The following is a 57,671-nucleotide window of genomic DNA, read 5'->3' as shown; positions in this document are numbered from 1 at the left end:
TCACGGTCTTAAAAAAGATGAATATGCTAAGATTTGCGAATTATTGGAAAGAACCCCTAATATTACAGAACTTGGTATTTTTTCTGCAATGTGGAACGAGCATTGCTCATATAAGTCTTCAAGATTACATTTAAAAAAATTACCAACAAAAGGTAAAAAAGTTATTCAAGGACCCGGTGAAAATGCAGGTGTTATTGATATAGAAGATGATGATGCAATTGTATTTAAAATTGAAAGTCATAACCACCCTTCTTTTATTGAACCCTATCAGGGAGCAGCCACAGGTGTTGGAGGTATAATGAGAGATGTCTTTACAATGGGAGCAAGACCTATTGCTAACCTTAACTCAATACATTTTGGCTCAACTCATCACAAAAAAACTAAAAATTTATTGAGAGGTGTTGTTCATGGAATTGGTGGATACGGAAATTGCATGGGAGTACCAACAATTGCAGGTCAAACAAGTTTTGATAGTTCATATAATGGAAATATCTTAGTTAATGCAATGACATTAGGTTTAGTTAAAAAAAATAAAATTTTTTATTCAAAAGCAGCTGGTCTTGGAAAACCTGTGATTTATGTTGGATCAAAAACTGGTCGTGATGGAATTCATGGAGCCAGTATGGCCTCTGCAAGCTTTGATGATAAAATTGAGGAAAAAAAACCAACTGTACAAGTTGGAGATCCTTTCACTGAAAAGCTTTTGCTTGAAGCGTGTCTTGAATTGATGGCAGGAGATTCAATTATTGCAATTCAAGATATGGGTGCAGCAGGTTTAACTTCGTCAAGTATTGAAATGGCTTCAAAGGGAAATCTAGGAATTGAGATTAACTTAAACAAGGTTCCTTGCAGAGAAAGTAAGATGACTCCTTATGAGATCATGCTTTCTGAGAGTCAAGAGAGAATGCTTATTGTTTTAGAAAATGGCAAAGAAGATCTTGCTAAAAAGATATTTGATAAATGGAATTTAGATTTTTCAGTAATTGGTAAGACAACAGATACTAAAAGAATAGAATTATTCTTTGATGATGAAAAAGTTGCAAACATTCCTGTAAATATACTTGTTGAAAATTCACCAATGTATGACCGTAAATGGAAGAAAGCAAAATTACCTAAAAAAAACAAAATACCAAAAAAAGATTTAACAAATTTAAAATTTAAAGACGTCTTAAAGAAAATATTATCTAATCCTAATGTTTGTAGTAAGCAATGGATATGGGAGCAATATGATCATACTGTAATGGGAGATACTATTCAAAAACCAGGTGGTGATAGTGGTGTAGTAAGAGTTCATGGAACTAATAAAGCAGTTGCTGCTTCAGTAGACTCTTCTGCTGTTTATTGTTGGGCTCATCCATTAACGGGAGGAAAACAAGTTGTTTGTGAAAGTTGGAGAAATTTAATTTCAGTAGGCGCCAAACCAATTGCAATAACAAATTGTCTCAACTTTGGAAGTCCAGAGAATGAAGAAAACATGGGAGAGTTTGTTGAGTGTGTTCAAGGTATTGGAGAAGCAAGTAAATATTTAAACTTTCCTGTGGTTTCAGGAAATGTGTCTTTTTATAACCAAACAAAAGAAATTGGAATTAAACCTACACCTGCAATTGGTGGAGTTGGATTAATAAAAGATTATTCAAAAATGATCACTATGGAATTTAAAGAAACTGGCAATAATGTTTTGGTAATTGGTAAAACTGAAGGACATATTGATCAAAGTTTATTTGCAAGAAACATTTTAGATGAAAAAAATGGCCCTCCTCCTGAAATCAATTTATTTAATGAAAAAAATAATGGAGAAACTTTATTAAAACTTATTGAAAGTGACTTAATAAAAAGTGCACATGATGTTTCTTTAGGTGGAATAATCACAGCAATATCTAAGATGTGTATTAAAGGAAATAAAGGGATTGATATTAAAAAACCTAAATCTTTAATGAACGAATTTGAGTATTTTTTTGGTGAGGATCAAGGAAGATATATCATTGAAGTAAATAAAGATGATTTAAAAAAAGTAACAAATTTATTAAACAAAAACTCAGTACATTTTGATCAACTTGGAGAAATTAAAGAAAAAAACCTAACAATTGATAAAAAAATAGATCTTTCAGTTGACGATTTGAAAACATTTAATACAAGTTGGCTTAAGGATTACATGAGTAAATAATATGGCAATGGATTTAAAAGAAATTGAAAACTATATCAAAGAAGCATTACCTAATGCTATTGTAGAAATTCAAGATTTAGCAGGCGATGGAAATCATTACTCTGCTACTGTGACTGCGTCTGAATTTTCAGGTAAATCAAAAATTGAACAGCATAAATTGGTTTACAATTCTCTTAAAGGTAAAATGGGAAACGAACTACATGCACTAGCAATTAAAACAAAGGAAAAATAGAATATGAACGATGAAATTAAAGATATGATACAAAATGAAATTGATAACAATGAAGTATGTTTGTTTATGAAAGGCACACCTGATGCACCACAATGTGGATTTTCAATGGCAGTATCTAACATGTTAAAAATTCTTGAAGTAAACTTTAAAGGTATCAACGTATTAGAAAACCAAGAACTAAGAGAAGGAATTAAAGTATTTAGTGACTGGCCTACTATCCCACAACTTTATATTAAAAAAGAATTTGTTGGTGGCTGTGATATCGTAAAAGAAATGTACGAAAACGGTGAGTTGAAACAAGCTCTTGAAGCTAAAGGAATAAATTTTAAAAAATAATTATCTAGAGTAATATTCGATTACTAGATTTGGTTCCATTATTACAGGATACGGAACTTCTTCAAACTTAGGTACTCTTACAAATTTAAGTTTTTTATTTTTTTCATCCATCTGGATGTATTCTGGAATTTCTCTTTCTTTACTAGCAAGAGCAATATCAATAATTGCTAATTGTTTTGATTTATCTCTAATCTCAATTGTATCTTCTTCTTTCACTAAGTAGCTAGCAATGTTTACTTTTTTGCCATTTACTTTAACGTGACCGTGATTAATTAATTGTCTTGCTGAAAAAATCGTTGTAGCAAATTTTGCTCTGTAAATTACTGCATCTAATCTTCTCTCTAAAAGTCCAATTAAATTTTCACTTGTATCTCCTTTAAGCATTGTCGCTCTTTTATACATATTTCTAAATTGTCTCTCATTCATGTTTCCATAATATGATTTTAATTTCTGTTTAGCTTGTAATTGGATACCATAATCTGAAGGTTTAGATGTTTTAGCTTGGCCGTGTTGCCCAGGTCCATATGCTCTAGTGTTGAATGGGCTTTTTGGTCTGCCCCATAAGTTGACTTTTAATCTTCTGTCTACTTTATGTTTAGAGTTTAATCTTTTTGTCATGTGATGACGGCTTTATAAACTTAGTTTTTGGTTTGTCAATCAACGTTTTTCCCTAAACTAGCAAATACGCTTGATAAAATACGAGTTTCTTTATCTGATAATTCCATTTTATAGAAAATATTCCTTAAATTTTCCAACATGATAGGTTTTTTCTCTTTAGGCTTGAAAAAGTTAATTGAATCGAGGTTTTGTATACAAAGATTGGCCATAGCTAGTATCTCTTTTCTAGATGCAGACTTTACTTTTTTTGATTTTTTATAATTAAAAGACTTTGATTTTAAAATGCTCGAAACATACTGAGCAATAATAATTAAACTATGAGATAAATTTAAAGATTTGAATTGAGGATTAGTTGGAATTTGAAGTGTGTAATTAGCATAACTAATTTCATTATTTGATAATCCTGATGCTTCAGATCCAAATAAAAAACCAACTTTCTTATTAAAATTAATTTTTTTCAAATCCACTAATGAAATATGTTTGATATTTTTATTTCTAAATCTTGCTGATGTAGCTATTAAATAATCTATTCTCTCTACAGCAGGGCCTAATTCGTTAAACACTTTGGATTTATTAATAATATTTTTAGCTCCAACTGAGGTTGCTAGTATCTTATCATTTGGATAAATAGGTTTTGGATTAACTACACATAAGTTGGTAAAATTAAAGTTCTTTAAAGCTCTAGCACAAGCTCCTATGTTCTCAGATAATTGAGGTTTATGAAGAATAAAAGTAATGTTATTTGTTTTCACAATTATTTACTAGCTGGAGCATTGTCTTTAAATAATTTGTAATCCAAACTATCTATTAATGCCTTAAAAGATGCATCAATTATGTTTGGAGATACACCTATTGTGAACCAATTTTTACCCTTCGAGTCTGTACTTTCAATCGAAACTCTTGTTACAGCTTCTGTTCCTGTATTTAAAATCCTAACTTTATAGTCTACTAATTTTAAATCTTTTAAATACTTTGAATATTTTGAAATTTTATCAATATTATTTCTAATAGCATTATCTAATGCATTAACTGGACCATTACCATCACCTTCACAAACAATTGTTTCACCATCCACCTCTAATTGTGCTTTTGCAGAAGAAATTATTTCACCAGATTTATTCTTCTTAACCCCAACATCATATTCTTTAATTGAAATATATCTTGGTATCTCACCCATTATTCTTCTTGCTAACAATTCAAATGATGCATCAGCACCATCGTAACTATAACCAATAAATTCTCTGTCTTTTACTTCGTCTAATAGTTTTTTAATTTTTGGATTATCTTCTTCAAAATCAACTTTTAAACTTTTTAATCTTGAAACAATGTTTGACTTTCCTGATTGATCTGACACAACTATATTTCTTGAATTTCCAACTTCTTCAGGATCAATATGTTCGTAAGTTTTAGGATCTTTTTGTACAGCTGAAACATGTAATCCTCCTTTATGAGAAAATGCTGCTGCACCAACATAGGGTAAATGTTTATTTGGTTTTCTATTCAAAATTTCATCTAACAATCTTGAACATTGAGTTAAATTTTTAATATGATCTGATTTAATATTCATTTCAAATTTATCAGAAAAGTCTTTCTTTAAATAAAAAGTTGGGATTAATGACATTAAATTAGCATTTCCACATCTTTCACCTAAGCCATTTATAGTACCTTGAACTTGCCTTGCGCCAGACATCACAGCAGCTAAAGAATTTGATACGGCATTTCCTGTATCATTATGTGCGTGAATACCTAAGTTTTTTCCTGGAATAAACTTTGTTACTTCTTTAACAATATTTGATACTTCATGAGGTAAAGTTCCACCATTAGTATCACATAGCACAATCCATCTTGCCCCTTTTTCATATGCTGCATTTAAACAGGAAATTGCATAATCTTTATTTGCTTTGTAACCATCAAAAAAATGTTCTGCATCAAACATAAATTCTTTTTTTTGTTCAACAAAATGTGATGCGCTCTCACTTATGTTGGATAAGTTTTCATCATTAGTAATTCCTAACGCAACATCAACATGAAAATCCCAAGATTTTCCAACCAAACAAACTGCATTGGTATTTGAATTCATTAAAGCAGATAAACCTGGGTCATTTTCTGTACTTCTTCCAGATCTCTTGGTCATACCAAAACAAGTTAGAACTGCATTTTTAAAGCTATGTTTTTTTTGAAAAAATTCTGTATCAGTTGGATTTGCACCTGGCCATCCACCTTCAATGTAATCAACACCCAGATTATCTAAAGCAGATGCAATTTTTTCTTTGTCATCTACTGAGAAATCTACACCTTGTGTTTGTGCACCATCTCTAAGCGTTGTATCAAAAATGTATAATCTCTCTTTACTCATTTAAATTTCCAGACGGTTTTACCATCTTTGTCTTCTATTAAAACACCTTTGTCTAAAAGTTCATTTCTTATTTCATCAGCTTTTTGATAGTTTTTTTCAGTTCTTGCTTTATTTCTTTCACTAATCTTTTCTTCAATTTCCTTCTCAGTTAAAGAAACATTTTTTTTCTTATAAATTAACCATTCTTCTTTTGTTTCAGTTAAAAAGCCTACAAATTTACAAGCAGAGATAAAATTTTTTTTATCATCATCTCTTCCATTTACAGCATTATCATACAGCTTATGAAGATTAGCAATATAGCCTGGTGTGTTCAAATCTTCATAAAGTGGTGAAATTATTTCATCTGTTATATTAACTGTTTCAAATTTTTGATCATAAATTTTGTACCATTTATCAAGTGTATTTTGACAATTTTTTAAAAGTTTATCATTCCAATCCAAAGGTTGTTTGTAATGCGCACTCATTAAGGCAAATCTAATTACCTGACCACTGATGTTACCTTCTCTAAAATCTTTTATCTTTATAATGTTGCCTTGAGACTTTGCCATTTTTTCATTCGACATTGTGAGGAAAGCATTGTGAACCCAATAATTTGCAAATGTTTTAGTACTATTAGCACATCTTGATTGGGCTATTTCATTTTCATGGTGAGGGAAAATTAAATCTATTCCTCCTCCATGAATATCAAATTCATTTCCTAAAAATTTCTTCGACATTGCAGAGCATTCTAAATGCCAACCAGGTCTTCCTCTTCCCCATGGAGAGTCCCATCCTGGTTCATTATCATTTGAAGGTTTCCATAAAACAAAATCCTCAGAATTTTTCTTATTATCACTTACTTCAATTCTAGAACCTGCAATTAATTCATCTAATTTTTTATTTGAAAGTTTTCCATAATCTTCAAATTTTTTAACTTCAAAATAAACATGTTTTTCATTTTCATAAGCAAAACCTTTTGAAATTAAAGTTTTTGTCATCTCAATCATTAAATCGATGTGTTCAGTCGCTTTTGGTTGATGATTGGGTTCTTCACATTTTAAAAACTCACAATCTTCAGCAAAACTTTTAATAATTTTTTCAGTAAGTTCCTTTATTGAAACATTGTTTTCTTTCGCAAAATTAATGATTTTGTCATCTACATCAGTGATATTTCTTACATAATTCACTGATTTAAATTTATTTTTTAAAACTTTGTATAGAATATCAAATATGACAAGTGGCCGAGCGTTACCTATGTGAGGATCATTGTATACTGTAGGACCACACACATACATTCTTACATTGTTCTCATCCATTGGAAAAAATTGTTCGCGCTTATTGGACAAATTATTCGTTAAATAAATTTCTTTAGCCATAAAAATATGAATATACTTAAAATTATGATTTGTGAATCAAATTGATTAGTTAGGAATTTTACACACTGGAATTGGCTCCATTTTGTGTAAATTTTGGTTACGAATTTTTTCGTATTTTTCTCTATGAAGAGAGTTTGGATTTACCATAGCATCTTCAAGCTCAGGATATTTAAAACCTAATTGTCCTTCATCAGTTCTGCCATCATCCCATAATCCATCGGTTGGATCAGCTTTAATAATATCATTAAGTATACCTAGCTCTTTGCCTAATTCCCAAACTTCTGTTTTGTTGCAATCTGCAATTGGAGAAATATCAACTCCCCCATCACCATATTTTGTGTAAAAACCTACTCCAAAATCCTCTACTTTATTTCCAGTACCCACAACAATACCTTTGTTTGCTGCAGCTACTTGATAAAGTGTTGTCATTCTTAATCTTGCTCTTGAATTTGCAAATCCATGCTCATTGTCGAAATTACTCAAACTTTTTGTAAAACTTTCAAATAAATTATCTAAATTTATTGTATGAGCCTCTACATTATCAAAATTTTCTAATAACCATTTTTGATGTTTTAAACTTAAATCATGTTGATTTGATTTCTGTTTAATTGGCATTGTAAGAACAATTGTTCGCAATCCTGTCATAGCACTTAGAGTGCTTGAAACAGATGAATCGATACCACCTGAAACTCCAATAACTAAAGATTCAGCTTTTGATGGCATTCCTAGTGCGTAATCTTTAATCCATTTAGAAATGTATTTGGCTTTTTCTGTAACATTCATAATTATTAGTTAAACAGACTATTGATTAAATTCAATATTCTAAGATGCCGCTTGAACTGCGTTTTTAGAATAACTGCTATTCTTTTTAATCTCATCTGAAATTAAAAAGGCTAATTCTAATGCTTGATTGCCATTTAATCTTGGATCACAGTGTGTGTGATATCTAGATGATAAGTCTTCATCTGAAATTTTTTGCGCACCACCAGTACATTCGGTAACGTTTTGACCAGTTAACTCAATGTGTAAACCACCAGCATAACTACCTTCACTTTGATGACATTCAAAAACATTTTTAACTTCTTTTAATACATCATTGAAAGGTCTAGTTTTATATCCTGATGTTGCTTTAATTGTATTTCCGTGACAAGGATCACAAGACCAAATTACGTTTATACCTTCTTTTTTAATTGCTCTAATTAATTTTGGTAAAAACTTAGAAACTTTATCATGCCCAAATCTAGATATTAGAGTGATTTTGCCTTTTTCATTTTGTGGATTTATTTTATTACATAAATTAATTAGATCCTGAGGTTCTAAAGTTGGGCCACATTTAATTCCGATAGGATTTTCTATTCCTCTACAAAATTCTACATGCCCACCATCTAATTGTCTTGTTCTGTCCCCTATCCACACAAAATGAGCAGAGGTGTCATGGTTCTCTCCAGTAGTGGAATCTGTTCTGGTCATTGCTTCTTCATAAGGTAAATGCAAACCTTCATGTGAAGTCCAAAAGTTTACTGTTTTTAATCTTCTATTAAAGTCAGAATTAATTCCACACGCATCCATAAATGCTAATGCTTTTTCAATATTGTCTTCTAGTTCTTTGAATTTTTTTGCTTCTGGAGTATTCTTTATAAATCCTAAGTTCCAAGTATGCACTTTCTTCAAATCAGCAAATCCACCGTGTGAAAATGCTCTAATTAAATTTAAAGTTGCTGCAGCTTGTGAGTAAGCTTTAAATAATCTTTTTGGATCTGGTATTCTTGCTTTTTCATTAAACTCAATACCATTGATATTATCTCCAAGATAACTTGGTAACTCAACACCATCTTTCACTTCAACAGGTAAGCTTCTTGGTTTAGAAAATTGACCAGCAATTCTTCCAACTTTAACAACTGGTAAAGAAGCTGAATAAGTTAATACTAATGACATTTGTAAAATTAATTTAAAAGTGTCTCTAATATTATCTGGATTAAATTCTGCAAAGCTCTCTGCGCAGTCTCCACCTTGAAGAAGAAATGCTTTACCATCAACAACATCAGCTAATTGTGATTTTAAATGTCTAGTCTCACCTGCAAAAACTAATGGTGGAAAAGTTCTTATCTTATTAAGAACTTGATCCAACTCTGCCTGATCAGGATAATCAGGAATGTGTTTTACAGGATAATTTCTCCAGCTATTTATTTTCCAATTGCTCATAAATTTTTTTCAACTAGAAATTGTTGTAACAGAGATTAGAATTTATTCAACTGTGACTGATTTTGCTAAATTTCTTGGTTTATCTATGTCGTAACCATTATTTAAAGCAGAATAATAAGCTAATTTTTGTAAAGGAATTGTTAATAAAAAAGGAAGGAGATCGTCATCAGCACTTTCTACTTCAATTGTTTCCCATATATTCTCAGGAATAACCTCATCTTTACTTTTATTTGTAATCAATAAAACTTTAGCACCTCTTGCAATTACTTCCTGCATATTGGAAATTGTTTTTCTGTAATAGTTATCTCTTGGAGCAAGTACAACAACTGGCATACCTTCTTCAATTAACGCCAAAGGTCCATGTTTCATTTCACCTGCAGGATAACCTTCTGCATGAACGTATGAGAGTTCTTTTAACTTTAATGCACCCTCTAATGCTATTGGAAAAGAAAAACCTCTACCAAGAAACATTGATCCTTTTGCTTCGTTGAATGTTTTTGAAATAATCTGAACTTTGTTATCAAAACTTAAGGTTTCATTAATTAATTTTGGAAGTTTTTGAATACTAGTAATTTTATCTTTATAAATATCTAAACTTAGAGTTTTATCTAAATTTCCAATTTTTAAAGCCAATAAATAAAGAACCATTAATTGTCCTAAAAAAGCTTTTGTTGAAGCAACACCAATTTCGGGACCACAATGAATTGGTAAAACAAAATTTGAATCTCTTGCAATTGAGCTTTCTACAACATTGACAACTGAACAAGTTTTTAGATCATTTTTGTTACATAATTCTAATGCAGCATATGTGTCTGCAGTTTCGCCTGATTGAGATACAAAAATATATAATCCATCTTTTTTAAATCTATTTTTTCTATATCTAAACTCAGATGCGATATCGATATTTACATCAAGAGATGTTAATTCTTCAAACCAGTATTTTGCCATTAAACAAGAATGGTAAGCAGTTCCACAACCAATAAGAGTAATGGAAGATATATCTTTTATATCCCAAGGAAAATTATAAATATTTATCTCTTTATTTGCATTGTCGATGTATTCTTTAATGCAATTTTTAATTGTGGTTGGCTGTTCTTCAATTTCTTTAGCCATGAAATGTTTGTAATCCCCTTTTCCATAGTTTTCTTCATTTGAAGAAAGTTCTAAAACTTTTTTATTAACTTTAACTCCCTTTTCATTAAAAAATTCTGTTTGATCTTTTTTAATTATACAAAACTCACCATCATCTAAATAAGTAATTTTATTGGTCATTGATTTTAGAGCATAAGAGTCTGAACCTAAGTAATTTTCATTAGGACCATATCCAACAGCTAATGGTGAACCTCTTCTTGCACCTACAATTAAATCAGGCTCATCTTTAAAAATTATACCAAGTGCAAAACTACCAATAAGTTGTTTTAAAGTTTTAGTAATTGCATCAACAAGATTTAATTCTTTTAAGTTTTCAGAAATTAAATGTACTATTACCTCTGTATCTGTTTGAGATTTAAATTTATAACCTTTGTTTAATAAGTATTTTTTTAATAATGTTGAATTTTCAATAATTCCATTATGAACTACAGATACATTTTCTGATGAATGTGGGTGAGCATTAACAGTGTTTGGAACTCCATGCGTTGCCCACCTAACATGACCAATCCCTACAACACCTTCTAAATTTTTAAGTGAAACATTTTTTTCCAACTTATCAACTCTTCCTTCAGTTTTAACTTCATTAATAAAACCATTAGATAAAGTGGCAATCCCTGCAGAGTCGTAACCTCTGTATTCTAATTTTCTTAAAGAATTAATGATTGATGCTGAAACAGGTTTGTTACTAGTTATTCCTATAATTCCACACATTTATTTTTTCTTTCTTTTATAATTTTTTATTTCTAACTGATTTGCTCTTGTTAGTGCTAATGATTTTTTATTTACTTTTTTAGTAATAACTGAACCAGCTCCTACAGTGCTATCATTTTCTATGGTAACCGGTGCTACTAAAGAAGAATTAGAACCTATAAATACATTATCTTTAATTTTTGTTTTATTTTTGTTAACCCCATCATAATTACAAGTAATTGTTCCGGCGCCTATATTGACTGATTTTCCAATATCACTATCACCCACATAAGATAAATGATTTACTTTTGAATTTTTACCAACAATACTCTTTTTAACTTCAACAAAGTTTCCTATTTTAGAACCCTCTTTTAATATTGTTTTAGGTCTAATTCTTGCATATGGACCTATCTCAACTTTATTCATTATGTTGCACTCTTCTAAGTGAGAAAAAGATTTAATTACAACATTACTTCCAATTTTTACTTTAGGTCCAAAAACCACATAAGGTTCAATAGTTACATTTTTTCCAATTTTTGTATCTTTTGAAAAAAAAATTGTTTCCGGGCCAACCATTTTAATTCCCTGTTTTAAAAACTTGTCTCGAATTTGATTTTGAATTTTTTGTAAATTTGATTGTTTCATGTTTTAAAATCTTTATATTCATGTATTAGTGATACTTAACTCACAAAATATTTCTTAAAATAACCTTTTAATGACTAAAAACTTTACAATTTTATTTGATTTAGATGGAACATTAGTCGATACGGCTCCAGATTTAATGTTGGCACACAATCATGTAATGAAAAAATTTGGCTATCCAACTAAATCAACTGAAGATATTAGAAATTTAGTTGGTAAAGGTGCTGGTGCATTAATTGGTAGATCTATTTGGGGTCAGGCAAAAAAAGAATTTGGAAAAGTTCAAGATGAAAAAGTTAAGAAACAAATGGTTGATGAGTTCATTGATTTTTATGGAAAAAATATAATTAATCAAAGTACTTTAATTAATGGAGTTTTAGATTTCTTAAAATGGTGCAAAGATAAAAAAATATCAATGGCCGTTTGCACAAATAAGCAAGAACATTTAGCGATTGATCTTTTAAAAAAAATAAAAATTTATGATTACTTTGAATATGTGGCAGGATCTAATACTTTTGATTATTGTAAACCTGATCCAAGACATCTCACAAGTGTAGTAGAAATATTAGATGGTGATGTAAAAAAATCTTTAATGATTGGTGATAGTGAAACTGATGCCAATGCAGCAAAAGCTGCGGACATGCCTGTAATTTTACTTGAAAATGGATACACGGAAAAAAATTCTGAAGAAATATATCATAATCACTTAATAAAAGACTTTATTGGTGTTGAAAAAATTGTCTCCATATATCTTTAATATTGATTAATTAAATTTTAGGTCTAAAACACCGTCAGATTATGATAGTTCATAAAGTTAAAGTTTATCCTTCAAAAATTCACTTACCAAAAAAAAATCAACTTGCTTGGAAAATTGCAGAGATTGCAAATGATAATGCAAAATTAGATAGGGCAGCAATTGAGATGGTGATCAATAGAATTATTGATAATGCATCAGTTGCAATTGCATCGTTAAACAGAAGACCAGTTATATCATCTAGAGAAATGGCTTTAAAACACTCTAGAAAAAATGGAGCAACTTTGTTTGGAGTAAATTCTAAATTAAAGTTTGATTGTGAGTGGGCAGCTTGGTCAAATGGAACTGCAGTAAGAGAATTAGATTTTCATGATACTTTTTTAGCAGCAGACTACAGTCATCCTGGAGATAACATTCCTCCTCTATTAAGTGTAGCTCAACAAAAAAAGAAAAGTGGATTGGATTTGCTTAGAGGAATTATCACAGCTTACGAGGTTCAGGTAAATCTAGTTAAAGGAATTTGTTTACATAAACATAAAGTAGATCACATTGCACACTTAGGTCCAAGTGTTGCTGCTGGACTTGGTACAATGCTAAAATTAAATACAGAAACTATTTACCAAGCAGTTCAACAAGCGTTACACACGACGGTTTCAACCAGACAATCTAGAAAAGGTGAAATATCAAGTTGGAAAGCTTATGCACCAGCTCATGCGGGTAAACTTGCAATAGAAGCTGTTGATAGAGTGATGAGAGGTGAAGGTGCTCCAAGTCCAATTTATGAAGGTGAAGATAGTGTGATAGCAAGAATTTTAGATGGTAAAAAAGCTTTGTATAAAGTGCCACTACCAAAAAAAGGTGAAACAAAAAAAGCTATTCTTGAAACATATACAAAAGAATATTCTGCAGAATATCAATCACAAGCCTTAATTGATCTTGCTAAAATTCTTAGAAAAAAAATTCCAAACCTAAATCAAATTAAAAAAATTGATATTCACACTAGTCATCATACGCATTATGTTATTGGAACAGGTGCAAATGATCCTCAAAAAATGGATCCTAACGCAAGTAGAGAAACATTAGACCACTCTATTATGTATATATTTGCTGTAGCTTTAGAAGATGGTGATTGGCACCATGTAAAATCATATACTAAAGCAAGAGCTAATAGAAAAAGTACACTTAAGATCTGGAGATCAATTAAAACTCATGAAGATAAAAAGTGGACTAGAAAGTATCACGATCCAAATCCAGAAAATAAATCTTTTGGTGCAAAAGTTGTTGTAACTTTAAATAATGGTAAGAAAATAGCTGAAGAATTAGATAGAGCAGATGCTCATCCATATGGAGCTAGACCTTTTAAAAGAGAAAATTATATCAACAAATTCAAAATTTTAACTGAAGGTATTATTGATAAAAAAGAAAGTGATAGATTTTTAAAAGCTGTTCAAAATCTTAAAAATCTAAAAGCAGGTCATTTAGATAAATTAAATATAGAAGTAAGAAAATCAAAAATTAAGAGAAATTTAAAAGTTGGAATATTTTAATGCACTTTATTGAAAAAGAGCCGAGTCAAAAAAGAAAAGATTTTTCCGAGAAACTAAAAACAAATAAAATATTAAGAGTACCTGGTGCTTATAATCCACTTACAGCAAAATTAATTGAAGAAATTGGATATGATGCTGTTTATGTGTCAGGGGGTGTAATGGCTAATGATCTTGGTTTTCCAGATATTGGGTTAACAACTTTACAAGATGTGAGTACTAGATCGTATTTAATTTCAAGAGTAACAAATCTTCCAACAATTGTTGATATTGATACTGGTTTTAAATCTTGTAAAGAGACAATAGAAACTTTTGAAGAATTTGGCATAACAGCTGTACATTTAGAAGATCAAATTGAGAGAAAAAGATGTGGACATCTTGATAACAAAGAACTGATCTCTACTGAAGCAATGGTTAAAAAAATTAAAGAGTGTGTTGATGCAAAAAAAGATGATAACTTTAAAATTATTGCAAGATCAGATGCTAAAGGTGTTGAGGGCATCGATAAGATGATTGAAAGATGTAAAGCATACATTGATGCTGGAGCTGAAATTGTATTTCCTGAAGCTTTGCATGATGAAAAAGATTTTGAAAAAGTTAGAAAAGAACTTTCGTGTTATTTATTAGCTAACATGACTGAATTTGGTAAATCAAAATTATTTAATTACAAAGAATTAGAAAACTTTGGTTATAATATTGTAATTTATCCAGTTACAACTCAACGTTTAGCAATGAAAAATGTAGAAGATGGTTTGAGAGACATTTATGCAAATGGACACCAAAACAATATTATTGATAAGATGCAAACTAGAAAAAGGTTATATGAACTTGTTGAATATGAAAAATACAACAGTTTAGATGAAAAAATTTATAACTTTAGTACGGAAGGACATGAATAATGAGTGAAGACATTAAAAAAGGATTATTAGGAATTGTTGTTGATGAAACTGAAGTTTCAAAAGTAATGCCTGAAATAAACTCTCTTACTTACAGAGGCTATGCTGCTCAAGATTTGTGTGAATATTGTAGATTTGAAGAAGTGGCTTACTTAATTTTAAACAAAGATCTTCCAAATACAATTCAACTTAGAAAGTTTGAAAAAGAGGAAAGAGGAAATAGAGATCTATCAAAAGATTTGTACGAAATTATTAAGAGAATGCCTAAAAAATCTCATCCAATGGATGTTGCAAGAACTGCTGTGAGTGTAATGGGATTAGAGGATAAAGAAACTTCAGACTCTTCACCTGAAGCTAATATGAGAAAAGCATTAAGAATTTTTGCTAAAACACCTACTGCTTTAGCTGCTTTTTACAGATTAAGAAAAGGTAAAAAAATAATTAAACCAAAGAAAGATCTAACTTTTGCAGAAAACTTTTTCTATATGTGTTTTGGAAAAGTTCCTCAAAAAGAAATAGTCAAAGCTTTTGATGTATCGTTAATTTTGTATGCAGAACATAGCTTTAATGTTTCAACTTTTACTGCAAGAACAATCACTTCTAGCTTATCAGATATTCATGGCGCAATCACTGGAGCGATCGCAAGTTTAAAAGGACCCTTGCATGGTGGTGCAAATGAAGAAGTGATGCATATGATGAACAAAATTAAAAAACCAGAAAATGCATTAAAATGGATTAATACTGCCTTAGCTAATAAAGATGTGGTGATGGGTTTTGGTCACAGAGTTTATAAAAGTGGAGACTCAAGGGTTCCAACTATGAGAGAATACTTTGGTAAAGTTGCTAAAATAAAAAAAGATAAAAAGTTTGAAAAGATTTATGACATTGTGGAAAAAGTGATGATTGAAAAAAAGAATATTTATCCAAACGTAGACTACCCAACGGGACCTACATATCACTTAATGGGATTTGATACAGACTTTTTTACTCCTATTTTTGTAATCTCAAGAATTACAGGTTGGTCCGCTCATATAATGGAGCAACATGCGGCTAATAAATTAATTAGGCCACTTGCGAGCTACAAAGGTAGCAAACACAGAAAAGTTTTACAACTTAATCAAAGATAAATTTTTAACTAAAAGCTTCTGTCCAAGTTCCTTGCGTTGATGCTTTAGAGTATTCTGTTGCACGTCCTTCAAAGAAGTTCATGTGTTCAACTGCATTCAGCATCGTATCCAACCAACCAAGAGGATTTTTTTCAACTTTATAAATTGGTTCTAATCCTAATTGATCTAATCTTCTGTTAGCAATAAATCTAATATAATTCTTAACATCTTGAGCAGTTAATCCTTCCATTGGACCCATTTGGAAAGCTAAATCGATAAAAGCATCTTCATGATGCACTATTGTTCTGCATGCTTCATAGATTTCTTTCTTTAATTGAGGTGTCCATGTTTCAGGGTTTTCTTTAATGAAATCTTTGAACAATCTAATCATTGAATTACAGTGAAGAGTTTCATCTCTCACTGACCAAGTAACGATCTGACCCATACCTTTCATTTTGTTGTGTCTTGGAAAATTTAAAAGGATTGCAAAGCTTGCAAACAATTGTAGTCCTTCAGTAAAAGCACTAAACACAGCTATTGTTTTTGCAATATCGTGATTTGATTTAACATCAAAGCCCTGCATATAATCATATTTATCTTTCATTTCTTTATATTTCATGAAAGCCGAATATTCAGACTCTGGCATGCCAATGGTATCTAATAAATGAGAATAAGCTGCAATATGAACTGTTTCCATTGAAGCAAAAGCAGACATCATCATTAAAACTTCAGTTGGTTTAAACACATTCATATAATGTCTGATATAACAGTTACTTACTTCAACATCAGCTTGAGTAAAAAATCTGAAAATTTGTGTAAGTAAATTTTTTTCAGATGGGCTTAAATTTTTTTGCCAATCTCTTACATCGTCTCCTAGTGGAACTTCTTCTGGTAACCAGTGAATTCTTTGTTGTGTTAGCCATGCATCATAGCACCATGGATATCTAAATGGTTTATAAACAGGATTTCCTACCAATAATCCATTATTATTTTTTGTTGTTTCTGTATTCTTAACATTTTCTGCTACTGACATGATAAACACTCCTCGTATTCTGGTTCGTTACTTGTTGATTTATTTTTATAAACATTAGCAAGAACGTCTGTAGATTTTGCATCATTAACGTTCTCTGCTCTTTGAATTGATTTTGATCTGCAATAATAAAGGCTTTTTAAGCCTTTTTTCCAAGCATCAAAATGTATTTTGTGAAGCTCTCTCTTATGTACATCTGCTGGTAAAAATAAATTTACCGATTGCGCTTGAGATATATAAGGTGTTCTATCTCCACTTAATTCTATAATCCATTTTTGGTTTAATTCAAAAGCTGTTTTGAAAACATCTTTTTCTAAATCAGTTAAAAAATCTAAATGAGAAACTGAACCTTGGTTTGTTGTAATACTTGACCAAGTTTCTTCATCATTTTTTCCATGATTTTCTAAAATTTCTTCCAAGTATCTGTTTCTAACATTGAATGAACCCGACAATGTTTTGTGTGTATAACTATTAGCAGCGATAGGTTCTACTCCTGGTGATGCACCACCACATATAATAGAAATTGATGCTGTTGGAGCTATTGCTGTTTTGTTAGAAAATCTTTCTTGATAACCATACTCAGCTGCATCTGGACATGCTCCTCTTTCTTCAGCTAAATCTTTTGAAGCTTGATCAACTTGATCGCTAATGTGTTTAAATATTTTTTTATTCCATGACTTTGCCATTACCGACTCTAATGGAATTCTTTTTTGTTGTAGAAATGAATGAAAGCCCATTACACCTAAACCAACACTTCTCTCTCTTTCAGCAGAATATTTTGCGTCTTTAAATTGATCTGGAGCTTTATTAATAAAATCACTTAGAACATTATCTAAAAATCTCATCACATCTGGAATCATGTCTTTATCGTCTTTCCACTCATCATATTTTTCTAAGTTTAAAGATGATAAACAACATACAGCTGTTCTATCATTTCCATCTTTGTCAATTCCGGTAGGTAAAGTAATCTCACTACACAAGTTTGAAGTTTTAACTGTTAAGTTTGCTAACTTGTGGTGTTGTGGAATTTGTCTGTTAACCGTATCGATATAAATAATATAAGGTTCGCCTGTTTCTATTCTCGCAGTTAACAATCTAATCCAAAGATTTCTTGCTGATATGGTTTGTTGTATTGAACCATCAGCCGGACTTTTTAATGCCCATTGATCATCTGTTTCAACTGCTCTCATGAAAGCATCTGAAATAAGAACACCATGATGTAAGTTTAAAGCTTTTCTATTTGGATCACCTCCAGTTGGTCTTCTCATTTCTATAAATTCTTCTATTTCAGGATGATCAATAGGTAGATAACATGCTGCAGATCCTCTTCTAAGAGAACCTTGGCTAATTGCCATTGTTAATGAGTCCATTACTTTGATGAATGGAATAATCCCTGAAGTCTTTCCTACTCTTCCAATTTTTTCTCCAATTGATCTAAGGTTACCCCAATAACTTCCAATACCACCACCCTTAGCAGCTAACCAAACGTTCTCACTCCATAAATCTAAAATTCCACCTAAACTATCTGAAGCTTCATTTAAGAAACATGAAATTGGTAAACCTCTTTTCGTACCACCGTTTGATAAAACAGGAGTTGCTGGCATAAACCAAAGATTGCTAATGTAGTTATAAATTCTTTGAGCATGTAAATTATCATCTGCATATGTACTTGCTACTCTTGCAAACAAATCTTGAAAAGATTCATTCTGACCTAAATATCTATCTAGCAATGTAGCCTTACCAAAATCAGTTAAATTACTATCTCTAGACCTATCAATTTTAATGATAATTCCTTTGTCATTTTGAAATAACTCAGTTTGATTATTTAATGAAAAGAGATCTGGTCTTTTGCTTTCAGAAGCTTCTTTAACCTCTGGTGTATATTCAGAGACAGCTTTCTTGATTGCTAATGACAATATTTTGTTCATAAATTCTTACTTTTATTAGTATTTTGGTTAAAACAACTATATGTTGTATATACAAATCAGTAATACACTATATGCCATGTAATACAATAGAACATTTATAGAACAATGAAAAAAAAGATCAATAAAATTATTAAAAAAAATGTAAGTAATTAACAGATGAATCGCAATATAAAAATCGACCCCTATGGCTTTAGAGAATATGACGCACGATGGCTATATGAAAAAGACATCAATAAAGATGGAATCATAAATTTAGGAAAAGGTTTAGGAACACAAATTATAAAACATACAAAAAAAGAAAATCCAAGAATAATAGTTGGGCATGATTACAGGTCTTATAGTGAAGAAATTAAGTCAGCTTTAAAGGAAGGTTTGATTTCTACTGGATGCAATGTTGAAGATGTTGGTTTGTCTTTATCGCCAATGGTTTATTTTGCTCAATTTAATTTAAACTCTGATGCTGTTGCAATGGTAACTGCGAGCCATAATGAAAATGGTTGGACGGGTGTAAAGATGGGAATTCAAAAAGGACTAACACATGCACCTGATGAAATGAAAGAATTGAAAGAAATTACTCTTAATGAAAAATTTCTAACTGGAAATGGAAATGAAAAACAGATTAAAGATTTTGATAAAATTTATAAACAGGATTTAATTGAAAAAAATAAGATAGAGAAAAAAATTAAAGCTGTTGTTGCATGTGGAAATGGTACAGCTGGAGTTTTTGCTCCTGATATATTAAGAGGAATTGGTTGTGAAGTAATAGAACTTGACTGTGAATTAGACTGGACATTTCCAAAATACAATCCAAATCCAGAGGATTTGGAAATGTTACATGCAATAGCAAAAGCAGTTAAAGATAATAATGCAGATATTGGTTTTGGTTTTGATGGGGACGGAGATAGAGTTGGTGTAATAGATGATAAAGGTAATGAGATTTTTTCAGATAAAATTGGATTACTAATTGCAAGAAATTTAGCTTCTAATCATAAAAATTCTAAATTTGTAGTTGATGTAAAATCAACTGGTCTTTATTCAACAGATAAAGTTTTAAGAGAAAATAACTGTGAAACAATATATTGGAAAACAGGACATTCACATATTAAAAGAAAAGTAAATCATGAAAAAGCACTTGCCGGTTTTGAAAAAAGTGGTCATTTCTTTTTTAATCAACCATTAGGATATGGATATGATGATGGAATAAATTCTGCAATCCAGGTTTGTCATTTATTAAATAATCAAAATAAAAAGATGAGTGAAATTATAAGTGAATTACCAAACACTTATCAAACTCCCACTATGGCACCTTATTGTAAAGATGAGGAAAAATATAATGTAGTTGAAGAATTGGTTAAAGAAGTTCAAAAGATAAAAGAAGGCAAAAAACTTATTGATGGACAGAATATAAGTGAAGTATTAACAGTTAATGGTGTAAGATTTTCTTTTGCTGATGGATCTTGGGGTTTAATAAGAGCTTCATCAAATAAACCCTCATTAGTTGTGGTAACTGAAAGTCCAACCTCTGACGATAGAAAGAAAAAAATATTTGATTTTATTGATGATCTGCTTCAGAAAACTGGCAAAATAGGTGAGTACGATCAGAAAATTTAAACTCATAATTGATGTTTATAATTATTAGATTCAACTAACAAGTGTTCACAAAACTGTAAAGAATCATCTAATATAGAAGTGTGAGGTGATGGAGGGAGACTGAAGTCACCTCTTTTTTTTTAAGAAAGCATCTCTTATTTTCTTTATATTGATATCTAATTCTTTTTTTTTGTAATTTTTTGCTTTAGCGACCCAAACAGGTAATGGCCAAGTTGCATCTGTTTTTTTTCTAGCAATTATATGGATATGTAATTGAGGCACAATATTGCCTATTTTTTCAACGTTTAATCGAGATGTTTTAAAAACTTTCTTCATAATATTACTGCAATAAACAATCTCTTCCATTAATTGATCGCGATCATTTTTTTTTAGATCTGTAATATCAGTGATGCTTTTTCTTTTTGGAATTAAGATAATCCAGGGAAAGTTTGAATTATCAATCATCCTAATTGAGCAAAGTTTTAAATCATAAATATAATGTGAGGATTTAAGGAAATTTTTATTAACTTTGTTAACCATTCTATAATTTAAAATATTCGTATAAAAACTTTGAAGCTATTATCAATAAAAAGATACCAAAAAATTTACTAATTTTACTTTTATCAATTTTATGAACAGTTTTAGCCCCTATTCGTGCCATGAAAGTTGTTATTGGAATAAAGATTAAAAAAGCAGGAACATTCAAAAATCCAATACTTAAAGGTAAATTTGTCTTTAAATAACTTCCAGAAATAAGAAATCCTCCCGCACCAAACAAAGCTATCAAAAATCCAATTGCTGCCGCACTTCCTATTGCTTTATTGATCGAATAACCAAAAAATTTCAAAATTGGAACATTCATAATTGCTCCTCCAATTCCCATTGGAGCGGATAAAAAACCAACTATAAAGCCAAATATTATTTTTAAACTTAATTTAATTTCTTTAATTACACTTTGCTCTTTCTCTTTAAGAAGAAGTAAATAAAAACTTAATAAAAAAATAATTACTGAAAAAAATAAAACTAAAGCCTTAGTTTTTAAAGATGCAGCAAATATAGTTCCAGCAACTACTCCTGATACAACAAATAAACCATAGCTTTTAACTATTTCAAAATCTACAGCCTTAAATTTATGATGAGTCATAACGGAAACAGTAGATGTTGGTATTATTATTGCAAAAGATGTGCCTACCGCAAGATGCATAACATATTGTGGATCAACTCCTAATTGATTAAAAATATAGTAAAGAAATGGAACTGTAATTAAACCACCACCAATTCCAAATAAACCTGCAACAAAACCTACTGGTATAGCAGTTAAAGCCATTAGTAAAATTACATAAGAATATTCGTATGATATAATTGAACTAAGCAGAAGTACCTACGCTACGATCAAAATTATTAAATTTTACTTTATCCATTATGTGATCAATTTTTTTCACATCTGCATCACGTACACACATATTTTCACTTAAATACCTTTTCCAAAAACTTGCACCTGACTGACCATGAAATAATCCTAAAGTATGTCTCATTATTTGATTTAGTCTTGTCCCCTTTTTTAATTCAGATTTTACATAAGGAATAAGTTGTTCAATAACATCTTGTCTACTTGGAACGTTTTCATTATTAAATATTTCTCTTTCAATATCAGCTAACAAATAAGGTGTGTGATAAGCTGCTCTTCCTATCATAACACCATCTGTTTTTTCTAAATGAGTTTTGATTTCTTTAACAGAAGTAATACCCCCATTAATTATAATTTCATCATCAGGAAAATCTTGTTTTAATTTATAAACATAATCATATTTCAAAGGTGGAATATTTAAGTTTTGTTTTGGAGTAAACTTTCCTAACATTGCTTTTCTTGCATGAATTATAAAAGTCGTGATACCAACTTTTTTTAATATTGAGATGAAATTATGAAAGTTTTCATAATCTTCAACATTATCATAGCCAATTCTTGTTTTGATTGTAACTGGAAGTTTTGTTGCAGCTTTCATTTCAGTCAAACAATCTGCAACTAAATTTGGTTCTTTCATCAAACAAGCTCCAAATTTATTTTTTTCTACTTTTCTGCTAGGACATCCTAAATTTAAATTAATTTCATCATAACCAAAATCTTCACCAATTTTAGTAGCTGATGCTAACAATTTAGGAGATGAGCCGCCTAATTGTAACGCAACTGGTTTTTCTTCAATGTTAAATTCTAAAAGTTTTTTTTTATCTCCTCTATTGATTGCCTCATCGACAACCATTTCAGTGTATAAAAGTGTATTTTTTGAAATTAATCTTAAAAAGTATCGTTCGTGACGATCTGTGCAATCCATCATAGGAGCAACTGAAACTTTCCTATTCATACGATGATTTTATATTATTTTATTAAGAGTTTGAAGTATCAGTGTCTTCAGTAGTTTCATCTACAGCTTGTTCTTCACTTGCTGACACTTCTTCTAAAGAAACTTCAGATTGTTCAGATGGTGTTTCTTGCTCTAAAGAAGTTTCAGGTTGTTCTAATGACATTTCTTGATCTGCAGCTTCTTCTGCAACTGGAGTTTCAACTTCTGGAGTAGCTGTTTGTGATAGTTCAGCTAGATCTTCTTTTGATACTTGAATTTTTTCAGGAGTTTTTCTAGCTCTTTTAGATGGTAATATAGGTGCACCACTTTTTGATATCTCACCTTTATATAAGCTTTCAAAATCATCACCAACTTCTTCATCATCTTCAGAACCATCATCAACTTGTTCTACGTGTTTTCTTAATTTGTAAATTGCTGCTTCTGATAGATCAGGAACTTTAACTGTTTCTTCTGCAATTTCTCTTAGCGCAATAACTGTATTTTTATCGTTATCTCTATCTAATGTTGGTTCAATGCCTGAACTTAGTTGAGCGGCTCTTTCTTTTGCTACTAAAACCAATTCATAAGGACTTTCAACTTTATCGATACAATCTTCTACTGTTACTCTTGCCATGCGCAGTATCTACACATGGAAAGCTAAAAAAGCAAGGAGAAATTCTACAAATATTGAGGTTTTAGTTTGTTTTTTATCAAAAATAATAGAACAAACATTGATAATATATATAAGCCTGAAAAACTTGCTATTTGCTCAATTGTAAAACCTTTATCTATAAGGAAACCAAACAATGCTGTCCCAAATGCAGTTGAAAAAACCATTAATGCGGATGTCATGGCTTTAATCCCACCTATAAATTTAACTCCATAAAGTTCAGCCCAAGTTGATGAGCCCAAAACATTAGCAAAACCATTTGTGATACCCATTAAACCCAAAAAGATAAAAGATGAAAAAGGATTGTCGAAAAAAATTAATATCAAAGTAGCAAGCATCAATGGGATATTCGTAAATATCAATAGTTTCCTACTAGTAAACTTATCGATTAAAAAACCAGTTACAAATAAAGTAATTACAGATAATATTGAATAAGCCATAAAGGATTGGGCGATAACGTAAGGACCCCATTCTTTAGAGGATTGAACAAATGATTGAAAAACTGCAAAACCAGTAAAGATCCAAGGCATTGCCAATAAGTTTCCACAAATAATATAAAATTTATAATCTTTTAAAACTTCAGATCTTTTCCATTGTTTAATTTTATTTTCATCTTCATTTTTTTTGTTTTCAGTTTCTCTGGAATTTATATCTAATTTTCTTATCAAGAATACTGAAGATACAGAAAGAAATAATATGATTAATAAAGAAAAACTTACCCAAAGGTCTCTCCAATCTAAAATAGTTAATAGATATACTATTGCTACTGGTAATAAAAATTCTGCTGATGACAAACCTAGCCAAGCAGTGCTTAAGGCTTTTCCTCTAGATTTATCAAAGTATCTTGAGACTGTTGTTGTTGCAGTATGAGACATCAGGCCTTGGCCAAACAATCTCATTAGAAAAATTGCAAAAAATAAAAAAACAATTGAATTTATTTTTGAGAATAAAAAAGATGAAATACTTAAAGATATTATAACAAAGAAAGCAAATTTAATTGCATTTACATCATCAATTTTTTTTCCTAACCATATTAATATAAAACTACTTAATAAAGTTGCTGAAGCATAAATAGAACCAAATTGACCATGAGATATAGACAGTGCATCTCTAATACTTGAATTAAATAAACCTAAAAAAAAACTCTGTCCAAAGCTTGAAAAAAATGTAAAAATAAAACCAAATATTATTACTTTTAAACTTAAACTTTTAAACATAGAAAAAAATTATGACTTGTAATGTTGCTTTCATAGGTCTTGGGGTTATGGGCTACCCAATGGCTGGTTATATATCAAAAGCCGGACACAATGTAACTGTTTTTAACAGAACAACAGCAAAAGCTGAAAAATGGGTTAATGAATATAAAGGTAAAATGGCAGAAACACCCGCTGAGGCTGTTAAAGATGCTGAATATATTTTTACATGTGTTGGAAACGATAACGATTTAAGAGAAGTTACATTTGGCGATAAAGGAGCATTTAAAAAAATTCAAAAAGGATCTGTATACATAGACAACACTACAGCATCAGCAACAATTGCAAGAGAAATTTACGACTACGCAAAAAAAAATGGTTTTGGTTCTTTAGATGCGCCAGTGTCAGGGGGGCAAGCGGGAGCTGAGAACGGTGCGTTAACAGTTATGATTGGTGGAGACCAAGCTGACTTTGATAAAGCAAAAGATAAAATTGATTGTTACAGTAAAAAAATTAAATTACTTGGAAGTGCTGGAAGCGGACAACTAGCAAAAATGGTAAATCAAATTTGTATTGCTGGATTAGTTCAAGGTTTATCTGAAGGAATTAATTTTGGTATGAAAGCAGGTCTTAATATGGAAGATGTAATTGAAGTTATTTCAAAAGGTGCCGCTCAATCTTGGCAAATGGAAAATAGATACAAAACTATGATTGATGATAAATTTGATTTTGGTTTTGCGGTAGATTGGATGAGAAAGGATTTAAAAATTGCTATGGAAGAAGCTAAAAATAATGGCTCATCACTACCTATTACAGAAATAGTCGATAAATACTATGGAGAAGTTCAAGAACTTGGTGGAAATAGATGGGATACCTCAAGTTTAATCAAAAGATTTAGAAAGTAAAATTGTATGCAACCAGCATACTATGAAAATTTTGATGAAATCATCAAAAAGATCTGGCTTATGTTGGATGACGCAGTAAAAAATAGAAACTCTCAATTTAGAATACCTACTTTCATGTGTGGAAATCAAAATGATTTAGATGGACGTATTGTTGTGCTAAGAAAATCAAAGCAACAGGAGAGATTGTTACAATTTCATAGCGATATACGATCTGATAAAATTCTAAAACTAAAATCTAATAATAAGGCTGCTATGTTATTTTATGATAAAGACGAAAAGATACAAGTGAGAGCAAAAGTTGAATGTGTAGTTAATCATAAAAATGAAATCGCAAAAGAGTCTTGGATAAACACAGGTCACATAAGTAGAAAATGTTACCTTGTAGATAGTGGACCTGGAACTGAGTCAGAAAACCCTACATCAGGCTTAAGACCAGAACTAGATAATTTCGACTATACTCATGAAGAGAGTGAAAAAGGTTATGAAAATTTTACAGTAATACAATGTAAAATAAATTCTTTAGAGTGGTTGTATTTAGCAGCCAAGGGTCATAGAAGAGCTAAATTTGAATATGGAGATAATTTAGGATCAGAAACTACATTCATAAAAAAAACTTGGCTTATACCTTAGTAGAACATGGATAAAAAATTTAAAATAGGAATAGATTATGGTGGAACCAAAATTGAAGCTATTCTGATTGATGAGAATGGAAAAGAAATAAAAAGAGAAAGATCAGGATATGACAAAAATTATAAGTCAGGAATAGAAACTGTAAAAAAATTTGTTGAAAATTTTAAACAAGAATCAAGACAAGATGCAACAGTTGGTATAGCTATACCTGGTTTTTTATCAAATGAAACTGGCTTAGTTCACAATGCTAACTCTGATTGGTTAAATAAAAAATCTTTTAAAAAAGATTTAGAAAAAGAATTAAGCTGTGAAATTAAAATGATGAATGATGCCAATTGCTTTACACTTTCAGAATCTATTGATGGTGCTGGTAAAGATTTTAAAAGTGTTTTTGGTGTCATAATTGGAACTGGTTTTGGTGGCGGTTTATCGTTTAATAAAGAAATAATTGAAGGTGCCAATCAAGTTGCGGGGGATTGGGGTCACCAACCACTACCCTACCCAACTGAAGATGAAAAAAATACAGAAATAAAATGTATTTCTCCAACATGTGGAAGACCATTGTGTGCAGAACAATTTATTTCAGGAACAGGCTTTGCAGATATCTTTAATAAAAAATATAATACAAATTATAAATCACCCGAGATTGTTGAATTAGATAAAAATAACGATGAAAGAGCAAATGAAGAATTTAAATTATATGAAGACAGATTTGCGAGATTAATTGCTGTAATGATTGGAATATTTGATCCAGAAGCAATTATTTTAGGTGGAGGAATGTCAAATGTTGATAGATTGTATAAAAATCTTCCAGATATTATTCCGAAATATACATTTTCAGAAAAAGTAAGAACTAAAATTTTAAAAAATAAGCACGGTGACTCAAGTGGTGTGCGAGGAGCTGCATGGTTATGGAATTAAAATATCTAATTAAGACTGAATAAAAAAGACATAAAATTTAGAGAAATTTATGCGACCTTTCGTAGCTTTAATTAAGAATAAATGGATTATTTCGAATTAATTCTTGTTTGATTTTATCAAAAATCTTAAGCTAGTTTTTTTAACTTAAACTAAGAGAGAAATATGAAAAACTTAAAAAACCTAATGGTTGCATTATTTGCTCTTTTATTTGCTACAACTGCAAATTCAGAGACAATTAAAGTTGCAACAGTAAACAATGGTGACATGATTAGAATGCAAGGTCTAACAAGTGACTTTACTTCTAAGACTGGCATTAACGTTGAATGGGTAACTTTAGAAGAAAACGTTCTAAGACAAAAAGTTACCACAGACATAACTACTAAAGGTGGACAATTTGATGTTCTTACAATTGGAACTTATGAAGTGCCAATTTGGGGAGGAAAAAATTGGTTAAATGAATTAAAATTTAGCGCCGCTTACGATGTAGATGATTTATTACCTGCTATAAGAAGTGGTTTATCAGTTGATGGTAAATTATATGCTGCTCCTTTCTATGGTGAGTCTTCTATGATTATGTATAGAAAAGACTTAGTTGCTAAAGCAGGTATGACTATGCCTCAACAACCAACTTGGGGAGAAGTTTATGATATTGCTAAAGCAATCACTGAAGGAAATGATGGAGTTTATGGTGCTTGTTTAAGAGGTAAACCTGGTTGGGGTGAAGGTGGAGCTTTCATTACAACAGTTGCAAACGCATTTGGTGGAAGATGGTTTGATGAAAACTGGCAACCACAAATGAATAGCCCTGAGTGGAACGCTGCAGTCTCATTTTATGTTGACTTATTACAAAACTATGGCCCTCCAGGAGCATCTTCAAATGGTTTCAATGAAAACCTTGCTTTATTCAATGAAGGTAAATGTGGAATGTGGATTGATGCAACAGTTGCAGCAAGTTTTGTGACAAACCCTAAACAATCAAAAGTACATGACAAAGTAGACTTTGCACAAGCACCTTGTGCTGTAACTTGCAAAGGTTCTAACTGGTTATGGGCTTGGTCTTTAGCAATTCCAGGTGGTTCTAAAAAGGTTGATGCGGCTACTAAATTTATTGATTGGGCTACATCAAAAGAATACCTTGAGTTAGTTGCTTCTAAAGAAGGATGGGCGAACGTTCCTCCAGGAACAAGAACTTCTTTATATAAGAACCAAACTTATTTAAATGAAGCTCCTTTCGCAGCTATGACCTTAAATGCAATTAATACTGCCGATCCATCTTTTAATGGTACTTTAAAAAAGAAACCATACATGGGTGTACAGTTTGCAGCTATTCCTGAGTTCCAAGGAATTGCAACATCTGTAAGTCAGCAAGTATCCTCTGCATTAGCAGGAAAAATTTCAGTGGAAAAAGCATTAAATAATGCTCAAAAGATTGCTGAAAAAGAAATGAAAAAAGCTGGTTATATCAAATAATTGTAACTAAGACTTTTAAATATCAAAGGCCACTACTCTATTTGAATAGTGGCCTTTATTTTATTTTAAACTAAATTAACTTAAAGTTTTCTTATGAAAAATAAGTTTATTTCTAGAGCAACATCCTATCCTACAATCACTCTTTTATTTATCTGGATGGCTGTACCATTGGGTATGACAATTTATTTTTCATTTCTAAGATACAGTTTAATGAATCCAGATGTTCAAGATTTTACTGGTATTTTAAACTACGAATATTTTTTAACCGATTTTGCTTTTTTAGAAGCTTTATGGAATACTTTTGTTTTAGTTTTTTCTGTTTTAATTGTTTCAGTATTGTTTGGAATTGCATTTGCACTGTTATTAAACCAAAATTTTTTTGGAAGAGGTTTCGCAAGAATTTTAGCAATAGCTCCTTTTTTTATAATGCCTACTGTTAGTGCATTAATTTGGAAAAACTTATTTATGAACCCTGTTTCAGGTTTATTTGCATGGTTACTATCATTATTTGGTTTAGATCCTATTGACTGGTTTACACATGTTCCGATGCTTTCAATAATTATAATTGTTTCTTGGCAATGGATACCATTTGCTACTCTTATATTATTGACAAGTTTACAATCAGTTGACAAAGATCAAATAGAAGCAAGTAAAATAGATGGAGCAAATCAATTTCAAATTTTTAGATATGTAACATTGCCTCATTTATTAAGACCAATTGCTATTGTCATTTTAATTGAAACAATATTCTTACTCACTATTTTTGCCGAAATTTTTGTAACTACAACTGGTGGACCGGGTTTAGCTACAACAAACCTAGCATTTTTAGTTTTTACTGAAGCACTATTAAAATTTGATATTGGAATAGCATCTGCTGGTGGGGTAGTTGTTGTAATCCTCGCGAATATAGTTGCATTCTTTTTAGTTAAAATGATTGGAAAAAATTTACAATAATTATGAAAAAAAAAATTACTTTAACTTTTTTAGCTTGGTTAATTTCCTTAATAATGTTCTTTCCAATTTTATGGATGATTGTCACATCATTTAAAACTGAGTTAGATGCAGTAGCTATTCCACCCTTATTTTTTTCATTTGAACCAACAATTGAAAATTATGGAATTGTACAAGAAAGAAGTAACTATTTTAGATTTGCTTTAAACTCTGTAATAATTTCTTTTGGTTCAGCAATATTAGGGTTAATTTTATCAATACCAATTGCTTGGTCTATGTCTTTTCACCCTACAAAAAGAACTAAGGGAACTTTGTTATGGATATTATCAACAAAAATGATGCCACCAGTTGGTGTATTAATTCCAATATATTTAATTTTTAGAGACCTATCACTTTTGGATTCAAAAATAGGAATGATTGTAGTTTTATGTTTTGTAAATTTACCAATAATGATCTGGCTTTTGTATTCGTACTTTAAAGAAATTCCTAATGAAATTCTAGAGGCAGTAAGAATAGATGGTGCAAATACTTTTCAAGAAATAGTTTATGTTTTGCTGCCACTCTCATTGCCTGGGTTAGCATCTACTACTCTGCTTTGTATTGTGCTTGCTTGGAATGAAGCGTTCTGGACATTAAATTTAACATCAGTTGATGCAGCACCTCTCACAACATTTATAGCTTCCTATTCAAGTCCTGAAGGTTTATTTTATGCAAAACTATCTGCAGCATCTACTTTATCAGTTTTGCCTGTTTTATTTTTGGGTTGGTTAACTCAAAAGCAATTAGTCAGAGGCTTAACTTTTGGAGCTGTTAAATAGATGATTTTGAAAAATGAAATAAATCAAAATTCTATACAATTAATTGAGAGTAGTTTTGAAAAAAAAAAATTAAAACCAGGAATTTTGCATATTGGTGTGGGTAATTTTCACAGATCTCATCAAGCTTACTTAATTGATGAATATATAGAAAAAAATTCTGAATTTAATTGGGGAATTGTTGGATTAAATCTAATCTCAAATAGCTCAAATATTATAAATAATTTAAAAAAACGTAATGGTGATTATATATTAAAGACTATTTCATCAAATGGTGATGTTAAATATAAAAATATTAAATCAATTATTGATCTAAATGACTGGTCTACTGACAAAGAAAATTCAGAAAAAATATTAAATAATGAAGATATTCATCTAGTAACAATCACAGTTACTGAAACTGGTTATTTTTTAAATGAAAAGAATGAGCTTGATCAAAATAACGAATTAATAAAAAATGAATTAAATAATAAAATATCTAATTCAATTTATTCGTATTTGAGAATTGCTTTAAATAATAGAAAAAGATCAATAAACAAACCAATTACTATTCTTTGTTGTGATAATTTAAGAGAAAATGGAAAGATTTTAAAAAATTCATTAATTAAATACTTAGAATTAATTAATGATAAAGAATTAATCAATTGGTTATCAAAAAACGTGACCTTTCCTTCATGTGTTGTGGATAGGATTACTCCTAGAACACCAGAAAACTTGGCTGCGGAAATAGAAAGTAATTTCAATGTAAAAGAAAATTGCTCAGTTCTTTCTGAAGATTTCATTCAATGGGTAATAGAGGAAGATTTTGCAGCTCCATTTCCCTCACTAGATCAATTAGACAATGTATATTTTACATCAAATGTAATTAACTTTGAAGAAACAAAGATAAGAGTTTTAAATGGTGGTCATTCATGTTTGGCATACTTTGGTGCTCTAAAAGGACTGAATACATTTGATCAATGTTTTAAAGAAAAGTTTTTGGATAACTTTTTTAAGGAATTAGAAAATGAGGAAATTCTACCTGCACTAGGAAATATGAGTCCAATAGAATTACCTGAGTATCTCAATACTATTTATAGTCGATTTAAAAACTTGTATATAAGTGATGCTCTTGAAAGAATTTGTATGGATGGTTCAAGTAAATTTCCAATTTTTGTAATACCTACAATAGAAAAAAGTTTTTTAAATAATAAAGAACCTCATAGAGCTATTACATCTATTGCTAGCTGGTATATATTTATGAAAAAAATTAACAATAATGAGATAGAATTTAAGTACATTGATCCTAAATGGGAGTGGTTACAATATTTTTTACAAGATGACAAAGTTGATGACTTCTGTGCAAATAAAGATCTTTGGGGTGATTTACCAAAAAGATTTCCTAGATTTAAAGAAATATTAAGATTAAAAATTAATGATATTAACTTTTGGAATAACTTAAATGGCTGACATAAAAATTAATAGACTTAATAAATTTTATGGTGATTTGCATATCATTAAAGATGTTGATATCAAAATAGAAGATAAGTCCTTTACTGTATTAGTTGGTCCTAGTGGTAGTGGAAAATCCACAATGTTAAGAATGATTGCTGGCTTAGAAGAAATCAATTCTGGAGAAATATCAATTGATGATAAAATTGTAAATAAACTTGATCCAAAAGATAGAGAAATAGCAATGGTATTTCAATCTTATGCTTTATATCCACATATGAATGTTTTTGACAATATGGCCTTAGGTTTGAAATTAAAAAAAACTCCAAAGGATGAAATTGAAAAAAAAGTGCATGAAGCAGCAAAAATTTTACAATTAGATGATTATTTGGACAGATTACCAAAACAATTATCTGGTGGTCAACGTCAAAGAGTAGCAATTGGAAGAGCTATCACAAGAGATCCAAAAATTTTTTTGTTTGATGAGCCTTTATCAAATTTAGATGCAAAGCTAAGAGTGGAGATGAGAAGAGAATTGAAGAAACTTCATCAAAAATTAAAAACGACTATGGTATATGTGACTCACGATCAAACTGAAGCAATGACTTTAGGTACAAAAATAGCGTTAATGAATAATGGTAGAATAGAGCAGTATGATACCCCTACTAATATCTACAATAATCCAAATAGTGTTTTTGTAGCTGACTTTGTTGGGTCTCCTCCAATGAATTTTGTAAAAGGAAATATCATTGATGAAAATAATAAAAAAAATTTTTTACCTGAAAGCGCTGAAAATAAATTTAAAATACTGATTGATAATAAAGATTTAATTTCAAATAAGACTAATCAAGTACTATTAGGAGTGAGACCAGAACATATTTTTTTTAAGAAAGAACATGCGGTAAGAGTAGCTAAAGATGATAATTTTGCTGAGATTAAAGTTACTCCAATATTAAATGAATACGTTGGGCATGAGCAAATAATTACCTTTGACTATTTGGGTCAAGAGGTGCTTGGAAAATTTTCTTCCTCAATTTCAATTGATATAGGTAAAGAGATAATTCTATATATCGACTTGAATAAAATCTGTTTTTTTGATCAATAAAAGATAGTTAAATTTTAATTTATAGCAGAATATTTTTTCCAATTTTCTTGGTAATGTTTTGTATTTTCTAATACAGCTTTTTTTTCTTCATCAGTTACTTCTCTAATAACTTTTCCAGGAGAACCTACTACTAATGAATTATCTGGTATCTCTTTATTTTCAGTAATTAAAGCTTTTGCACCTATGATACAATTTTTTCCAATTTTAGCATTGTTTAGAATTACGGCTCCAATACCAATTAAACTATTATCTCCAATTGTGCATCCATGGAGCATAACCATATGTCCGATAGTTACATCTTTTCCAACTTTTAAAGGACAACCAGGATCCGTATGAAGAACACTTCCATCTTGTACATTTGAACCTTCACCTATAAATATATTTTCAATATCTCCTCTTAAAACTGCATTAAACCAAATACTTGAATTTTTTTCTAATGTAACGTCACCAATTATAGTTGCATTAGGTGCAACCCAATTTTCACCTGAACTTTTTGGTTTTTTATCTTTTAAATCGTAAAACATAATTTATATATTAGTACATCATGCCCATACAAACTCCAATATGTGATTTTGGTCAAAAGGCACAAGACTTTGAACTAAAATCTACTGAAAATAAAATTTTATCACTGAATGATATCAAAGGTGAAAATGGAACTTTGATAATGTTTATTTGTAACCACTGTCCGTATGTTAAAGCAATTACAAAAGATATAGTAGAAGATTGTATTGAATTAAAAAAACTTGGAATTAACTCAGTTGCAATTTGTGCAAATGATCCAATTAATTATCCTGAAGACTCATTTGAAAATATGATTAAATTTGCTGAAAAAAATAATTTTTCTTTTCCTTATTTAGTTGATGAAACTCAAGAAATTGCAAAAACTTACGATGCTGTGTGCACTCCAGATTTTTTTGGCTACAATAAAAATTTAGAACTACAATACAGAGGTAGAATGAGAGAACTTAAAAACTTAATTCCAGTTAGAAGTGGTGAAAGCGATCTTTTAAAAGCAATGAAACAAATAGCTGAAACTGGAAAAGGACCAGAGGACCAAGTTCCAAGCGCTGGTTGTAGTATTAAGTGGAAAAATAATTAATGTATTTAATTGTAACAAGATCATTTCCTCCTGAATTAGGTGGTATGCAAAGTTTGATGTGGGGTCTTGCACGTGAAATGTCAAAAAATTTTATGATTAAAGTATTTGCTGATTATAAAGAAGGACATAAAGATTTTGATGAACAAGCTAATTTTTCAATTGAAAGAGTTGGAGGAATAAAATTTCTAAGAAAAATCAGAAAATCTCAGTTAATCGATGAATTTGCTAAAGAAAACAAAGTAAAAGGTATAATTGCTGATCACTGGAAAAGTTTAGAACCACTAAAATCCAAGAATAAAAAATATTGTTTAATTCATGGAAAAGAAATTAACCATCCTAAAGGAAGTGGTTTAAATAAAAGAGTTTTAAATGTTTTAAACAATATTGAAAAAGTCATTGCAAACTCTCAGTATACTAAAAATCTAGCAGTTGAACTTGGAGTATCAGAGGAGAAAATAATAGTAATCAATCCAGGAGTAGATCCAGCAAAAAGTTTAGACAAAAAATCATTATCTAAAGTTGAAAGTTTATTAAAAATAAAAAAACCAAGATTAATTACAGTCTCTAGATTTGATAAAAGAAAAAATCATGACAAAGTAGTAATGTCACTTAGAAATTTAAAACAAATCTATCCTGATATCGTTTACATATGTATTGGTTATGGAGATGAGGAAGAAAATATTAAAAGTTTAGTAAAAGAACTTAATCTCGATTCTCAAGTTATGTTTTTCAAAGATATTAGTGATGATTTAAAAAATGCTTTAATAGCAAGTTCAAATATTTTTGTAATGCCATCTATAATTCACAAAAAATCTGTTGAAGGTTTTGGTATAGCCTACGTAGAAGCTGCTCAATATGGAATTCCATCGATTGGAGGTAAAGATGGAGGTGCTGCAGATGCAATAGAAAATGAAAAAACAGGATTAATTTGTGATGGAAATAATTTAGATGACATATATTCTTCTTTATCTTCAATGCTTAATAGTAATAAATATATTGAGTATGGAAAAAATGCTAAAGAATATGTTTCTAAGTTTCAGTGGGAAAAAATATTAGAAGAGTACAAAAAAATTCTTAACTAATATTTTTTTTTGTTAAAGTTTTATAAATATGCCAAAGAACAATAAGAATTGTTGTTATTAATATACAAATTGTAAGAGTCCTATCCCATAAAAATTCCCAAGATCCATTACTTAAAAGTAAAGATCTTCGTAAATTTTCTTCCATTAAACCACCAAGAACAAATGCTAGTATAAGTGGTGGCATTGGAAAATCATAAAGTCTTAAGAATGTTGCCACAACTGCTATTCCAATCATTAAATAAATGTCAAAATTATTAAATGACATTACATAAATACCTGTAATGGAAAAAAATAATATTAAAGGAATTAAATAATTTTTTGGAACTGCAAGAATTCTAGCTATGTATGGAATTAAAGGTAAGTTTAAAATTAATAGGACTACCATACCAATATACATCGACATTATAACTGACCAAAAAATTTCTGGATTGGTCATGTAAAGTCTTGGACCTGGCTGAATACCAAATCCTAATAAAGCACCCAACATCACTGCTGTTGTTCCACTTCCAGGAATACCTAAAGTTAACATTGGAACAAATGAACCTGAGCATGCTGCATTGTTTGCTGTTTCAGGAGCAGATAATCCATTTACACTACCCTTTCCAAACTTTTCTTTTTCTTCATCTTTAACTAAATTTCTTTCCATTCCATAAGCTAAGAACGATGCAATAGTTGCACCAGCTCCAGGTAGTACTCCAATTAAAAAACCAATAACTGAAGATCTAGGAATAGTTTTGTACATTTTACCTCGTTCTTCTTTATTTATTTTAATTGAACCTAATTCAGTCAAAGAAACTTGTTTAGCAGCAACTGTTGGATCGTTTCTTTTTAAGATAATAGTTAGTGCCTCACTCATTGCAAAAGTTGCCATCACTACAAGAACGAAGCTTATCCCATCAGTTAAATTCATATTGTTAAAAGTAAATCTTGTAATATCTGATAAAGAGTCTTGTCCAACTGATGCTAGCATTAAACCTAGTACCACCATCATCATTGCTTTTAAAAACTGCCCTTTTGATGAAAAAGCTGCAATAGCAGTTAATCCTAAAATCATTAATGCAAAATAATCAGGTGATCTAAATGATAAACTTACTTTAGATAAACTTGGTGCCATAAATAATAAATAAATTGCAGATAATGTACCTCCTGCAAATGAACTCCATGCTGCAATAGCTAAAGCTTTGCCAGCTTTACCTTGTTGAGCCATTGGATAACCATCAAATGATGTAGCAACTGTTCCTGGAACACCTGGTGCATTTAATAAAATCGAAGATGTTGAACCACCAAAAACTGCACCATAATAAACTCCTGCCATTAAAATTAATCCAGTAGCAGGATCAAAACCATAAGTAATAGGGATCATCAAAGCGATCGCAGTCATAGGACCAAGACCTGGTAACATTCCAATTATTGTTCCGAAGAAACAACCAATCATCACCATGAAGATATTTTGAAATGTAAGAGCTGTTGTTAAACCAATTAGTATTCCTTCAATCATCCCATCACTCCAATATATTTTAAGAAAGGATCTCTTAAATAAATATCAAGAATTCCATGTAACAAATACATAAAAGCTGCAACAAAAGGGAAAGATAGCAGAAACATTAATATCCATCTTCTTTCACCCAAAAAATAATAAGAAGCAAACAAAAATAATGAAGTAGTTAAAAAATATCCAACTTTTAAAATTGTTGCACCATAAATAATTGCAATAAGAATTAATATTCCTGTTTTTTTATATTCTAAAGTTTTGTGTTCAACTTTAATAGTATCAGGGTCTGGTAAAATTAATTTTAAACCAGAAAAAAACAAACCAGCATAACCTAAATAAATTGGAAATGTTCTGGCATTAAAAGGTGCATTTTCATCAAATGCGAAAACTTGAATTTGATAAGCTGTATATAAATAGAATGCTGAAAAAATAAAAAAGAGCAGTGATATAATTTTTGTAGTATTTATATTCACTGCTCTTCCTAATTAATTAACCCTAAAGATTAAATAACTCCTAGTTTTTTCATAAGAGCTGTCATTTCTTTAGTTTGTGTTTTTAAAAACTTAACAAACTTTTTATCTGGGTTATAAATATTAACCCAAGCATTTCTTGCTCTTACTTCTTCCCATTCAGGAGTTTTTTGTACATCGCCTAACATTTTAGCAATAGCTTTCTTGTCTTTATTGCTCATGCCTGGAGGGCCAAAAAATCCTCTCCAGTTAACAAACTGTACATCATATCCTTGTTCTTTAAGTGTTGGTGCATCAGGTGCATCAGCAACTCTATCAGGTGCAGTAATACCAATAATTCTTACTTGATCTCTTGCTCCCATAAGTTCACCTAAACCTGTAGAAATAATTTGTGTTTCTCCAGATAAAAGTCCAGCTAATGCTTTTCCACCTGCATCGTAAGGGATGTAAGCTACATCATTTGGATTTGCTCCAGCAGCTTGAAATGCTAAAGCACCAATTAAATGGTCCATACTTCCTCTAACAGAACCACCAGCCATTTTAATTGAGCTAGGGTTTGCTTTATATGCTTTCACAACATCTTCAAAGTTTTTGTAAGGCGAATCTTTAGCAACTGCGATTGCACCGTAGTCACCAATTACTCCAGCAATTGGCACAACATCTTTATAAGATAAAGTTCCACTACCACTTACATAACCTTTGTGTCTTGTGATTGATCTTAAAACTAATGGTGTAGATTGTACTAAGATAGTATTTTCAGGCTTAGTATTAATCATGTAAGCTAACGCTTTACCGCCACCACCGCCTGACATATTTTCAAATGATGCGCTTTTTAAAAAGCCAGCTTTTGTTAAAGCTTCTCCAGTGCCTCTAGCAGTTCCATCCCAACCACCTCCAGCACCACCACCAATTACAAAGTGTAATTTTTCAATTGCAATTGAGTTTACTGTTGTTGTTGATAACAGAAGAGCTGCTGAGAACAAAATTGAAAAAAAAGATTTAATTAGTTTCATTATTTCCTCTCGTTGTTATATTTAATGAACCAGATTAAACATATTTTGAATAATATAGTCAACAACCAAAAATAGAATACAATACATGTTTAAAGCGATTCACTTTAACCGTGAGAATTTAGATCAAATATTTACAAAAAAATTCTTAATAGTAATTCTAATCTCTATTCCAAGTGCAATTGTTGCAGATTTTTTAAATATTCCTCTTGCTTGGATGATAGGTCCTATGATTGCAACATCTTTGATTGCTTTAAATGGTTTTCAAGTTTTAATGCCAAAAATAGCTTTGAGCTCAATATTAATAATCTTAGGACTTCATATTGGAAATTACATTGATCAAAATCTTTTTAGTCAAATGGTTAATTGGATTTGGACAACTGTTATCATGTTTTTTTATATTGTTGTTAGTATCTTAGTTGTTTCAAAATATTTGCAAAAATTTTCAGGATATAAAGAAAAAACATCTATATTTTCTGCTGCTCCAGGTGCCTTGGGTCCTTTAATGATTTTAGCTGAATATGAAAAATCAGACTTATCTCAAGTGGCAACAGCACATTTGATTAGATTAATAATTATAATAACTTTATTCCCTTTTATAATTGTTAATCTATATCCTGCTGAGGCTTTGGAATTAGAGAAATTTGATTATATGTCTCAAAACCACCTGGATTTAGCTTTATTAATAATAGTTTCTTTAATATTCATTTTCTTTTTTGATAAGTTTAAAGTTCCAGCGGCACTCCTTTCTGGAACATTAGTTGCAAGTGGTGTCTTGCAAATATTTGATATTGCATCTTATAAATTACCAGATGCCTCAATCAATTTTTGTTTATTAATTTTAGGAGCATCTGTTGGGTGTAGATTTGCAAACAAAACTTTTAAAGAGGTTGCAAATAATTCTTTTCATGGATTAGTTGCAACTATACTTTTAGTTCTACTAGGTTTAGGCGCAGCATTCATTGCAACTTTTTTTGTTGATAATAATTTTTTAAGTTTGATTTTATCTTTCTGTCCTGGAGGTATTTATGAGGTAGCTGTAATTGCTATTGCTTTTGACTTAGAACCAGATTTTGTTGCATTTCATCATATTATAAGATTATTATTTATCTTATTTATCATACCTGTAATACTAAGATTAGTAAAAAAAACTAAGATAAAGAATTAGATAATCTTTCAAAAACTCTGTCTGCACTTAATTTTTTTAAGTCTTCAACTTGAATTGGTTTAAAGTTTTCTCTTTCAATACTTACTTTATAAGCAGTTGTATGTTTACCAAATAAAGTTAAACCTTTAGCTCCAACATGTGCAGCAATGTGAGCTGGTCCTGTATCGTTTGCAATAACAAAAGAGCTTTTTTGAATAAGTGTTGTAAGCTGAGATATATTTAAAGCTTTATCATTGTCTAATATTGGAATTGCTTTTAAGTTTTTTGCATCATCTATTTCGTTTGGTCCTGGAACTGTAATAATTTTATATTCCTCATTAAAATTTTTTAAAATTAGATCAGTAAGCTCATCATAATAAGGCCATTTCTTTAATGTTAAATGAGGTGAGCAAAAAGGAAATAAAAGAATATATTTTTGTAAATTATATCTTTTGAATATTTCATCAATATTTGAACAAGCCCATTTAAAATCAGGTTTTAATGTATTATTAGTTTTTAAATTTGAAGTTTTTAATTGATGATTAAATCTCTCTAAAACTGATATTTTGTCGAACTCTTCTTTATTTTTACCATCTGGTAAAGTTGTAATTGAACTAGACCAAATTTCATTTGATGCTTTTGGAAATAAAATATTTTTATAAAAACTTGTTCTTGATGAATTTTGAAGATCAAAAACTTTTATAAAATTGTGTTTTTTTAATTCTTTCATTAATGAATATAGGTAAAAGATATTCATCCTTGATGATCTTTTGTCCAAAATTACTTCATGAATATGAGGATTTTTTCTAAATAATTCAAAATATGGCTTTGTAGTTAACAAAAAAATCTTATCATTTGAATGATTTTCAAAAATATCTTGAATAGCGCCACTTGCTTGAGCTATATCTCCAAGAGATCCGTGTTTGATAATTAAGATATTAGACATTATAAATAATTTAACACACAATTAAATATTATGAATAAAATTATAGTTGAAGTCTCAGTAGGTGAACTTTTGGATAAAATTTCTATATTGGAAATAAAACAAGAAAAAATAAAGGATCAAAAGAAACTTGAATTTATTAATTTGGAACATAAAATTTTGAAAGATCAATTAAATAAAAATGTCAAAACTGATGAAAAGCTTGAAAATTTATTTCAATTATTGAAGGATATAAATGCAAGATTATGGGTAATAGAAGATGATAAAAGACAGTGTGAAAAAGATAAAGATTTTGGTGAAAAGTTTATTCAACTCTCAAGAGATGTTCACTTTTTAAACGATGATAGAGCAAAAATTAAATTAGACATGAACAATCATTCTGGTTCAAAAATTAAAGAAATTAAAGAATATACTAATTATAAGTAACTTAATTAATAGAAAGGATTTCTAATTTTGCAAAACATATTATTTGATATCAGCAATACATATATTGATACCAATCTTTATCTAAACTTGATTTTGTCAATTTGTTGTGGACTAATAATTAGATTGGTACTTCCTTACTGTAATCAAAATTGGGTTCAAACATTGCAGCATACATTGTCTTATGCTTTGCTCCCACCAATCACATTTATAGTAACAAAAGTCATTTCTGGAAATATTGCATTATCTTTGGGTATGATTGGTGCTTTATCGATTGTTAGATTTCGAACGCCTGTGAAAAATCCTTTAGAATTGATTATTTTCTTTGCATTAATTACAATCGGTATATCAGCGGCTGTAAAAATTAATTATGGAATAGTCCTAACATTTTTAATTATAATTGTTTTATTTCTTATTAAACACTTAGGAAAATTGTTCCATAAACTTAACCTGGAATATCCTTCATTAATATACTCTGATGGTAACAATTATAATACAGTAGAAATAGTTACCAAAAAAATAATCAAAGAACTTGAAAATGAAAAAAATTTGATACAGATGCACCTAAATAATGATGAGAAATATTATGTATATAAATTTGCATCTGCTAACTCTAGTGAATTAAAAAATTTATTAGAAAAAATAAAGAAATATGAGACTGAAATTAAAAGTAGTACTTCAAATTTTATTAATTAATTTAATAACTTTCTCATCTTTTAATATCAACAAAGCTTATTCAAATAATACTGATTGTTACAACTTCAAAAAAGAAAGTGTTAATCTAGAAGATACTAATTATCCTTTATTAATTGAAGTAACAACTCCTAATTTAAAAAAATGGATTACAAGAGTATTAAAATCTATGTCAGGACCAAGAATTGATAAAAAATATAAAAAATATCAAAAAACTAAAATTGTCGCTACATTTCCAAATAACATTAAGTGTGAATACATTGTTAATATGAGAATACATGGAAGTACAAAGGCTCATATAAATACAAAAAATTATAACACTTCTGTAAGAATAAAAATTGAAAATGGACACATTAATAACAAATACAATTTTGCATTATTAAATAAGAAAACAGTAAGATTTAATGATGAAATTTTTGTAAGCTCTTTATTTAAAGAAATAGGTTATCTTTCACCATTAATTTATAAAACTAGAGTAAAAATGAATAATAATGAAATAGAGGAATATCTGTTTCATGAAATGCCAACTTTAGAAATGGCAAAAGACAACAAGAGAAACAATGGAATATTTCTCTTGTCTAATAAAAATAATTGGAACAAACTTAAGACAAAATTTCATCAAAGAAGAAGTATCATTCTTAATAGAATTAAGAATTCTGACGGGATAGCTTCAAATAATAGTAACACAATCTTATACGCTTTAGACAAAATAAATTTTATCTATTTAAATTCTTTAGGTATCGGGGATGGAAAACATTGTTGTAAAAGTAAATTAGACGAAATTAATGAAAATAAATCGAAAAAAATTAAATCGAATTATAAACATGGAAAATATGCATTAAATTTTTCTGTCTTAGATGATTTAAGTGAATTAGAAAATATAAGCATCTTTAACTTAATTATGCATGCCACTAATTCTCAACATGGCATGGCTATGGAGGACAGATCTTTTTTTTATGATCCAACTTTTGATAGAATTGAACCTATTTATAGGGATGGAGATCCAAGAATAGTAGCTGACAATGAATTTACTAATAATTTACAATTATTTGAATTTGAGAAAAAATATATAAATAAAGCTATTAGTAAGATTGAAGGAATAGATATAAATAAGTTCTATAGTTCCATTAAATCTAAAGGTTTTGATTATAACAAATCAAAATTGCAACAAATCTTAAATGATGTAATTCAAAATTTACAAAAATTAAAAAGTCTTGAATTGTTTGCTAATCATAAAAATGACCTAACTAAGAATTACTTCTCAAATCATTTTGATAAAAATCTTAGTTTTAATTTAGCCTTTGGTGGTATTAACGACCAATTTGAAATTTGTGATATCTCTCTAAAAAACTGTAAAATAACCAAACTTAATCAAAAACAAAAAATTGAATTATTTAAAGACAAATTCTTAAAACATAATGAATTTTCTAATCTAATTACTTTTGTAAGATTATCTAAAGATGATTATAAAAAAAATATTTTTCCAAAAAAAAGAGGTCTTAAAAATTTTAAGAAAATTCTAATTGGTAAAGAACAGATACTTTTTCATAACACCAAAGACAAAAATATTGAAGTTGATATAAAAGATAAAACTATAAACCTTATTCAAGAAAATCTAACTGATAAATTTATTTTTAGTGGATATAAATTTGAAAACTGGAATATCAACTTTATCGGTTCCAAAGATTATACAAAAAATTATAACCTTTATAAACGAGATGAAAATATGCTTGGCGGTTGTTTAGTTTTTATTAATGCGGTATTTAAAAATATTTCTGCTCAAATTGATAAAAATACTTGTTCAAAAGGAATTGAGGTAATCAATAGCAAAGGAAATTTTAAAGAAATTGTAATAAATAAATCTAAATTAGATGCATTTGATGCTGAATTTTCAGACTTATCTATAGAAAGGATTGAAGTTAATGATGCTTTAAAGGGTGAATGTATTGGTTTAAAACGTGGAAATTATTTAATCAAAAACGCAATAGTAAAAAATTGTGGAGATCACTCAATTTCAGTTGGTGAACACGCAGTTTTAAATTTAAAAAAAGTTACAGCTCATAATTCTAGAAGAATAATGTCAAAAGATTCATCAAAAATAATAATTGGTGAGTACAACAATATTGGTTCTGATGAATGTTTGTTAATTTTAAGAAAGAAAAAACAGTACGATGGAGCTTTAATACAAATTAATAAAAATAAATTTAATTGTGAAAATCAAAAAATAGAAAAAGATGAATTTTCTCGTCTTAATTTAATTTAATGGATCGAATAGAATATAAAATAGACATTCATCAATCTAAAAAAAATGAATTTTTAAGTTTTTTAATAAAACATGACGCAAAAGTTTTATTTGAAAAAAGACTTATTACATCTATTTACTTTGATAACGAAAAATTTGAAATGTATCAAGATAGTGTAGAAGGTTTATCCCCAAGAAAAAAAATAAGGTTGAGATTTTATGAAAAAAAAAATTTTTTTCTTAATGATGAAAATATTTTATTGGAAAAAAAATTTACTAATAATTCTGGAAGATCAAAAATATCAAATAAAATTGATAATGCAGATTATCTATTAAAAAATGGAATTTTAGATTCTAAGTATGGTTTATGTTATCCAAAAACAAAGGTTTTTTATTTGAGAAGTTACTACTCATTAAATGATTTTAGAATTACTTTAGATGAAAATATTTGTTTTTGTTTGTTTGATCTTAAAAATAATTATCAAATTGAACATTCTATAAATGAAATAATAGCTGAAATTAAGATTAATAATTCATCTAAAATAGATGAATTAAAAAAAAAATTTCCTTTTTCCGAAATTAGATTCTCAAAATATTGTAAGAGTGTTGAAAAACTTTTTTAGATTTAAAAACTATACTTTTTCTCAAGAAATTTTATTACATTATGAACAATAAAAGTCATAAAAAGATAAATACTTCCAGCTAGTATAAATACTTCTACAGGCTTAAAAGTTGTTGATATAATGTGTTTTGCAACTCCTGTTAAATCCATAATAGTGACAGTACTTGCAAGAGATGTTCCTTTAAGCATTAAAATTATTTCATTTCCGTAAGCTGGAAGTGATTGTCGTATAGCAATTGGTATTTGAATTTTATAAAAAATTATTTTATTTGATATTCCTAAACTTTTTCCAGCTTCAATTACTCCAGGTTTAATTGTTTGAAAAGCTGATCTTAGTATTTCAGATGTATAAGCACCCGTATTTAATGCAAAAGCAATTATTGCACACCAAAAAGGTTCTTTTAGAATTACCCATAAAAAAGTTGATCTAATAAATTCAATTTGACCAAGTCCAAAATAAATTATGTAAATTTGAACTAGTAACGGAGTTCCTCTAAATAAATATGAATATCCATATGCAAACTTGTTAATAATAATATTTTTGTTTAATCTCAAGACTGCAAAAAATAATCCTATCAATAATCCAATAGCTAATGAAAATGCTAAAAGCTTTACCGTTATTACAGCTGCACCTAACATTTTTGGGAAACTAGAGATAATTAATTCAAAATTCATTAATAACCCCTGCTATATTTTAATTCCAATCTATTGATGAGTTTCATGCTGATGAATGTTAAAAACAAATATAAAAGAGCTGCTACTGAGTAAAAGAATAATGGATCTCTTGTTGATCCTGCTGCAACATAAGACTGTCTCATAATTTCAACCAAACCTGTTACTGAAATTAATGATGTATCTTTTAATGTTATTTGCCAAACATTACTTAAATTTGGAATTGCAAGCCTTAACATTTGGGGCATGATAATTTTATAAAATTGACCAAATCTACTAATGCCTAAAACTTTGGCAGCTTCAAATTGACCTTTGTCAATCGATTGAATAGCTCCCCTAAAAACTTCAGTAGAATATGCACCTGAAATAATTCCTATTGCTAATGAACCGGTAATAAACGCATTGATCTCGATATATTCGAAATAACCAAAAATAGATGCAACATACATAATTGCACTACTGCCACCAAAAAAGAAAAGGTAAATTACCAACAATTCAGGAACACCCCTGATTATTGTTGTATAAAAATTTCCAATTAAATTTAAAGATTTATGTTTTGATAATTTTAATGGTGTAAAAATTGCTGCGAATAAAAAACCAATTAACATTGCTGTTATTGAAACAGCGATCGTCATCAAGGTTGCATAGAATAACTCATCACCCCAACCTGTTTTTCCAAAAGCAAGAATTTCCATATCGAAAGGGCGGTTAATTAATTAACCGCCTTTTCAAAAACATTATTACATAGATGCGTCAAAACCAAAATGTTTGATTGCAAGTCTGCTTATCACGCCATCTTTTCTTGCTTGATCAATTGCTTTGTTGAAGGCTCTTAAAAGCTCAGCATCTCTTTTACCCATTGCTGAATCTTCACCCATTTGAGCTGCTTGTCTTAAACCTACTCCTACGCCATTTCCAAAAGTACCACCTGAAAATGTTGGTCCAACTAATACAACATTTTTTCCAGATTTTTCTGCATAGTCAGAAAATGCAACAGCTGCAGCAAGTGCAACATCACATCTACCTGAAGTTAAATCCAAGTTTACTTCGTCCTGTGTTTTATAAGTTCTAACATTTACACTTCCAACATCACCAGACTCTAAGAAGTTTTGGTGAATTGTTCCTGTTTGTGTACAAACTGTTTTCCCCTCTAAAGCTTTAGTAATTGTTTTTAAAGCTTTTTTTGCTGCAGAGTTAGGTTTAGTTAAGTTTATACCTGCTGGAGTTTCCATGCCTTCTAATTCTGAACCTTTCATAACAGCAAGAGATGCAACTTCATCAGCATAACCTTGTGAGAATGTGATCACTTTTTTTCTTTCATCAGTAATTGACATACCTGCCATGATTGCATCATACTTTCTAAGTTGCAGAGCTGGTATCATTCCATCCCAATCTTGCTCAACAATCTCGCACTGTCTACCTATGTATCTGCATAGAGACCAAGCTAATTCAACTTCGAAACCGATTAATTTACCAGCTTCATTTTTTGAATTCCATGGAGGGTAAGCGCCTTCAGTAGCTATTTTAATTTTGTCAGTAGCATTTACATTACCAACGAATAATAAAACTGCTAAAACTGAAAAAATAGTTTTTTTGAATATATTCATTATTTACTCCTTTAATATTAATGTGAGAATTATTTCACAATTTTATAAAAGAAAAAAGTAAAATTAATGATTTATTGATGAGGAAAAATTCCAAGAACAATCAAAACTTGGAATATATACTCTTGATAGTTTAGTATTTCCAAAGTTTTCATTGAAAACATTCATCCAATTTTGAACTTGTTTTGACTTTTTATCTTGGCTACCAACCTGTGCTGTTATAACTCCCTTTGGTTTTAAAATTCGAACCAAAGAATCCATATTTTTTGCAGCAAGATCTATACAAAATTGATCATCATTAAGGTCTACAAATATATGGTCATACGTATCATCTTCTATAGATTTTATACTTTCAAATGCATCACCCCAAACACATTTGACAGAATTTTTTTCGGTAGATTTTTTACCTATATCTCCAAGATGTTTATTGCAAACATCTACAACTTCCGGATCTAATTCAAACCAATCTATAAAATTGAATTTCTTTGATATACACTCTCTTGCGACCCCACCATCACCACCACCAATTATTGCAGCTCTCTCATTAGCTTGATTCAATTCTAAACCAGCACCAACAAAAGTAGAGCTATATAAGTGTTCATCAGTTTCAGCTACTTGTATTTCATTATCAATGAATAATGCTTTTCCAAATTGTTCTAATTCTAAAATCTCAATATGTTGACCTACTTTAGATTTAAAATCTTCTAAAACATCTTTAACAATATATGATTTTTTTAAACCAGGTGAGCTATAAATATCGTGATAAAGAGAATTTGTGTCTCTATCAAATTCTTTAATTGAAAGTCTTTTATATTTAAATTCTTTTTTAATTATATCTAAAGCAATCGAAGGGCTTACTTTTCCACAAGTAAAAAAATCAAAACTTACAATCCCTTTTTCAGGAAAAGTATGAAAACTAATATGGCTTTCTGCTAATAAAGCTAAGATTGTAAAACCTTGTGGTTCAAATTTATATTTTGATATATTTAAAATTGTTACTTTTGCTGCACTAGCAATATCTTTGATAACTTTTTCATAAATAGATGGGTCATATTCTTTAGTAGTTCCAATAATATCAACAGTAATATGTTCACCAACTTTAGTCATAATATGTTATCCACTTTTATAATTTTTGACTTTATCCAAAATTTTATTCATTTCAGCTAATGAAAGATTTTTTGGCTGGCCCATCTTTAAAGCAATAACATACTGATAGCAAATATTTTCTACCTCTTGAGCAAGCTCAAAAGCTTTTGATAAATTTTCACCAAATGCAACCTGACCATGATTTGCCATTAAGCAAGCTTTTCTATCTTTTAAAGCATTAATAATATTCACAGATAGCTCATGTGATCCAAATGTTGCATACTCTGCACATTTAATATCTTCACCACCTGCTAATGCAATCATGTAATGAAATGGTGGGATAGATTTTCTATGAGTAGATACAGCTGTTGCGTGTGGTGAGTGAGAATGAACAATAGCTTTTGCTTCCCATTTGTTTTTATAAATATCTTGATGAAACCTCCATTCAGATGATGGATTTTTTCCAGAATTGAACCAAGCTAAAAAATCTTTCTCTTCATCTAAAGACAAAAAAACAATATCCTCAGGCTTTAAAGTTTCATATTTTTTTCCTGATGGAGTTATAAAAAAACCTTCTTTATTATCTTCGAATCCTCTTACTGAAATATTTCCAGATCTTAAAGGTGATAAATTTGTTTCATTTAATTTAATTGAAAATTCAATTACCAACTCTCTTTCTTTCAAATTATTCATTTAAATAAGTTTTTTAATCCTTCTGCAGAAGCATCACAAACACCTTTTTCAGTGATTAGTTTTGTAACATATTTTGCTGGTGTAATATCAAAAGCTAAATTCATTGATTTGCTTTTCTTTGGATAGATCAACAAATTTTCAATTTCTCCTTTTGAATTTACACCATCAACATTTGAAAGCTCTTTAGAATTTCTTTCTTCAATAGGAATATCTTTTGAATCTTTTATATTCCAATCGATCGTAGAGATAGGTAATGCTACATAAAAAGGTACTTTATTATCATGAGCTGCCAAAGCTTTAAGATAAGTTCCAATTTTATTACAAACATCACCATTTGATAAAGTTCTATCAGTTCCAACTATACACATGTCGACTTGACCTCTTTGCATCAAAATACCTCCCGTGTTATCTGCAATAATTGTATTTGGTATGCCTTCCTCATTTAATTCATAAGAAGTAAGATTTGCACCTTGATTTCTTGGTCTTGTCTCATCTACCCAAACATGAATGGGAATTCCTTTTTTATGTGCTAGATAAATAGGTGAAGTAGCAGTGCCCCAATTTATTGTTGCTAACCAACCAGCATTACAATGGGTTAAAATATTTATTGTTTTTTTTTTTGAGTTATAAATTTGTTCAATAATTCTTAAACCATTTTGACCAATTTGTTCACAGAAACTAATATCTTCTAAACATATTTTTTTGGCTTCATCTAATGCTGTATTAAACAGATTTGCAGGCTTACAAGATAAAAGTTTATTTTTCATTCTATTGACTGCCCACTCTAAATTTATGGCTGTAGGTCTTGAATTAATTAAATTTTTTGAACATTTTTCTAAATATTTAACATCATTATTTTTTTTCATTGCTAAAACTAACCCATAAGCAGCAGTTGCACCAATTAGTGGTGCCCCTCTAACTTCCATGACTTTTATTGCGTTTATTGTATCTTCCACAGTATTTAAATCTTTAATAATGAATTTGTGAGGAAGTTTAGTTTGATCAATAATTTGAACATTTTGATTTATCTCATTAAACCAAATTGTATTAAATTCTTTTCCTCCTATTTTCATTAATTGCTCCAAACGACTGGAAACCAATCTTTCCTCAATTTTTGACCATTGTGTAAATTTATATTCTTATAAGGTGGAGATGTTTCTTCGCCTCTATCAATATAACGAACATCGTCACCAATAAATCTAACTGAAAATGCTTTTCTAGGTTTATTTTCTTTATTACCAGGTGAACAATGTAACGATTTGAAATTAAAAAAAATAGCGTCTCCTCTATTCAAATCCTCATTAAAAATATTTTTATCATTTTCGTTTATATTTGGGATCTCAATAAAATTATTATTATTTTTGTACCATAATTTATTTGTAGACCATTTAGTAGGTTTAACTAATTTATTGAGTTTATGAGATTTTTTTAAAACTTTTAAAGAATTTTCTTTTGAAACGTTTTCTAATGGTATCCAAAAACTACCAGTATCGTTTCCATCCACACAGTAATATGGAAGATCCTGATGCCAAGGTGTCTCTTTTGTTGTTCCTGGATCTTTAGAAAATATATGATCATGAAAAATTTGTACTGAGCTAGATTTGGTTGCTTCAGCAAAAATTTTAGCTGCAGGAGAGTTTTCTATAAAATCTTTAAATTCTGTAATTCTTTGCCAATTACAATAATCTTCAAAAAAACTACCATTATTTTTTTCTTTAACATTATCTCTGCCATGTTCACTTGGATTGTTTATTACTTTTTCAAAACCTGATTGAAGTTTATCAATCCAATCATCAAATAATCCTCTTAAAATGATTACACCTTCATTTTTATATTCATTAATTTGAAATTCATTTAAATAATTTTTTTTCACTTGTTTAAAACTCTTCCAGCAACTGTATTTAATTTTTCTATAGTTTTTTTTGTTCTCTTTTCTGGAGATGTTATTATAGCAACATCAAGACAGTTTTTAGTTGGATCTTTTGAATCAATATAATTTTCAAAGTTAGTTATTAAACTTTTAATCATATTTTTTGCTTTCTCAGCATTCCCTAGTAAAACTTTAATTACCTGTTGGACATCAACATTTTCATGATCAGGATGCCAACAATCATAATCTGTGACCATAGAAACTGAAGCGTATCTAATCTCTGCTTCTCTTGCCAGTTTTGCTTCTGGCATATTGGTCATTCCAATAACATCAGCATTCCACGATCTATATAAATTAGACTCTGCTAATGTAGAAAACTGAGGACCTTCCATAACTACATATACTCCTCCTTTTTGGTAATCTATTTTAGACTCTTTTATAGCATGCTCGCATGCATTCATTAATCCGCTAGAAGTTGGATGAGCCATAGAAACATGGGCAACAATCTCATCATCAAAAAATGTTTTTTCTCTAGCAAATGTTCTATCTATAAATTGATCAACAATAACAAATTTTCCTGGCTGCAGATCTTCTTTCAATGACCCAACTGCTGATACAGAAACAATATCAGTAACTCCTAATTGCTTTAGAGCATCAATATTAGCTCTAAAATTTATTTTAGTAGGAGATATAAAGTGTCCTCTTCCATGACGTGGTAAAAATAATACTTCTTTATCATTATATATAGTTTTTAATATTTGGTCTGATGGATTTCCCCAAGGAGTTTTAATATTCAGTAGCTCTCTATCTTTAAAATCTTCTATATCGTAAAGTCCACTTCCACCAATAATTGCTAATTTATTCATTGTCATATTTAAAAATTAATTTAACAATGTATTTATAGTTTAGAATTATGGATTTAAAAGAGCATATTAGATCAATACCTGACTATCCAAAAAAAGGTATTTTGTTTAGAGATATAACAACTCTAATAAAAAATGAGAAAGCTTTTTCAGAAACTATTGACCAGATCATTGAAAGAATAAAAAATATTAAATTTGATAAAATTGCTGCAATTGAGTCAAGGGGCTTTGTATTTGGTTCTGCAGTTTCTTATATTTTAAAAAAACCCTTTATAATGTTAAGGAAAAAAAACAAACTTCCTGCAGAAGTTCATTCTATTGATTTTGAACTTGAATATGGCACAGCAACAATAGAAGTTCACAAAGACTCTATACAAAAAAATGAAAGTGTACTTATAATTGATGATTTGATAGCAACTGGTGGTACTGCAGAGGCTGCAGCCAAATTAATAGAAATTTCAGGTGGTAAGGTGGCATGTTTTGTATTTGTAATAAATCTTTTTGATCTAAATGGATGTGATGACTTGATTAAGAAAGGGTACAAGGTTGAAAATTTAATAGAATTTCCTGGACATTAACAAATTAGAATAATTTTATCTTTCTTAAATGAAAAGAATTTCTTACTTTTTTATATCACTAAGTTTTATAATTGTAGTCAATAATACTTTTAGATTTTACAAAAATAAAACATCTTATGAAATAGGTGATTGGTTAATCAATTACCAAGGTGGATTTGTTAGAAAAGGTCTAATTGGAGAATTTATATATCAAATATATAGTTTTACAGAAATAAATCCTTATCTCACTGTTTTAATTTTAATAATTTTATTTTATTTAATTCTTTACATTATTATTTTTAAGTATTTAAACAAATTACATATCAATAATTATATTATCTTTGCTTTATTCTCACCCTTGTCATTTTTCTTTCCAGTTTTTAATAGTAAAGCAACAGGCAGAAAAGAAATACTGTTTATATCCTTATTAGCTCTGGTTTGTCTTTATTTGCCAAAAATAAATAAAAAATATTACATGTATATTTATATAGGTTCATTAACATTAATTGGACTGACTCATGAAGGTTTTATTTTTTATTTTGGTTATTTTCTAATCCCTTTAATTTTTATAATTAAACCAGAATCTTTTAGAGATATTCGATATGAAGCAATCTTAATATCTTTATCATCTTTAATTTTAATATTTTTAACTTACAAATTTTCAGGTAATGAAAATCAAGTTATCGATATATGTAATTCAATTAAAAATTTTGCACATCAACAATGTGAGTCTTTTGGTCAAATAGCTACACTTAAATGGGATTTAAAAAATTATATGTCTGAAAAAGAAGGTATTTTATTAACTAAATATTTTCCTTTATATTTTTTTTATGGAGTAATTTCATTTTTACCTCTATTTTTTATATACAAGAAAGCTTCCTTAAACGTATTAATACTTAATAAAAAGATCAACCCTTTGATATTAATTTTTATTCCTTTTATTTTTACAATTCCTGTTTACTATATTGCTTTAGATTGGGGTCGATATTTATATACATCATATATAAGCTCATTAATAATCATTCTCTTTCTTATAAAAAATAAAATTGTTACATTACAATTTAATGAAAATTTGAAACAGAACTACTTATTAAAAAAAGTTTTTCTCCCAATATTATTTGTAATTTATTGCTTTGGTTGGAGTGTACCTTATTGTTGCAACCCTGAGATAAAATCTGGATTAATGAGATCAGTTAAACTTGCTATTAGTTATTATGAGAGAAATGGTTTAACGTTACCAAAATATTTTTATAAGTAAAACGGTAGTGGGAAGTGGGATCGAACCACTGACCTCGGGCTTATGAGTCTATCGCCATGAACCCTGCTCACTCACTCTAAAGCAGTTACTCCTGTAAATGCTCTCTTTCCTTTCTGTGCACATTGAAACAAATTAAAGAATCTTAGTCAAGAACCAATGTTATTGACGCGTATATGGAGCAATAGAGGCGCCAGATAGATCTTCTAATTGAATACCTAGTATTGACTTCTTTTATCAGATCCTGTGTAAAAAATTTCTTGAAGAGACTGGTTTTCTTTTTGTCTTAAAATTAAGTCTTCTTTGCCCATTAAAGCCTTTGGTCTTCCAATTACCTCATGATAATTAAATTTATCTTTACCTCTTGCTATTTGAACTCCATTTTTACCAAGTGTTTGTTTTACATTAGTTCCAATATAACTTTGAATAACAAATCCAATTCTTCGATCATTACCTCTATTTAAACCTGAGCCATGTACAATTCTTGGGTGATGCAATGATACTTGACCTGCCTTAAGCTCAACAGGCTTTACTTCATTTTCAGGTACATCGTTAACTGTTTGGCCTCGTGTTAATAAATTTCCATCATCAAATTTTTGAACATGATCTTTTTCTGTAACTTCTTGATGAGAACCAGGCCACATTCGCATACAACCATTTTCTTCATTAGAATCTGTTATTGCAACCCAAGCACTGACCCAATTATGAGGCTCTAAACCAATATATTTAGAGTCTTGATGGTAGCTTACAAAACCTTTTTGATCAGGATCTTTGATAAATAAAGTTGAGCTACAAACTAAGATGTCTCTTCCAATAATTTTCTCTACTGAGTCTAAAATTTTAGAATTATGAACTATCTCATCTAATTTAGGAGAAATTAAATGTACATTATATCTTCCAGATTTATTAATTTCATCTGGCATTTGTCTTTCTATCAGTTCAATTTCTTTTTTAGCTTCTAGTGCTTGTTCTTTTGTTAAAGCATCAATAGGCGCTATATAACCTTCTTCGTTATATTGAATAACTTGCTGATCTGTTAATGACATAATTTAATAATAATATTTTACGAAATTAATTTTTTTTATTCAAAAGACTAACAATATCCAATTTATAAATAAAGTAATTACTCAAGAACCAATATCATTGACGCGTATATGGAGCAAAATGATATAGATCTATATTATTTATTTTGCTCAGTCTTAATATAGTTCGCGAGTGCTTTATTGACACTTTCATAAATAGGTTGCATCACCTTCGCATCCCAGAACCAGACATAAAAGCCATGGTAGTCTTCTTCTTGAATTAAGAGTGTTGATCCATCATTTTGTGGTTGGAGATGAAAGCGATGGTCATAAGTTATAATACCTGGAAATCCACCATGTTGATGAAGTAAAATGTTTTTCTCTATTTTTTTTACACGCACTTTAATCACCACAGGCTTACTTGCACCAGGCATCAATCCATGAACAATCATTTCTGCATCTAGCCCATATTGACCTTGTACTTTCACGGCAAAAGGGTTCCATTCACCATAGGATGAATTATCCATCAGCGCTGACCAAATTATTTGGGGTGTGCTATTAATTTTTAATTCTGTGTAAACACGCTTGTGACCAGTTATTGCAAGTACCACTACCACTAGCACAATCAGAACCAGTCCTATTACTATTCTTGTCATCATTTCTAGTGTTATTGAATCAAATTAAAGAATCTTAGTCAAGAACCAATGTCATTGGAGCACTATTGTAGCAATTAAAAAAAAATTGTTATTATTTAAGTTTTTCTAGATTTGAATAAGCACATCCTAGATCCAGTCCATACCCTGAGCTCATTGCAGTGAATTTCCAACCATATGGTTCTAAATAATATTTTTTAACTTTTTGTGCTGTAGGATGATTTGGAAAACGATTGTAATAAACATTTAAATATCCAAGTGTATAGTCTGTATCTTTTTGTTTTCTTAGATCCGATTTATCTAATTTTTCAGGGTTAACATATGACTTTTTTTTGGCACCAGTCTCGGGATAAGCGTAGTATGTAATTAGGAAATCAATCATCTTATGAAGATCAACATCTTTTTTAGTTTTAAATGAATATAAATCGTAGCCTTGATTAGCAAAGATTTCTGCCGTCATTACCATGCCACCTACAACTTGAGACATCTTTGTTAAAGCTCTAACTGATCTTTGACTTTTGCCTTTTTCTTTTCTAACTTCCCAAGATGAACTTCCATCTTTTCTAGTGATATTTAAAGCAACAACATATGCTTTTAAGGCTGCTTGGAAATAATCATTATCTCCGCTAATAATACTCCATAATAAATAATTTCTAGATTTAGATGCTTCTGTATGATTCCCAGGTGGTACGCCATTTTTTTCTTTCGATCCATCATTAGGTCCAATAGAAGTTTTTTTAATAACTTTATTAAACCATTCAAAAATAATTTTATCTTCTTCATCAGTTAAAAATTTATTTTGTCGCAAAAAATCAAATGCAATAAGCATAGGAGCTAAAGTTTGCCTAATATTTTCTAGGGTATCAATATATCCAAAATCTGACTTCCAATCCTTGTTATATCCATCGGAAATTAAAATTTCGAAAGAATTTCCTTTTGCCCACATTAATAATTGTTTTTTAAAATACTCTAAATACATTTGATCTCCACTTGCCATAAAAAATCTTATTCGTTTATTCATATTTTTTATTAATGGTTGAGCAAAATTTATAAAATTAATTGGATTGCCGTCCTGCTTCCATGAATGACCTCCAATTTCTTTCATGGGCTTTACATACGATGAGTCAAAATTTATTTTTGATCTTGAGATTTCTAACTGTGAGCTAGAAAATACACATTGTCTTAAAAGTTTTTTTTCGCTTAAATTTTTGAGTTTTTTGGTTCTTTCTTTAACATTAATATAAATATTTGAACCTGAATTTTTGATTGTATAATCTTTAATATCTAAATTTTCTGGGTATTTTAACTTTTTGATATTTCCTGCAATTGAAATTACAGGGCTTTTAAAATCAAGATAATTTTCAGCTAAAATATTATTACTAAATCCAAAGATTGTTAAAACTAATATAATTAATCTGATACTCATCTAAATAGATTTGTATTATTTTAAATTAAGATATCAAACAAATATATTAAATGACTTCTTTTAATTGGAGCACTATTGGAGCAAAAAGATATCGATCGTCTAGAATGGTAGCGGGAAGTGGGATCGAACCACTGACCTCGGGCTTATGAGTCCCGCGCTCTAACCAACTGAGCTACCCCGCCAATGAAAAATTGATGGTTTATACTATTTTTTATGTTGTTGCAAACATGATTTATAAAAAATAGTCACTTATAATAGACGTATTAAATTTTATGCAAAAGAAATTTAAAATTTGGTGACAAAGGATGAAAGTTTGGAATGTATATTTTATTAGATATTTCTTGACTTAATAATTTTGTTTTAATTTTGTCTATAGAAATATATTGATCTATTCCTAAACTTTTTAAAAATAGCTTTTTTTTAATCCTTCTATCTTCAGGAATTTTCATATCTTTATTCTTATTATCAAAAATAAACGAAGTATCTAACGCAACTATATAAATTGAGTATTGATTAATAGATTTTAAATGCTCATTCGATCGCAAAAATCCTCCTAAAACGCCTGAAAAAATTAAAACAACTAAAATCGAAAGTGTAATTTTTGAAAAAACGTTATTATGTAAAAATTTTTTAGAATTTATTTTATTAATAAAAAATATTTTTATTATCAAAGATAAAGAAAATATAGTTGGAATTAAGATACCAAATGCTCTTGAGGATACAAATGATGGACTTGATGTTACAAAAATTATTAAAAATAAAATTATAATTTGTTTTTTTTCTAAAATACTTATCTTTTTAATATTTATTAATAAAATTAAAGTAGAAAAAGCTACAGAACATATCCATAAAATTTGAAAAAAAGTAATTTTTGCTGAAGATGAGAACCATCCCAGAGGCATGCCTGATTGTAAAAGATGAGATAAGAAAGATCTATATGCAAAACCTAGTGAGGGAGCGCCTTCAGTAAAAATACTTCTTAAATAATAATGTACAACGACTAAAAAAAAATAGAACATTGATGTAATTGATATTTTTATTAAATTTTTTTTTGTAAAATCAGTGAGAAATAAACCAAGTAAAAATATTAAAGGTGGAATAAAATAAACCTCTTCTCTTGTTAGAATTGAAACAATAGCAAATAAAAAAGAAAAAATTAAAGAAACTGTTTTATTTTTTTCTAACCAATTTAAATAGCTAATAAGACTTAAAATAAGAAAAATATAACAAAAAATTAAATGACTAAGTGTCATCCAAGAAGCCAGTGTCGTAAAAATTTTCGAGAAAATTAATAACAACAAAATAAAAAATATTTCAATATTATTAAAGCTTAATTTTTTTAATAGTTTAGTTATTAAAATAGATAATAAATAAAGTAATAAAAATATAAATAATCTATGATTTTGAACGTTTTCACCAAAGATTGATACGAGACTATGATAAAATAAAATTGCTATTGGTCTATAAGATGGAGTTTCATAGCCATCAGGGTCCCAACTACTGAACCAAACACTTAACAATTCATTAAATGAATATTTACGGACTAAATGTAGATCATCCCAAATAAATGGTTCATTAAAAAAACTAAATCCTAGTACTAAAAACCACAAAACAAAAATAAAAAATAAATAAATATACGGATTATTTAAAAAAAAAATAATTTTTTTCATGATTTTGAAAATTTAGATTATTTTTCTTTAATAATAAAAGCATAATCTGTAT

General features: G+C 29.3%; 56 protein-coding genes, 1 tRNA gene and 1 pseudogene (1 of these 58 running past the window's edge). 25 read left to right on the top strand and 33 right to left on the bottom strand.

Annotation, left to right across the window (positions count from 1 at the left end):
- The 3 genes in view from purL to grxD are tightly spaced (at most 3 nt apart) and all read left to right on the top strand, a layout consistent with a single transcriptional unit that may run on beyond the window.
- Positions 1-2,164: the 3' portion of a phosphoribosylformylglycinamidine synthase subunit PurL gene (gene purL, locus ACTT90_RS02910; protein ID WP_440937357.1), read on the top strand. Its footprint begins 29 nt before the window's first position; 2,164 of the gene's 2,193 nt are visible here — the last part of the coding sequence; its start codon lies beyond the left edge, outside the window; it ends in the stop codon at positions 2,162-2,164.
- A 1-nt stretch (position 2,165) separates the two neighbouring features.
- Positions 2,166-2,396 carry a BolA/IbaG family iron-sulfur metabolism protein gene (locus tag ACTT90_RS02905; protein WP_440937356.1) on the top strand — a complete coding sequence of 77 codons (231 nt, stop codon included), beginning with the start codon at positions 2,166-2,168 and terminating at the stop codon, positions 2,394-2,396.
- 3 nt (positions 2,397-2,399) lie between these two features.
- Positions 2,400-2,732 (top strand): Grx4 family monothiol glutaredoxin, encoded by a 333-nt coding sequence (grxD, locus tag ACTT90_RS02900; RefSeq protein WP_440937355.1) that lies wholly within the window; start codon positions 2,400-2,402, stop codon positions 2,730-2,732.
- On the opposite strand, the gene rpsD is transcribed toward grxD, so the two are convergent.
- From rpsD to ACTT90_RS02860, 8 genes are read right to left on the bottom strand one after another with little or no spacing between them, the layout of a single operon-like run.
- Complete coding sequence (gene rpsD, locus ACTT90_RS02895) at positions 2,733-3,350, bottom strand: 30S ribosomal protein S4 (protein ID WP_440937354.1); 618 nt, start codon at positions 3,348-3,350, stop codon at positions 2,733-2,735.
- Between the two features lie 35 nt (positions 3,351-3,385).
- Positions 3,386-4,102, bottom strand: a complete 717-nt coding sequence (locus tag ACTT90_RS02890; protein ID WP_440937353.1) for an RNA methyltransferase — start codon at positions 4,100-4,102, stop codon at positions 3,386-3,388.
- Between the two features lie 2 nt (positions 4,103-4,104).
- Positions 4,105-5,706 (bottom strand): citramalate synthase, encoded by a 1,602-nt coding sequence (cimA, locus tag ACTT90_RS02885; protein WP_440937352.1) that lies wholly within the window; start codon positions 5,704-5,706, stop codon positions 4,105-4,107.
- On the bottom strand, positions 5,703-7,061 hold the full coding sequence (gene cysS / locus ACTT90_RS02880; RefSeq protein WP_440937351.1) for a cysteine--tRNA ligase: 1,359 nt from the start codon (positions 7,059-7,061) through the stop codon (positions 5,703-5,705). The genes cimA and cysS overlap by 4 nt, the downstream gene beginning before the upstream one ends.
- 45 nt (positions 7,062-7,106) lie before the next feature.
- Complete coding sequence (gene nadE / locus ACTT90_RS02875; protein ID WP_440937350.1) at positions 7,107-7,844, bottom strand: NAD(+) synthase; 738 nt, start codon at positions 7,842-7,844, stop codon at positions 7,107-7,109.
- A gap of 39 nt (positions 7,845-7,883) precedes the next feature.
- A complete protein-coding gene (locus tag ACTT90_RS02870; RefSeq protein WP_440937349.1) occupies positions 7,884-9,263 on the bottom strand; it encodes a class II 3-deoxy-7-phosphoheptulonate synthase in 1,380 nt (459 codons plus the stop codon).
- A 42-nt stretch (positions 9,264-9,305) separates the two neighbouring features.
- A complete protein-coding gene (gene glmS / locus ACTT90_RS02865) occupies positions 9,306-11,126 on the bottom strand; it encodes a glutamine--fructose-6-phosphate transaminase (isomerizing) (protein WP_440937348.1) in 1,821 nt (606 codons plus the stop codon).
- Positions 11,127-11,750: a DapH/DapD/GlmU-related protein gene (locus ACTT90_RS02860; RefSeq protein WP_440937347.1), complete on the bottom strand. Its 624-nt coding sequence runs from the start codon at positions 11,748-11,750 to the stop codon at positions 11,127-11,129.
- Positions 11,751-11,820: 70 nt separating this feature from the next.
- Between ACTT90_RS02860 and ACTT90_RS02855 the strand changes: the two genes are divergently transcribed.
- From ACTT90_RS02855 to ACTT90_RS02840, 4 genes are read left to right on the top strand one after another with little or no spacing between them, the layout of a single operon-like run.
- Positions 11,821-12,504: an HAD-IA family hydrolase gene (locus ACTT90_RS02855; protein ID WP_440937346.1), complete on the top strand. Its 684-nt coding sequence runs from the start codon at positions 11,821-11,823 to the stop codon at positions 12,502-12,504.
- Positions 12,505-12,545: 41 nt separating this feature from the next.
- On the top strand, positions 12,546-14,048 hold the full coding sequence (locus ACTT90_RS02850) for an MmgE/PrpD family protein (RefSeq protein WP_440937345.1): 1,503 nt from the start codon (positions 12,546-12,548) through the stop codon (positions 14,046-14,048).
- Entirely contained in the window at positions 14,048-14,944 is an 897-nt protein-coding gene (gene prpB / locus ACTT90_RS02845) for a methylisocitrate lyase (protein WP_440937344.1), read from the top strand. Before ACTT90_RS02850 ends, prpB begins: the two co-directional genes overlap by 1 nt.
- Positions 14,944-16,068 (top strand): bifunctional 2-methylcitrate synthase/citrate synthase, encoded by a 1,125-nt coding sequence (locus tag ACTT90_RS02840; RefSeq protein WP_440937343.1) that lies wholly within the window; start codon positions 14,944-14,946, stop codon positions 16,066-16,068. The genes prpB and ACTT90_RS02840 overlap by 1 nt, the downstream gene beginning before the upstream one ends.
- 4 nt (positions 16,069-16,072) lie before the next feature.
- On the opposite strand, the gene ACTT90_RS02835 is transcribed toward ACTT90_RS02840, so the two are convergent.
- Entirely contained in the window at positions 16,073-17,080 is a 1,008-nt protein-coding gene (locus tag ACTT90_RS02835; protein ID WP_440937342.1) for a ribonucleotide-diphosphate reductase subunit beta, read from the bottom strand.
- Entirely contained in the window at positions 17,071-19,005 is a 1,935-nt protein-coding gene (locus ACTT90_RS02830; RefSeq protein ID WP_440937341.1) for a ribonucleoside-diphosphate reductase subunit alpha, read from the bottom strand. The genes ACTT90_RS02835 and ACTT90_RS02830 overlap by 10 nt, the downstream gene beginning before the upstream one ends.
- A 156-nt stretch (positions 19,006-19,161) precedes the next feature.
- Between ACTT90_RS02830 and ACTT90_RS02825 the strand changes: the two genes are divergently transcribed.
- A complete protein-coding gene (locus tag ACTT90_RS02825) occupies positions 19,162-20,616 on the top strand; it encodes a phosphomannomutase/phosphoglucomutase (protein WP_440937340.1) in 1,455 nt (484 codons plus the stop codon).
- A 105-nt stretch (positions 20,617-20,721) separates the two neighbouring features.
- Here ACTT90_RS02825 and ACTT90_RS02820 read toward each other — a convergent pair whose 3' ends face one another.
- The 5 genes and pseudogenes from ACTT90_RS02820 to ACTT90_RS02800 form a co-directional block, all read right to left on the bottom strand.
- The gene (locus ACTT90_RS02820) at positions 20,722-21,135 is read right to left on the bottom strand and encodes an HIT domain-containing protein (RefSeq protein WP_440937339.1); all 414 of its coding nucleotides are present in this window, start codon (positions 21,133-21,135) and stop codon (positions 20,722-20,724) included.
- A 1-nt stretch (position 21,136) separates the two neighbouring features.
- Positions 21,137-21,922 (bottom strand): sulfite exporter TauE/SafE family protein, encoded by a 786-nt coding sequence (locus ACTT90_RS02815; protein WP_440937338.1) that lies wholly within the window; start codon positions 21,920-21,922, stop codon positions 21,137-21,139.
- Positions 21,923-21,962: 40 nt separating this feature from the next.
- On the bottom strand, positions 21,963-22,955 hold the full coding sequence (gene dusA / locus ACTT90_RS02810; RefSeq protein ID WP_440937337.1) for a tRNA dihydrouridine(20/20a) synthase DusA: 993 nt from the start codon (positions 22,953-22,955) through the stop codon (positions 21,963-21,965).
- A gap of 232 nt (positions 22,956-23,187) precedes the next feature.
- Positions 23,188-23,568: pseudogene (gene rpoZ / locus ACTT90_RS02805) on the bottom strand (DNA-directed RNA polymerase subunit omega); the annotation flags it as partial.
- A gap of 44 nt (positions 23,569-23,612) precedes the next feature.
- Positions 23,613-24,821 (bottom strand): MFS transporter, encoded by a 1,209-nt coding sequence (locus ACTT90_RS02800; protein ID WP_440937336.1) that lies wholly within the window; start codon positions 24,819-24,821, stop codon positions 23,613-23,615.
- 11 nt (positions 24,822-24,832) lie between these two features.
- Here ACTT90_RS02800 and ACTT90_RS02795 point away from each other — a divergent pair, with 11 nt between their 5' ends.
- From ACTT90_RS02795 to ACTT90_RS02760, 8 genes are all read left to right on the top strand, one after another.
- A complete protein-coding gene (locus ACTT90_RS02795) occupies positions 24,833-25,702 on the top strand; it encodes an NAD(P)-dependent oxidoreductase (protein WP_440937335.1) in 870 nt (289 codons plus the stop codon).
- Between the two features lie 6 nt (positions 25,703-25,708).
- Positions 25,709-26,332: a flavin-binding protein gene (locus tag ACTT90_RS02790; protein ID WP_440937334.1), complete on the top strand. Its 624-nt coding sequence runs from the start codon at positions 25,709-25,711 to the stop codon at positions 26,330-26,332.
- Between the two features lie 6 nt (positions 26,333-26,338).
- Positions 26,339-27,253: an ROK family protein gene (locus ACTT90_RS02785; protein WP_440937333.1), complete on the top strand. Its 915-nt coding sequence runs from the start codon at positions 26,339-26,341 to the stop codon at positions 27,251-27,253.
- Between the two features lie 162 nt (positions 27,254-27,415).
- Complete coding sequence (locus ACTT90_RS02780) at positions 27,416-28,723, top strand: ABC transporter substrate-binding protein (RefSeq protein ID WP_440937332.1); 1,308 nt, start codon at positions 27,416-27,418, stop codon at positions 28,721-28,723.
- Positions 28,724-28,816: 93 nt separating this feature from the next.
- The gene (locus tag ACTT90_RS02775) at positions 28,817-29,677 is read left to right on the top strand and encodes a carbohydrate ABC transporter permease (RefSeq protein ID WP_440937331.1); all 861 of its coding nucleotides are present in this window, start codon (positions 28,817-28,819) and stop codon (positions 29,675-29,677) included.
- A 2-nt stretch (positions 29,678-29,679) separates the two neighbouring features.
- On the top strand, positions 29,680-30,492 hold the full coding sequence (locus ACTT90_RS02770) for a carbohydrate ABC transporter permease (RefSeq protein WP_440937330.1): 813 nt from the start codon (positions 29,680-29,682) through the stop codon (positions 30,490-30,492).
- Complete coding sequence (locus ACTT90_RS02765) at positions 30,493-31,938, top strand: mannitol dehydrogenase family protein (RefSeq protein WP_440937329.1); 1,446 nt, start codon at positions 30,493-30,495, stop codon at positions 31,936-31,938. It begins immediately after the preceding gene.
- Positions 31,931-33,025, top strand: a complete 1,095-nt coding sequence (locus tag ACTT90_RS02760) for an ABC transporter ATP-binding protein (protein WP_440937328.1) — start codon at positions 31,931-31,933, stop codon at positions 33,023-33,025. The genes ACTT90_RS02765 and ACTT90_RS02760 overlap by 8 nt, the downstream gene beginning before the upstream one ends.
- A 14-nt stretch (positions 33,026-33,039) precedes the next feature.
- On the opposite strand, the gene ACTT90_RS02755 is transcribed toward ACTT90_RS02760, so the two are convergent.
- The gene (locus tag ACTT90_RS02755; protein WP_440937327.1) at positions 33,040-33,549 is read right to left on the bottom strand and encodes a gamma carbonic anhydrase family protein; all 510 of its coding nucleotides are present in this window, start codon (positions 33,547-33,549) and stop codon (positions 33,040-33,042) included.
- Positions 33,550-33,569: 20 nt separating this feature from the next.
- On the opposite strand from ACTT90_RS02755, the gene ACTT90_RS02750 reads away from it, so the two are divergent.
- On the top strand, positions 33,570-34,124 hold the full coding sequence (locus ACTT90_RS02750; protein WP_440937326.1) for a thioredoxin family protein: 555 nt from the start codon (positions 33,570-33,572) through the stop codon (positions 34,122-34,124).
- Positions 34,124-35,206, top strand: coding sequence for a glycosyltransferase family 4 protein (locus ACTT90_RS02745; protein ID WP_440937325.1), 1,083 nt, complete (start codon positions 34,124-34,126; stop codon positions 35,204-35,206). Before ACTT90_RS02750 ends, ACTT90_RS02745 begins: the two co-directional genes overlap by 1 nt.
- Here ACTT90_RS02745 and ACTT90_RS02740 read toward each other — a convergent pair.
- Genes ACTT90_RS02740 through ACTT90_RS02730 form a run of 3 tightly spaced genes read right to left on the bottom strand, consistent with a single transcriptional unit; the run spans position 35,199 to position 38,181 of the window.
- The gene (locus ACTT90_RS02740; protein ID WP_440937324.1) at positions 35,199-36,704 is read right to left on the bottom strand and encodes a tripartite tricarboxylate transporter permease; all 1,506 of its coding nucleotides are present in this window, start codon (positions 36,702-36,704) and stop codon (positions 35,199-35,201) included. The genes ACTT90_RS02745 and ACTT90_RS02740 overlap by 8 nt on opposite strands.
- Positions 36,701-37,171: a tripartite tricarboxylate transporter TctB family protein gene (locus ACTT90_RS02735; protein ID WP_440937323.1), complete on the bottom strand. Its 471-nt coding sequence runs from the start codon at positions 37,169-37,171 to the stop codon at positions 36,701-36,703. Before ACTT90_RS02735 ends, ACTT90_RS02740 begins: the two co-directional genes overlap by 4 nt.
- Before the next feature lie 29 nt (positions 37,172-37,200).
- Positions 37,201-38,181 carry a tripartite tricarboxylate transporter substrate binding protein gene (locus ACTT90_RS02730; protein ID WP_440937322.1) on the bottom strand — a complete coding sequence of 327 codons (981 nt, stop codon included), beginning with the start codon at positions 38,179-38,181 and terminating at the stop codon, positions 37,201-37,203.
- A gap of 85 nt (positions 38,182-38,266) precedes the next feature.
- Between ACTT90_RS02730 and ACTT90_RS02725 the strand changes: the two genes are divergently transcribed.
- Complete coding sequence (locus ACTT90_RS02725; protein WP_440937321.1) at positions 38,267-39,346, top strand: AbrB family transcriptional regulator; 1,080 nt, start codon at positions 38,267-38,269, stop codon at positions 39,344-39,346.
- On the opposite strand, the gene ACTT90_RS02720 is transcribed toward ACTT90_RS02725, so the two are convergent.
- Complete coding sequence (locus ACTT90_RS02720) at positions 39,330-40,271, bottom strand: glycosyltransferase family 9 protein (protein WP_440937320.1); 942 nt, start codon at positions 40,269-40,271, stop codon at positions 39,330-39,332. The two genes, ACTT90_RS02725 and ACTT90_RS02720, sit on opposite strands and share 17 nt — an antisense overlap.
- Positions 40,272-40,301: 30 nt before the next feature.
- Between ACTT90_RS02720 and ACTT90_RS02715 the strand changes: the two genes are divergently transcribed.
- From ACTT90_RS02715 to ACTT90_RS02700, 4 genes are read left to right on the top strand one after another with little or no spacing between them, the layout of a single operon-like run.
- Positions 40,302-40,694, top strand: coding sequence for a DUF6165 family protein (locus ACTT90_RS02715; protein WP_440937319.1), 393 nt, complete (start codon positions 40,302-40,304; stop codon positions 40,692-40,694).
- Between the two features lie 27 nt (positions 40,695-40,721).
- Positions 40,722-41,387, top strand: a complete 666-nt coding sequence (locus ACTT90_RS02710; protein ID WP_440937318.1) for a DUF4956 domain-containing protein — start codon at positions 40,722-40,724, stop codon at positions 41,385-41,387.
- Entirely contained in the window at positions 41,344-43,647 is a 2,304-nt protein-coding gene (locus ACTT90_RS02705) for a hypothetical protein (protein WP_440937317.1), read from the top strand. Before ACTT90_RS02710 ends, ACTT90_RS02705 begins: the two co-directional genes overlap by 44 nt.
- Positions 43,647-44,249: a VTC domain-containing protein gene (locus ACTT90_RS02700; protein ID WP_440937316.1), complete on the top strand. Its 603-nt coding sequence runs from the start codon at positions 43,647-43,649 to the stop codon at positions 44,247-44,249. The genes ACTT90_RS02705 and ACTT90_RS02700 overlap by 1 nt, the downstream gene beginning before the upstream one ends.
- A gap of 2 nt (positions 44,250-44,251) precedes the next feature.
- Here the strand turns inward: ACTT90_RS02700 and ACTT90_RS02695 are convergent, their stop codons facing one another.
- The 8 genes from ACTT90_RS02695 to ACTT90_RS02660 form a co-directional block, all read right to left on the bottom strand.
- The gene (locus ACTT90_RS02695) at positions 44,252-44,923 is read right to left on the bottom strand and encodes an ABC transporter permease (protein WP_440937315.1); all 672 of its coding nucleotides are present in this window, start codon (positions 44,921-44,923) and stop codon (positions 44,252-44,254) included.
- Entirely contained in the window at positions 44,923-45,615 is a 693-nt protein-coding gene (locus ACTT90_RS02690; protein WP_440937314.1) for an ABC transporter permease, read from the bottom strand. Before ACTT90_RS02690 ends, ACTT90_RS02695 begins: the two co-directional genes overlap by 1 nt.
- 45 nt (positions 45,616-45,660) lie before the next feature.
- Positions 45,661-46,527 (bottom strand): transporter substrate-binding domain-containing protein, encoded by an 867-nt coding sequence (locus ACTT90_RS02685; RefSeq protein ID WP_440937313.1) that lies wholly within the window; start codon positions 46,525-46,527, stop codon positions 45,661-45,663.
- A 63-nt stretch (positions 46,528-46,590) separates the two neighbouring features.
- Positions 46,591-47,631 (bottom strand): adenosylmethionine decarboxylase, encoded by a 1,041-nt coding sequence (speD, locus tag ACTT90_RS02680; protein WP_440937312.1) that lies wholly within the window; start codon positions 47,629-47,631, stop codon positions 46,591-46,593.
- Between the two features lie 6 nt (positions 47,632-47,637).
- Positions 47,638-48,303 (bottom strand): class II aldolase/adducin family protein, encoded by a 666-nt coding sequence (locus tag ACTT90_RS02675; protein WP_440937311.1) that lies wholly within the window; start codon positions 48,301-48,303, stop codon positions 47,638-47,640.
- Entirely contained in the window at positions 48,300-49,376 is a 1,077-nt protein-coding gene (gene mtnA, locus ACTT90_RS02670) for an S-methyl-5-thioribose-1-phosphate isomerase (protein ID WP_440937310.1), read from the bottom strand. The genes ACTT90_RS02675 and mtnA overlap by 4 nt, the downstream gene beginning before the upstream one ends.
- Positions 49,376-50,176, bottom strand: coding sequence for a phytanoyl-CoA dioxygenase family protein (locus tag ACTT90_RS02665; RefSeq protein ID WP_440937309.1), 801 nt, complete (start codon positions 50,174-50,176; stop codon positions 49,376-49,378). Before ACTT90_RS02665 ends, mtnA begins: the two co-directional genes overlap by 1 nt.
- On the bottom strand, positions 50,173-51,039 hold the full coding sequence (locus ACTT90_RS02660) for an S-methyl-5'-thioadenosine phosphorylase (protein WP_440937308.1): 867 nt from the start codon (positions 51,037-51,039) through the stop codon (positions 50,173-50,175). The genes ACTT90_RS02665 and ACTT90_RS02660 overlap by 4 nt, the downstream gene beginning before the upstream one ends.
- A 47-nt stretch (positions 51,040-51,086) precedes the next feature.
- Between ACTT90_RS02660 and ACTT90_RS02655 the strand changes: the two genes are divergently transcribed.
- Together ACTT90_RS02655 and ACTT90_RS02650 are read left to right on the top strand one after the other, a co-directional pair.
- Positions 51,087-51,614: an adenine phosphoribosyltransferase gene (locus ACTT90_RS02655; protein WP_440937307.1), complete on the top strand. Its 528-nt coding sequence runs from the start codon at positions 51,087-51,089 to the stop codon at positions 51,612-51,614.
- Between the two features lie 28 nt (positions 51,615-51,642).
- A complete protein-coding gene (locus ACTT90_RS02650; RefSeq protein ID WP_440937306.1) occupies positions 51,643-52,851 on the top strand; it encodes a hypothetical protein in 1,209 nt (402 codons plus the stop codon).
- Between the two features lie 215 nt (positions 52,852-53,066).
- On the opposite strand, the gene ACTT90_RS02645 is transcribed toward ACTT90_RS02650, so the two are convergent.
- The 5 genes from ACTT90_RS02645 to ACTT90_RS02625 all read right to left on the bottom strand — a co-directional run bounded on the left by ACTT90_RS02645 (position 53,067) and on the right by ACTT90_RS02625 (position 57,619).
- Positions 53,067-53,894, bottom strand: coding sequence for a phytanoyl-CoA dioxygenase family protein (locus tag ACTT90_RS02645; RefSeq protein WP_440937305.1), 828 nt, complete (start codon positions 53,892-53,894; stop codon positions 53,067-53,069).
- Between the two features lie 134 nt (positions 53,895-54,028).
- The gene (locus tag ACTT90_RS02640; RefSeq protein ID WP_440937304.1) at positions 54,029-54,529 is read right to left on the bottom strand and encodes a hypothetical protein; all 501 of its coding nucleotides are present in this window, start codon (positions 54,527-54,529) and stop codon (positions 54,029-54,031) included.
- 88 nt (positions 54,530-54,617) lie between these two features.
- Positions 54,618-55,949 carry an alginate lyase family protein gene (locus ACTT90_RS02635; protein WP_440937303.1) on the bottom strand — a complete coding sequence of 444 codons (1,332 nt, stop codon included), beginning with the start codon at positions 55,947-55,949 and terminating at the stop codon, positions 54,618-54,620.
- A gap of 105 nt (positions 55,950-56,054) precedes the next feature.
- Positions 56,055-56,131: transfer RNA gene (locus ACTT90_RS02630), tRNA-Met, on the bottom strand.
- Positions 56,132-56,212: 81 nt separating this feature from the next.
- Entirely contained in the window at positions 56,213-57,619 is a 1,407-nt protein-coding gene (locus tag ACTT90_RS02625; protein ID WP_440937302.1) for a hypothetical protein, read from the bottom strand.
- Positions 57,620-57,671 lie beyond the last annotated feature (52 nt).

The organism is Candidatus Pelagibacter sp., assembly GCF_052049935.1.
In the GTDB taxonomy this organism is placed as follows: Bacteria; Pseudomonadota; Alphaproteobacteria; order Pelagibacterales; family Pelagibacteraceae; genus Pelagibacter.
The sequence above is the reverse complement of the archived record's forward strand: the minus strand, read 5'-3'. Positions and strand labels throughout refer to the sequence as shown.

What these genes read in the sequence shown, in the direction of transcription:
- ACTT90_RS02905 (WP_440937356.1), top strand. Translation starts at nt 2,166, where the DNA reads ATGGCAATGGATTTAAAAGAAATTGAAAACTATATCAAAGAAGCATTA.
- grxD (WP_440937355.1), top strand. Translation starts at nt 2,400, where the DNA reads ATGAACGATGAAATTAAAGATATGATACAAAATGAAATTGATAACAAT.
- rpsD (WP_440937354.1), bottom strand. Translation starts at nt 3,350, where the DNA reads ATGACAAAAAGATTAAACTCTAAACATAAAGTAGACAGAAGATTAAAA.
- cimA (WP_440937352.1), bottom strand. Translation starts at nt 5,706, where the DNA reads ATGAGTAAAGAGAGATTATACATTTTTGATACAACGCTTAGAGATGGT.
- cysS (WP_440937351.1), bottom strand. Translation starts at nt 7,061, where the DNA reads ATGGCTAAAGAAATTTATTTAACGAATAATTTGTCCAATAAGCGCGAA.
- nadE (WP_440937350.1), bottom strand. Translation starts at nt 7,844, where the DNA reads ATGAATGTTACAGAAAAAGCCAAATACATTTCTAAATGGATTAAAGAT.
- ACTT90_RS02870 (WP_440937349.1), bottom strand. Translation starts at nt 9,263, where the DNA reads ATGAGCAATTGGAAAATAAATAGCTGGAGAAATTATCCTGTAAAACAC.
- glmS (WP_440937348.1), bottom strand. Translation starts at nt 11,126, where the DNA reads ATGTGTGGAATTATAGGAATAACTAGTAACAAACCTGTTTCAGCATCA.
- ACTT90_RS02860 (WP_440937347.1), bottom strand. Translation starts at nt 11,750, where the DNA reads ATGAAACAATCAAATTTACAAAAAATTCAAAATCAAATTCGAGACAAG.
- ACTT90_RS02855 (WP_440937346.1), top strand. Translation starts at nt 11,821, where the DNA reads ATGACTAAAAACTTTACAATTTTATTTGATTTAGATGGAACATTAGTC.
- ACTT90_RS02850 (WP_440937345.1), top strand. Translation starts at nt 12,546, where the DNA reads ATGATAGTTCATAAAGTTAAAGTTTATCCTTCAAAAATTCACTTACCA.
- prpB (WP_440937344.1), top strand. Translation starts at nt 14,048, where the DNA reads ATGCACTTTATTGAAAAAGAGCCGAGTCAAAAAAGAAAAGATTTTTCC.
- ACTT90_RS02840 (WP_440937343.1), top strand. Translation starts at nt 14,944, where the DNA reads ATGAGTGAAGACATTAAAAAAGGATTATTAGGAATTGTTGTTGATGAA.
- ACTT90_RS02835 (WP_440937342.1), bottom strand. Translation starts at nt 17,080, where the DNA reads ATGTCAGTAGCAGAAAATGTTAAGAATACAGAAACAACAAAAAATAAT.
- ACTT90_RS02830 (WP_440937341.1), bottom strand. Translation starts at nt 19,005, where the DNA reads ATGAACAAAATATTGTCATTAGCAATCAAGAAAGCTGTCTCTGAATAT.
- ACTT90_RS02825 (WP_440937340.1), top strand. Translation starts at nt 19,162, where the DNA reads ATGAATCGCAATATAAAAATCGACCCCTATGGCTTTAGAGAATATGAC.
- ACTT90_RS02820 (WP_440937339.1), bottom strand. Translation starts at nt 21,135, where the DNA reads ATGGTTAACAAAGTTAATAAAAATTTCCTTAAATCCTCACATTATATT.
- ACTT90_RS02815 (WP_440937338.1), bottom strand. Translation starts at nt 21,922, where the DNA reads ATGGCTTTAACTGCTATACCAGTAGGTTTTGTTGCAGGTTTATTTGGA.
- dusA (WP_440937337.1), bottom strand. Translation starts at nt 22,955, where the DNA reads ATGAATAGGAAAGTTTCAGTTGCTCCTATGATGGATTGCACAGATCGT.
- ACTT90_RS02800 (WP_440937336.1), bottom strand. Translation starts at nt 24,821, where the DNA reads ATGTTTAAAAGTTTAAGTTTAAAAGTAATAATATTTGGTTTTATTTTT.
- ACTT90_RS02795 (WP_440937335.1), top strand. Translation starts at nt 24,833, where the DNA reads ATGACTTGTAATGTTGCTTTCATAGGTCTTGGGGTTATGGGCTACCCA.
- ACTT90_RS02790 (WP_440937334.1), top strand. Translation starts at nt 25,709, where the DNA reads ATGCAACCAGCATACTATGAAAATTTTGATGAAATCATCAAAAAGATC.
- ACTT90_RS02785 (WP_440937333.1), top strand. Translation starts at nt 26,339, where the DNA reads ATGGATAAAAAATTTAAAATAGGAATAGATTATGGTGGAACCAAAATT.
- ACTT90_RS02780 (WP_440937332.1), top strand. Translation starts at nt 27,416, where the DNA reads ATGAAAAACTTAAAAAACCTAATGGTTGCATTATTTGCTCTTTTATTT.
- ACTT90_RS02775 (WP_440937331.1), top strand. Translation starts at nt 28,817, where the DNA reads ATGAAAAATAAGTTTATTTCTAGAGCAACATCCTATCCTACAATCACT.
- ACTT90_RS02770 (WP_440937330.1), top strand. Translation starts at nt 29,680, where the DNA reads ATGAAAAAAAAAATTACTTTAACTTTTTTAGCTTGGTTAATTTCCTTA.
- ACTT90_RS02765 (WP_440937329.1), top strand. Translation starts at nt 30,493, where the DNA reads ATGATTTTGAAAAATGAAATAAATCAAAATTCTATACAATTAATTGAG.
- ACTT90_RS02760 (WP_440937328.1), top strand. Translation starts at nt 31,931, where the DNA reads ATGGCTGACATAAAAATTAATAGACTTAATAAATTTTATGGTGATTTG.
- ACTT90_RS02755 (WP_440937327.1), bottom strand. Translation starts at nt 33,549, where the DNA reads ATGTTTTACGATTTAAAAGATAAAAAACCAAAAAGTTCAGGTGAAAAT.
- ACTT90_RS02750 (WP_440937326.1), top strand. Translation starts at nt 33,570, where the DNA reads ATGCCCATACAAACTCCAATATGTGATTTTGGTCAAAAGGCACAAGAC.
- ACTT90_RS02745 (WP_440937325.1), top strand. Translation starts at nt 34,124, where the DNA reads ATGTATTTAATTGTAACAAGATCATTTCCTCCTGAATTAGGTGGTATG.
- ACTT90_RS02740 (WP_440937324.1), bottom strand. Translation starts at nt 36,704, where the DNA reads ATGATTGAAGGAATACTAATTGGTTTAACAACAGCTCTTACATTTCAA.
- ACTT90_RS02730 (WP_440937322.1), bottom strand. Translation starts at nt 38,181, where the DNA reads ATGAAACTAATTAAATCTTTTTTTTCAATTTTGTTCTCAGCAGCTCTT.
- ACTT90_RS02725 (WP_440937321.1), top strand. Translation starts at nt 38,267, where the DNA reads ATGTTTAAAGCGATTCACTTTAACCGTGAGAATTTAGATCAAATATTT.
- ACTT90_RS02720 (WP_440937320.1), bottom strand. Translation starts at nt 40,271, where the DNA reads ATGTCTAATATCTTAATTATCAAACACGGATCTCTTGGAGATATAGCT.
- ACTT90_RS02715 (WP_440937319.1), top strand. Translation starts at nt 40,302, where the DNA reads ATGAATAAAATTATAGTTGAAGTCTCAGTAGGTGAACTTTTGGATAAA.
- ACTT90_RS02705 (WP_440937317.1), top strand. Translation starts at nt 41,344, where the DNA reads ATGAGACTGAAATTAAAAGTAGTACTTCAAATTTTATTAATTAATTTA.
- ACTT90_RS02700 (WP_440937316.1), top strand. Translation starts at nt 43,647, where the DNA reads ATGGATCGAATAGAATATAAAATAGACATTCATCAATCTAAAAAAAAT.
- ACTT90_RS02695 (WP_440937315.1), bottom strand. Translation starts at nt 44,923, where the DNA reads ATGAATTTTGAATTAATTATCTCTAGTTTCCCAAAAATGTTAGGTGCA.
- ACTT90_RS02690 (WP_440937314.1), bottom strand. Translation starts at nt 45,615, where the DNA reads ATGGAAATTCTTGCTTTTGGAAAAACAGGTTGGGGTGATGAGTTATTC.
- ACTT90_RS02685 (WP_440937313.1), bottom strand. Translation starts at nt 46,527, where the DNA reads ATGAATATATTCAAAAAAACTATTTTTTCAGTTTTAGCAGTTTTATTA.
- speD (WP_440937312.1), bottom strand. Translation starts at nt 47,631, where the DNA reads ATGACTAAAGTTGGTGAACATATTACTGTTGATATTATTGGAACTACT.
- ACTT90_RS02675 (WP_440937311.1), bottom strand. Translation starts at nt 48,303, where the DNA reads ATGAATAATTTGAAAGAAAGAGAGTTGGTAATTGAATTTTCAATTAAA.
- mtnA (WP_440937310.1), bottom strand. Translation starts at nt 49,376, where the DNA reads ATGAAAATAGGAGGAAAAGAATTTAATACAATTTGGTTTAATGAGATA.
- ACTT90_RS02660 (WP_440937308.1), bottom strand. Translation starts at nt 51,039, where the DNA reads ATGAATAAATTAGCAATTATTGGTGGAAGTGGACTTTACGATATAGAA.
- ACTT90_RS02655 (WP_440937307.1), top strand. Translation starts at nt 51,087, where the DNA reads ATGGATTTAAAAGAGCATATTAGATCAATACCTGACTATCCAAAAAAA.
- ACTT90_RS02650 (WP_440937306.1), top strand. Translation starts at nt 51,643, where the DNA reads ATGAAAAGAATTTCTTACTTTTTTATATCACTAAGTTTTATAATTGTA.
- ACTT90_RS02645 (WP_440937305.1), bottom strand. Translation starts at nt 53,894, where the DNA reads ATGTCATTAACAGATCAGCAAGTTATTCAATATAACGAAGAAGGTTAT.
- ACTT90_RS02640 (WP_440937304.1), bottom strand. Translation starts at nt 54,529, where the DNA reads ATGATGACAAGAATAGTAATAGGACTGGTTCTGATTGTGCTAGTGGTA.
- ACTT90_RS02635 (WP_440937303.1), bottom strand. Translation starts at nt 55,949, where the DNA reads ATGAGTATCAGATTAATTATATTAGTTTTAACAATCTTTGGATTTAGT.
- ACTT90_RS02625 (WP_440937302.1), bottom strand. Translation starts at nt 57,619, where the DNA reads ATGAAAAAAATTATTTTTTTTTTAAATAATCCGTATATTTATTTATTT.